This is a genomic window from Rickettsia senegalensis, from assembly GCF_056135685.1.
In genome coordinates, this window is sequence record NZ_JBVYTQ010000001.1 from 1 (window position 1) to 57,671 (window position 57,671).

Sequence of the window (57,671 nt, forward strand, 5' to 3'; positions counted from 1 at the left end):
AAAAGTATACTTTAAGAGACATGGCTTTTGTAGAATTGAATCTTTATTTGTCGGTAATTTACAAATTAACTCTCACTTTAATACTACCTGCATGTCCTTGATATTTTTTCGCTAAATTAGCATCATAATTAATACCATATTCCATCATATTATGTTTGATCGTAACACCTAGACCTAAATTATAATCTACTTTGTTACTTCTGTAGTTTATTGTTGGTAAACGCTCATCTATACCTTGCATTCTTGCATCAGTTGCAGGAGATTTATTTTTAATGTTATAATTAATAAATCCATAAGCTTCTGGCGTTACTATTAGGCTGCTGACATTATCTACATGCCCAAAATAAATATCCTGATACGCTCTAAGTCCTGCTATACTGCTTAGTTTATGATAATTTTTCTTACGGATAGTGAGATTCTGGAAACTAGTGCCAGTTTCTGTATAACCTTTATCTCTGATTAATGAAGCTATTGCTCCAATGCTAGGGACAACATAAGCGTTATTTCCAAGATAATGATTATATCCAAGTGATATGCTTCCATTATATAAATGTGATTTATATTTACCAGATGCCACTTCACTACCAAGCACATTTTTAGTTATAGCAGTATAACGTATCTTGCCACTTCTAATAGAACTCTCTGCATAAGAAATAGTACTATTTAAGTACCAATTATAATTTGGTATATTATATGCACTGTAAAGCGAGAACATATTAGTTCTTACTTTATCTATATTACCTATACTCTGGTCTTTTGGTCTTATACTAGTGTATGCATTTGTATATGCAATACCTAAAAGTATATTATCACATATAAGACTATCAAGCCCTATAGTATTACTATGTCCTTTTGTTTTATAACTACTGAAATATTCAGCATTCTTAGCACTTACTTTATCCTTACTATGATTTATTGAGGATCTAGCCCACATGCCATATTTACTCTCTTCATATATATTATCGTTACATCCACACATATCTTCATCACCAGCTGCAATAGCAGCTTGGCTCATGCCAAGGCCAGTATTTGATAATCTATTATGGATAGTATTCATAGCAACTTTATTGGTATCTGTAAGTGTTTGGTGTAATGCTACTTGCACTATAGCACTATCTCGCTCTTTTGGATGATCTAATATTCTAGAAAGCATCTCTTCTGCTTGTTCTTTATCTAATAAACCTATATTTTTCTTAAACTCCTCAGCATCACTATTTGTTGTTACATGCTTTAATTCTTGCATAAACATATTATCTTGTGCAGAATCAAAAACATAATCAGTATCTATGACATTGTTTGAATCATCATACGCATATAAAGTCAAAGCACTTGCGTCTAACTTCCACTTCACAAACTTATTTTGTTCACCACTACTATCAAGTATAATCTGATGCTCTGGATCATTTAATGGAACTATATTACTCCCATCCTCCGCCAAAATAATATTATATATAGTATTATCAGCTATTTTGCTGATGTCACTATTAATAAATGATAATTTTACTATTAATTCACTCACATTTGATAAATCTAAGGTGCTACCTGGTGCAAGTATTATATTACCACCAGATAAACTAGATTCATCATATGTAGTATTTATCATGAGCTGATTAGTAAAGATATTTATACCAGATAATGTCAATATCTTATTATCAAGTATAATACTGCTATTACTCGCACTTATATTACCTGCTATTGATATATTATCTGATACTTGGATATTAGAACTATTGACATTAATGGTACTTGCACTTACATCGCCATTAAATATTACATTTGATCCATGAGATATATCTATATTATTACTACTTGATAATGTCTTATTAAATTTAGTATCACCATTTATAGTAATATTGCCCTGACTATTTACAGTATCTGCAAAATATGTACTGCCACTCGCCTTTATACCGCCTTTAGTATGTACTGTACCTTGAAACTTCGTAATAACATTATCTTGATCAAAATTAATAGTATTACGTACATTTGTAGTCGCTGGTGCAAATAATGAGAATGATGATAAGGCATCACTACTGATAGTATTAGCTAAAATATTATTACATGCAACATTACTTGCAAATAATGCTTCCCCTGAGGTCTTAATATCTCCGATACTATTAATATTTCCATTAAACTCTGTATTAGTACCACTTGATATATTGCCAACTGGACTAGTGCTTGAGCCAATGTTGCCATTTATAATATTATTATTAGCAAAATTTAAATTGGCTGGCTGACCTCCTGTTATATTCATACCTCCTACATACTTCATATTAGAGGGAAATGTGATTATTCCACTACCGTTACCTTGGAGTTCTGTTATAGAGTAATCACCTGAAGTCTTAAATGTTACATCTCCTGCTCCTGCTTTCAGCATTGTAAGATTTGTTACTACTCCATCAATAGCCCCTTTGCCTTCGAAATTAATTGTACCATTATTACCTCCCGTACTATTAACATTGCCGGTAATCTTTTGCCCATCTGATATATTTATTATGGCGGCATTGTTTTGAAAATCTACATTACCATCAATATTGCCGATTGCAGTTAGTGTTGTATTGGTTGCAAAAGATAAATTAGAGTGTACATCTGCAAGTGTAATTGTAGGCACATTAAGCTCAAGATCAGTAGTATGGATAGTAGATTCAATATTAAGAACGCCCTCTCCTGATAATTCAAGTTGCTTAAGTTTATGCACATCTGTTCCAAGTGAACCACCTTTAACAGTAAGCGTGCTACCTGTACTTGCTGATAACTCAACTCTTGCAAAATCATCCTTACCTGAATCAAGATCCCGAAGTAATGTAATGCTGCGGTCATTACCGCCTGCACCGCTACTTACATTTGATAATTTGACAGTAGCATTCTCATCTATAAAGTTAATACTTTGACCTGAACCTAAAATATCTAAGTTCTGATTAGCCATATTAGATACATCAATAGCATAAATAGCTGAAGGAGGGGCAATACGCATAGAATCAGCTGCAGTCAATTGTGCTTTAGATCTAGACAAATTATTAAGTACCTCTACATCATCTAATCTGTTTAAATATGCAGTAGGAGATGTAGTACCAATATTAATATTTGGAATTTTTGCTGTGCTGCAACTCTTATCAGTAAAATTGGAGCCAGATACAATATTTAACTGAGAGACACTACTTGCATCCATACTATCTTGCATAGTAACAATGCCTTGCGTTTCAACTATAGCAATTTCGTTACCAGGAACACCTATGGTGGTTGGGGCATTATCGCCTGTAATAGTCAGCCCTTGAGTACCGCCATTAAGCAATAATATGCCACCGCCTCCTACATCCCCTGCAAGATTTGCTGCAAATGACGCTACTCTCGCATCATTGTTACTTGTATTGTCTATTTGAAAAGTAGAGTTAGCTCCTAAGAACTTAATGCCATTACCCCCAGGAGCTAGTAATGTTTTATTGCCACTTGCAAGATCTATGGCAAGTATCTTATTATCAGATATATTGATGCTTCCTACTTCAAGATCTATCATTGTTAATTTTGGCAAATTCACATCTAATGTAGCATTTTCGGCATTTTGAATTGGAGTCTTTAAAATATATGCTTTATCACCAGAAAAATTAATTGTTGCAGCTTGACTGTTACAATCTATAGCACCAGATACACCAGTGGTCACTAAAGTTCCTGCATCATTAAATGTTACGTTACCAATGATGCCTTTATCTGCTACTAAACTACCATCTGCACTAAATAGTACATTACTAGTAAGCATGCTACTCGCTGTAACATTAGCTCCGGCATTAGCTACCTCTATAGTCTGAGCATTTGCTGCAGGAATGCTACTCGCTCCAGCCCCACTAAACTTTAGCTTAGTAAGCATATTAGTAGCACCAATAGTGCCAGTAACAGTACCTGCACCTAAAAACTCTAATGTCCCTGCGGAAGAAGTACTACTATCAACGTTACCTGTAATAGTCTTATCATCTGCTAAGGTAACAGTCCCATTATTACCCGCGAAATCTATATTACCTGTTATTCCGCCCTTTGATATTAAAGTGCCGTTACTGCTAAAGCTTACCGCAGATGTTAGTAAAGCTGTTGCTGTAATTGGACCAATACCACCAATATCCACATTGCCTGCATATAGTTGTCCTACATTTGCAGCTGTGCCTTGATTTAAATTTACTTGCTTTAGCTTTTTATCGGCAGCTCCTACTATGCCTACATCTCCAGCTTCTATCGTAATAGTACCTGTATTATCTGTGCTAGTTGTAATACTGCCATTGACTCCCTTATCTGCTACTAAACTACCATCTGCACTAAATAGTACATTACCTTTTAATAGATTATATGCTGTAAATGTTCTATCTGACGTTCCACTATTAGTTAGTACTAGCGTTGCATTACTACCACCAAAATTAATAGCAGCATTATTATCTAATAAATCTATGTCACTCTCTACTGCATCAATAGTAAAACTCTTATCGTCTGCTATATTTATGGTGTTTATAGTTAAAACACTCGGCATATAAGTTGTAACATTGTTATTTACATTTAATATTGCATTAGCGACATTAGATACCGAGCTAGGATTAAATATTGTGTTATCTCCGCTTAAGATTAATGTCCCTGAATCACCGAAATCAAAACTAGGTGTTAAATTCATGTCAGATCCCGATAACGTCAATGACTTATCTGGTGCAATGATGAATGTATTGTTATCAACCCTAGTAATACCACTACTTGTTAGTGTTACATTTTCATTGATAATAATTTTTCTTCTCCCGCCATTAGATTGGCCAAAAATACTATCAATAGTAACAGGAGCATTTATGATTAATGTTGATGAGTAATAAAATCCTATGTTAGATAATCCGCTATAATCATTAGCTTGTGGATTATCATCTACACCGGCCGCTCCTGAGAGAGTTACTTTTTCACCACCTCCATAAATATTCAATGTTTTAAGCTGAGAATTGCCTGCTATTGACCCTATGGTTAATTCGATACCACCGGATGAATATCGCCCTAGTGCAGTCATATTATTATCAAGCCGTATAGCACCTATTGTTCTTGATGCGTTCGCGGTAAGTGATATATTATCCGCTCCAACTACTACAGTATTGCCGTCTGCAAATGGTGGATTCCAATTTGTCGTCGTATCCGATAATGATGCATCTCCGGTCATGGTACTAATACCGGCTGCAAAAGATAAACTTGATGTTGTGAGTAGATGGATTGCCCATATTAATTTCTTAAGCATGTATCTATATCCTTAAATTATTATGAATCTGTACGGTATTACATCTCTGAGAGAAATTGACTTATCTCTCCAGTAAAAACAACCTCATTATTCTCAGAACTATATGACCAAGATAGAGAATTATAACCACTATTCTTCCATGTTAATTGCTCTTTCTCATTATCATAGCTACCTGCTGTGACCCACGTTATACTTGGTGCTTCTCCATCAGATTTATGTAGTTCTAATGCTGTTGTTTGTCCTACTATTCCCTGATCTAATAAGATTGCTTGATCTTTAAAACTATAACTACTATTTTGTAACCCGTTGTCTAATAATGCCTGTAATGGTTTTAAATTAGTTACTTTACAATTATTAGCTTCTATATTTGATAAGTTCACTGTCGATGAAACAAAGTTAATACTATCCAAAATAGTATTACTAACCTGTAATGTTTTTATATTAGTTAATGTTGATAAAGATGTGAAACCATCTGTCTCTGTAAGACTTAAATTAGATATGTCTAATCCTTCTAAATTTATAGGCAAGCTACTTATACTACTGGTAGTTAGATACTTTGCACTTAAGGTTTTGAGTTTCGTACATGATTTTAATGGATCTAAATTATCTATAATATTATAGCTTATTATTAATTCTTCTAGGTTTGTTGCGTATTCTAATCCTGTTAAATCTTTTACCCCTTGATCAAAAACATTAATATTAGTTATGCTTGCCATCTCTTCTTGTGTTATAGATTCTGTATCATTTTTCTTCAATATTCTATGAATCATCCTACTTAGCTTCTTATCTAGTATACTGACTAGATTATCAACTTCTTCCATAAACCCTACTTATATTTTATATTCACAAACCATTTAGTATGGTGCACTAATAAACTGTGAGAGTAAATAATTTATTATATTTTTAATATAGGATGAATTACTAATTACACAAAAATATCACGCTCTTAACGGCTTTGTTCGGAAGGGTATCAGAATGCATTCCGCTAACGATTATTTATCACCAGTAAAATACGAAGAAATACAAAATTGTGCTTAAACAACTGTCCGGAAAAGTGTTGACAGAACAGATACCAAGAGTATACTTAAAGGTATTAACACTGAAGACACAAGTGCAAAGAATATGATAATGATAAATGAGTTAAGTGATATAACGACAGGTTGTCTTAAGAAGCTACAAGCAATTAGACAAGATTTAACATCTGCGTACATAGTAAGTCAGCATATTATCATTAATGAGGATGATAAATATGAATTTAAGTCTGAAAAGGAAGTAAGGGCAGAAAATAAACAACACTTAGATCTTGATAAGGCACAGAGGGAGGAAGAAAAATATTAAAAGATATTCTTGAAACCATATCTTTCCAGAAAACAGTTAAGGACAAGGAGCAGCATAATCAGAAATCAGCTTTAAAAACCGATACATCAAAAAGTACGAAAATATTTTTGTTAAAATAAAGAATTTAATAAAAAAACTAATTAGTCGTTTATATCCTAAAGAAAAGGAAATAACTGTATCTTCAGAAACCAGCAATAACCATGTAGACCTAATGGAGCAAAACATAAAATATATGGTCATGCCTCCATATTGCAGTTATGCCTATTAAAAAGCTATACGTTCAATAAGAGTACCAATAACCTTATCATGAATATCCAATGACTTGGAAAAGCAGATTGTCTTACGTGCAAGCCTCTTGCATCTCGTTCTAAGGTTCAAGTTACTTCGTTCTATCCGTTGAGTGTATTTTTTACTGATAATATGCTTTTTAGGGTCTAATAACCTAGCATAACTCCCCCATCCATCTGTATAGTAAAAAGTCACCTTGAAATTCTCTAGTTTTTTCAGTAATGATTCTAATGTGCTATCACATCTTGTACCAAACGTATAAGCAACTACTTTTAACGAAATCTTATCCAAAGCATACCAAAGCCATCGTTGTCTGGATTTATTCTGTACATAAGACCATTGTTCATCTATCTCAGGAGCAATAATTACTTCTGTTGTACTGATAGAATGATTTATTGTTTTTTAATACTAGATTTTTTTAAAACACGGATAACTGTATTGATACCCACTTTTAATACTCTTACTGTATCTCTAACTCCAGAGCCGTTGATTGACATTTCTACTATTTGCTCCTTAACTCCAGGCTTAGATGCATTATTAATATACTCCAATTGAAAATATCGATTACACCGCTTGCATTGATATCTCTGTTGTTTTGAAATTGAATATCCTGACTTTATTACTTCTTCTGTGTTGTTACAATATCTACACTTAACATCTATTTTTGCCATAACTCCTTAACTATAATTCTCTCTTATTACTGTTTGAGGATTATAGACTATTTACTCTAAACTGCAATACGGAGGCACGACCTGGTGGTTAAATAATGCTTCATAAGCTTCATTTATTTCAGCATATTTCTGTATTTCTTTTGAAAGTTCTACTTCTTTATTTTGTATAGCTTTCTCTGTACCATGCCATAGCTTACTTGTCAAATTTGACTTGTATTCTGCTAATTGCTTATTTTTGTAACTTTCTCTCTTTTCAACAGTTCCTAAACTTAAAGCTTTTTCAATATCGTCACTTGAATAGCCATTTTGTATTAGCTGCTGAATAATACAACCATGTAAAGAAAGAATACTAGTATCTAGAACTAATTTATTTGTATATTGTCCTTTCGCGCCAGGTATTTCCTGATATAACGCACGATCTGTTGATTCTACTATTTCATAACCACCATTATGTTTGTAACCAACGCCGTCTTCTGTTAAACTTAAGGTTGGCACACGAGTTATTGCATTAGATATTATCTTACCGTTTGTTCCTTCAATATATTTACCGGTAAATTTATCTACACCGTTTTTATCTATAGCAGTACCGTATACAAAACTTCCTACCCCCGAAACAGCCAAATACTCTTCAACCTTAGTCGCTTCATAAGCTTTAGTAAAAAGCTTTATTTGTTCATTACTATCCATAATGCCTTTTGCCTCATAACTAGTACCAAAAACAGCCCCTGTTATTAAAGGTATTTTGCTTAGCCAACTACTAGATGAAATAAACTACTTGTTCCTGCAAGAAAACTGCCTGATGCTAGTTTTGTATAAAAACTATAATCTGCTTTTGCTTTTTCTATTAAAGATAAGTAAGTAATAGGTTTATTACTTCCGAATAAATTACGTACTAATAATGTAAACATAGTTTATCTCCTTGTTTAAGTTACCATGTTTCATGGTTTTTAAATATAACGCAAATGCGCTATATAACAAAGGTAATCAAATGCCAACTTTTATTTAATAACAAGTTAATTAATGTTAATACTTGACATTTTTTAGAAAAAACCATATTTTATGGTAATAGCGATAAAAAAGAGGTAGATATGTCTAAGTACAAAAATTCTAAACATATTAACACTAAAAAACTTGCTTATATAGGGTTAGACCTCGCATATAAAACAGATGATTTAAATGTTTATAATCTAGAAGCATCAAAGGTCAATGAACAATTAGCAGATAGCGGCTGGGGAATACTGACCGCTTCATGTGATTATGTTAGCACTGCTAAATTTGGTTATAAAGCTGTTGCATTTATAAATAAAGAAACTAAAGAAGTTCATATTGCTAGTGCTGGTACAAAATTCAATATATATGATTTACTAGACGACTTACTTATCGCTCTTCATTATTTACCTACTAAACTAACTCCGCTTCAGGAATTTGTTAATGAAGTAATTAACGAATTAGGCGGCTTAAGTAAAGCCACAGAATATATTTTTAATACTAGCGGTCATTCACTTGGAGCAATAACTGCAGATTTAACTTCAGTAGAAATACATTCTCGCAACTTACATTTTAATAAATCTACAACTTTTGACAGCCCTGGCTCAAAACCGATAATTGAAAGAGGCATAGAAAAAAATTTATTTACCGGAAAAGTAACAACTCCAATAGAAGAATTAGCTACCCATTCCAAGATATATAATGCAAAACATAATCTTATTAATATTACTAATAAGCATTTGGGAAAAACAACAATGGTACTTCCTGGTAAAAAAATAGGACTGTCACAATCAGAAGAATGGGCATCATATTTATATAATTTTGCCAAACAAAAAGTTACAAAATACTTAGGAATTAATGGAATAGTCGAAGGCTTTGAGGAAATAATAACCGGAATCAGTAAACATGGACTTGTTAATTTTTCTGATTTGAAACAGAATATTACTTTGATCGTAGATGATTGGGAAGCAGGAACACAAAAATATGCTAAAAATACTCTAAATTTAAAAAATAATTTATATAATCAAATAGTTGAAACTGGAACCGGAGCTAATTTAGTTGGGATATATAATAATTTTCAAAGCTGCAGTCAAGAATACGCTCAGGAAGTCAAAACAACAGGAGATATAAGTGGTTATCATCTAGTATGTTAAATAAAAAAATAACATATATAGTAAATTTATATATGTTATTTCTTATTTAGAGCAACTAAATAGATTTCCGTAGATTCGCTGCGGCTGGATGAAGGTTTAAAATGTTTTACTATCCTAAATTCACGTTTCACTTTATTTAACAATTCGTTTTCTGCACCGCCACGAAAAATTTTAGCAATAAAATGACCGGAGGGTTTTAATACTTTTAAAGCAAATTCAAAAGCTTGCTCACATAAAAGTAAGGTTCTTATATGGTCTGTAGCTTTATGACCTATGGTATTTGATGCCATATCACTCATTACTATATCAGCTTTACCGTCTAAAGCCTGAATAATTAATTCTTCCGTATTTTCTTCAAAAAAATCTTTTTGAAAAAACTCAACTCCGGCAATAGGTTCGATTGCTAACAAATCGATAGAGATTATTTTATTATTTAGGCTATTATCCGAAGCTTTAATAAGCTTGGAAGCTACTTGACTCCACCCCCCAGGAGCTGCTCCTAGATCAACAATTTTCATGTTAGGATTAAAAAGTTTAAATTTTTCATGGATTTCATGTAGTTTATATGCAGCTCTCGACCTAAAGCCTTCTATACGTGCTTTTGCAACATACGGATCGTTTAATTGGCGTCTAAGCCAATTGCTAGAAGAGACGGTACGTTTTTTAGAAGTCTTAACTCTAACGAATTTATTTCTATAACCGCTTAAATTATTTGTCATGAAATTTTATTATTTTCTTGAGCTATTTTGTCTAATATTGAATTCACAAAACCAATCTCATGTTCATTTAACATATCATTTGCTATGTCCGTATATTCGTTGATTGCTACTTTAGCAGGAGTAGTAGAGCAAAATAATAGCTCACATATACTAACCCGCAATAAAGCTCGGAGTAAGATCGGCATATGCGCAGGATCTTTATCATTTATTAAATGATTGTCGATAATTTCGTCTAGTTTATTAATATTTTCAAATACTGACTTTACCAGCATTTTAAAATGACTTATACTTAATGATATTTTTAAATTCTCAGGTACATCTGTTGTAGAATTATTATTTTGATAAAAAGAAAGTACATTTTGCATGATATCATCCATATCGTCGTTATTTTGCAATATGTTTTGATAAATAGCTTGCACTGCTGCAATACGTGCAATCGACTTTTTATTAATTTTATTTGAACTCATAGAGAAAAGAAATTTAAAATTTAATTTTCGTCATTGCGAGTGAGTATTACTTGCGTGGATACCAAATCGTCATTGCGGGCAGCCGTAGGCTGGCGTGGCAATCTCGTCAAATATCCTGAGATTGCTTCGTCAATTACTTCGTAATTTTCTCGCAATGATGTGGAAAGGGATTCCCACAACAATATCACTCACAACAACGAAATGATATCTATAATCTTGCAATTTATACCTTAAAATAATTTATTAGTAAACTTATAAAATTTTTATGTTGTCTATAATCGGATTTATTATAACCATCAGCATCTTGGTATTTATCCATGAATTTGGGCATTATTGTATTGCTAGATATTTTAATGTAAAAGTTGAAGCATTCTCTATAGGTTTCGGCAAAGAACTAATAGGTATTACTGATACAATAGGAGTTAGGTGGAAGATTTGTCTTATACCGCTTGGCGGCTATGTCAAGATTTACGGCTATGATCGCAGCCTTATGGATAAGACTAAAGAAGTTAACGAAAAAGTAGCTTTTTATGCTAAATCTTGTTTAGAACGTTTTTTAATAGTTGCGGCAGGTCCGTTAATTAATTATTTGCTTGCCGTAATAATATTTGCAGGCTTTTATTATTACTTTGGCAAAACAGAGATGCCTCCTATAATAGGTGATGTAGTAGCTTCATCACCAGCAGCGAGAGCAGACTTAAGAGAAGGAGATAAAATTGTTAAGGTTAACGATAAATCTGTTAAAGGTTTTGGGGGCGTACAGAGAGAGATATTAATTAACGGCTTTAGCTCTTCTACTTTAACTATAGAAAGAAAAAGTGAAGAATTTACCGTTAATATAATGCCTCAAGAAATCATTATATCGCCCCCCGAAGAAAAGAAAGTTAAGAAAACTCTTCGCATCGGTATTATAGCTAAAAATGAACCTATGCATACTAAAATAGGAATTTTAGGAGGATTTTGGGAAGCTATTAATACTACTATAGATATGTCTGCTTTAACTCTAAAAGCAATATCGCAAATGATTGTAGGAAAACGTTCATTCGATGAGATAGGAGGACCGGTAGCTATTGCTAAAGAATCAGGAAAATCTATAGCTGGCGGAACCCAAATGTATCTATTATTTATAGCAATGCTTTCCGTTAATTTAGGATTACTTAACTTACTACCTATACCGGTACTTGACGGCGGACATTTGATATTTATACTCTATGAAGCAATTACCGGTAGATTACCGAATCCTAAAACTAAAAATATTTTATTACAATTAGGAGCGGCAATAATAGTTTTGCTTATTACAATCTCTGTTTCTAACGATATACAAAATTTATTTTCCTAAATTATAGATTTGCTTGCTCTCGTTTATATTATCTACTATAGTGGAGTACATTAATTATGTTTAAATGCATTCTTTGTCGTCATTTCGAGGAGACGTTGTTGCATGGTTCAAAAATCGTCATTGCGAGGAAATTACAAAGTAATTGACGAAGCAATCTCAGGAGTTTGTTATTATTTCATGAGATTGTCACGCAGCCTATGGCTACTCGCAATGACGGTTAATATTTAAATCTTAAAGAAGGTTTTAGGTGAAAATCAGATTAATTAGTAAGTTAATAATTTTATTATTAACGGTTTTTTATTATCATATTTCATTAGCCGACTCTGTAATTCGTAAAATAACTATCGAAGGTAACCATAGAGTTGAGCGTTCTACTATTGAGAGCTATTTAAAGCTTAAGGTAGGAGAAACCTATAATAATTCTAAAGAAGATGAAGCAATAAAAAATTTATATGCTACCTCACTTTTTAGAAATATAAATATACATATAACAAATGAGGGTAATTTAATAGTTAACGTTACTGAAACGCCTTTTATAAGTAGCGTGGTATTTAGCGGTAATTCTAAAATCAAAACTAATATGCTCGCTAAAGAAATTTATACAATGTCTGGTGAATCTCTTAGCCAAGCTAAAATCGAATTAGATGTAAAGAAAATATTGGAAATTTATAAGCGTAGCGGACGTTTTGCTACTACAGTAACACCTAAAATCGAAAATTTAGAAAACAATAGAGTTAAGGTTATTTTTGATATAGCAGAAGGGCCAAAAACCGGTATTAAATATATTTATTTTAGCGGTAATGAAAATTATAGTGATTCAGAACTTAAATCCGTTGTTTTAACTAAAGAATCTCGTTGGTTTCGTTTTTTAGAAAGTAACGATACTTACGATCCTGATAGAGTAGAATATGATAAAGAATTACTGAGAGAGTTTTATCAATCTGTAGGTTTTGCAGATTTTAGAGTAATTTCGGCATCGGCAGAACTCAATAATACTAAAGAATATTTCACCCTTACCTATTCCATTGAAGAGGGAGAAAAATATAGCTTCGGTAATGTTACGATAGATAATAAATTAACTAATATAAATATAACACCGCTTAATAAAATTGTTAATATTAAGCGAGGCAAGGTTTTCAATATGAAAACGGTTGATGATATAGCTGAAAAAATCGGAGAATATTTTACAGCAAACGGTTACCCTGCGGTAAATGTTTATCTGGATATAATGAAAAATGCTAATCATACTGCAGATATTAAATTTATTATTGAGAAGGCCGATAAGGTTTATATTAATAAAATTAATATTATTAATAACCTTAAAACCGAAGACCATGTTATAAGAAGAGAATTTAAAACAGAAGAAGGTGACATAATTAATCGTTCATATATTGAAAAAGGCGAGCGTAACCTTAGAAATTTAGATTATTTTGAGAAAGTAGCAATTAGCTTAGCTCCGACTAAAGCTAAAGATAAATATGATGTTAATGTTGAAGTTGATGAAAAATCTACTTCCTCTATAGGTTTTGATTTAGGATATAATACTGCCGGCGGTTTATTTGGACGTTTCTCTTTCTTAGAGCGCAATTTAGTCGGTACCGGTACACTACTTAATGCCGGTGTACAAGTAAGTAAAAACAGTACAAGCTATTACGGCGGTATTACCGAGCCACACTTTTTAGATCGTGATTTATCGCTTGGCGTAAATGCTTTTAGAAACTATACCGGACGCGGTGCTAGTGTATTAAATACAACCGATCAAAGCTATAAGTTACACTCTATAGGGGCTAAAACTTCTCTTGGCTATGAAATTAAAGAAGATTTAGGTCACGAAATAGATTATTTAATTAAACGTGATATTTTAAGTGCACCGAGTCCATCAAGCTCAATATTCTTAAATGAGCAGATGGGAAGATTTATTACTTCTGCTATAGGACATACTATTACTTATGATCAAACCGATAATAACATTGTTCCAAAGAACGGTTATTTAGTAAGCGGTACCCAAGAATTTGCCGGCGTTGGAGGTGATAACAAATATATAAAACATGAAGTTGATGGTAAATATTATAAATCTTTCATACATAACAAACTTACTTTAAAATTATCTGCTTCCGGCGGTGATATTGCAGGGCTTGGAGGAAAAATTATTAGAATTTCCGATCGCTTTAATTTAGGTGATTATAGTTTAAGAGGCTTTGCAAGCGGTGGTGTAGGACCTCGTGAAAAGGTCACTAATGAAGGACTTGGCGGTGAGCGATATTATACATTCTCAACAGAGCTTAATTTCCCAACACCTGTACCTGAAGAGTTTAATTTAACAGGTGCAGTATTTATGGATTTAGGAAGCGTATGGGGAGTAGGTCTAAATAAGAAACAATATCAAACTCCAAACGGTTTTTATAACGATAAATCGCTTAGAGCTTCCGTTGGTTTCGGCTTTATTTGGGTAACACGTTTTGCACCGATCAGAATGGATTGGGGTTTCTCGGTTAAGAAGAAGAAATATGACGATACGCAGCATTTCCATTTAAGATTTTCAACGCATTTATAAAAATGCTTCATTGTCACCTCGTGACTTGTCTGCGTTGTTGCATGGATGCCAAATCGTCATTGCGAGGAGCGAAGCATTGTTCCAATCCAAAAAATAATTAAACAATTCTGATTTACAGAATTTTTGCTGGATTGCTTCGTCTAATTACTACGTAATTCTTCTCGCAATGACGGAAAACCAGTCCACGCGGGCAATACCTCACAGGAATGACATATCTCAGCCTTGCCGATGTAGCTCAGCTGGTAGAGCGGCGCATTCGTAATGCGTAGGTCTGGGGTTCAAATCCCCACATTGGCACCATTTTCTAAATAAAATTATAGTCCTATTTTGTGATAGACAGGTAGAACCTGATACACTAATAATGTGTAGAACGACGCATTCGTGTCATACCGTGATCCCTTCACGGTATCCAGAAAAATAACTTAAAATACTAATAATGATGAAGGTAAAAGAAACGGAAGTGCCTACTAACTTAGAAACAATAAAAAGTTTTGAAAAATTGATTCAAGCTAGATTACCTGAAAAACATAAAGAATGATTATTAAAATATAATGGTAAAATTATAAAATAAGGACATTAGTTATGATAGTTAACGAAGAAGAGTTTAAAAAAACAACCTAATGTGATTAATCTTCCAGAATAGGAAAAATCTTTCTACTATATAATAAATGTAGGGCATTATGAGAATTATGATGAAGCAATGGATTGTATTATCAAAAATTTGAGGGATCCTGAAGAATTATTGCAGACTGCAACCATTCAAGCTTTAGACATTGCGGTTCGTAGATTTAGCAATATTGAAGATAAATTGATATTACCTATCTTATTTAAGAATCTGAGAAGTGAAAGTAAACGAATAAAATATGAAACTATTGATACTTTAGAAACAATCGCCGCTTATATAATTAAGTCAAAAAGAAAAATCTATTTAGAATATATTAAAAATGGCATTGATTTTTTTACTCAAAAAGAGTTGCAGGTATTTACTGATAAAATTTAATAAATAACCTAAAGAATGAAGAAGAAAAAATAGAATTTATTTTAAGTTTCTGCCAAAATTCTTTAGATTATAATGAAGCATTAGAGGTTTGTTTATATTTTTTTTCAAAAAGAAGAAAGTGAAAAAATATATGAGACTTCTTTTCAAGGGCTTAGTTATATAGTAACTAGATTTCAAAAAATAAGTTTCGATATTATATTACCTTTTATAAAAAAATTTTTAACTTCAAAGAAAGGAGTTATCCATATTGATGTTAAAGAACTTTTAGTTAACATAGCAATTATGATACCTGAATTAAGAAAAAAGTAATACCTTATTTAAAAAAAAGCAAAATCACTGTAGAAGTCAAGATTTAATCTTACAGACATTATAAAAATTATATCTGAATGTCTGATAAGTTATGACTGTCAGATGAGTATTCAAGATATAAGATTTCGTTATTCTTTTCAACAGCTAACTTTTTACTATCCATAAAAGTCTGCATAGGTGTTTTTCCATAGCAATATTTACCGGAATGCGGTCTTTCATTATTATAATATTCTAGCCAAATATCAAGATCTAGTTGTAGATCATCAAGATCAGTATAGATCTTTTTACGCATAGCAGTATCAAAGAATTCTTGTTTCATAGTTTTATTAAAACGTTCACACATACCATTTGTTTGAGGAGAATATGCTTTAGTAGTAGTATGCTCAATACCCTCAATGCTTAAGAACAATTCAAAAGCATGATGTTCTATATTACCTTTATACTCACCACCTCTATCAGTTAAAATACGAAGTACTGGTATTTGCTGACTCTCATACCATGGTAACACTCTATCATTAAGCATGTCAGCAGCGGTAAGTGCTGTTTTATCAGTATATAGTTTAGCCTCTGCAACCCGAGTGTAACTATCAATAAACACTTGAGAATATACCTTGCCTATGCCTTTAAAATTACCTACATAATATGTGTCTTGGCATCCTAGATAACCTGGATGCTGTGTATCAATCTCACCATGAGCTTCTTTCTCGCTACGCCGTTTCTCTAATACTTGTAACTGAGCTTCGGTAAGAACAATACCATCCTGAGCCATTTTGGCTTCTAATGCTTTAAGTCTTTTATTGATATTATTTAAATCATTACGTAGCCAAATAGGTCTAACTCCTCCAGGTGATACAAGAATACCAGTCTTTTTAAGCTCATTTGATACTCGCAGCTGACCATAAGCGGGGTATTCTATTGCCATATCTAATACTGCTCTCTCTACGGCAGGATCAACTCTATTCGCTATAATTGGCTTCTTCCGACTAATCTCATATAATGCTTCTTCTCCTCCTGTTTCATATAACTCTTTAAACCTATAATAACTGTCTCTACTGTAACCCATAGCTTTATATGCTGACGATATACTACCAAGACTCCTAGCTAATTCTAGTAATCCTATTTTTGGCTTTATTATTTTTTGATTTAGATTCATCTCTAATCCTCCATTTAATATTATCTTAATTTTACTAAATGTAAGATTAAATCTCAACTATTACAAATTAGAAGAAATACAAGCCTTAAATCATTGAATTATTGCACTTTTATATTCAACTTCTCAAGCTGAATAGCAGATTATGTAATAATTCGCTATTCGTGTTAATTAACTATTATCTTTTTTCTTGGAGGAATATAGATTGTTTCATCTTCAGCGTGCGAAATCTTTTCTAAAAGTCCGATAAAACGGTCTTTATTAGGTACTAGCTTTACTATTGCCCACCCTTCTTCTATTGATTTCTTTATGCGTTCTATATCAGATTTATGCTCTGAAAAAGATATAACTTTTTGTGCTGGATTTTGCATATTGATAAATCAATTATAGTTAATAAATGTTAATATTATAGTAAATATTTTTAATAAATCAATTACATATTTATTATTTGCTAAATATAAATAAAATGATTACCATATATTAGGTCTTGTCTACTTATATCCTAATAAATAGTTTAATTAAAAATTAAAAGTTGTACAACAATTTTTTATTTTAAACATATATTTTTATTTCACTTATTAACTTTATTTAATTTAAACTGTATAATTTAATTATGTCAAATGATAATTTACAACCGCCTGCTCTTTCTAAAAAGCAATTATTTGCTTTTTTTGGTATGGTTGTCGGGATGTTTATGTCGGTACTTGATATTCAGATTGTCGCTAGCTCATTATCCGTAATAACTGCAGGTCTTGCTGCATCAAGCGATGAGCTTTCTTGGGTTCAAACATCTTATTTAATAGCTGAAGTTATCATTATTCCTATTACCGGCTTTTTAGCAAGGTTACTTTCTACCAGAATTTCTTATTTTATTGCAGCTCTAGGATTTACGGTTATGAGCGTATTATGTTCGCTCGCAACTAATATTGAATCAATGATTATCTTTAGAGCATTACAAGGATTTTTTGGTGGTGCTATGATACCGACGGTATTTAGTACCGTTTTTATAATTTTTCCTGCATCACAACGTCCTATCGTTACTATCTTAATTGGACTTGTCGTAACTGTTGCCCCTACTTTAGGACCTACACTCGGTGGATATATTACAGAAATTTTATCATGGCATTTTATGTTTTTATTGAACGTCGTACCTGGTATTTTCGTATGCACGGTAGTATTTTTATATGGGGATTTTGATAAACCAAATTATAAATTACTGAAAAATTTTGATTTTCTCGGTATATTATTAATGGCTTTAACGCTCGGCTTATTACAATATGTTTTAGAAGAAGGAAACAAAAAAGGTTGGCTTGAGGATAATTTAATACTATTCTTAAGTATTGCAGTAGCTTTAGGTTTTGTTTTATTAATCATTAGAGAACTAACCTTTATTAATCCAATTTTAGATTTAAAAACATTCCTTTATAAAGACTTTACTTTTGGTTGCCTTTATTCGTTCGTTATGGGTATCGGATTATACGGAGCAGTATATATATTACCGCTATTTCTCTTTACTATTGCCGGATATGATACATTACAAATCGGGGCTACTATGATGGTGACGGGCGGAGCACAATTTTTATCTGCACCTCTCGCCGGTAGGATGTTAGGGCTAGGGGTAGATTTACGCCTGATGCTTATTATAGGGCTTGGAGGGTTTGCTCTTGGATGTCATTTGAATAGTTTTCTAACACCTGATTCTAGATTTGCTGCCTTTGTGCTTCCTCAATTTGTTAGAGGACTTTCATTAATGTTTTGTTTTATACCGACTAATAATATAGCTCTTGGCAATATGCCAAAAGAAAGAGTAGGTAACGCTAGCGGGCTTTATAATCTTACTCGTAATTTAGGAGGAGCTGCAGGACTTGCGGTAATCAGTACTATACTTACTAATGATACTAAAATCTTTATGCAATATTTATCAGAAAATATCTCGTCTACTTCTATAATGGCATTAGAACAACTAAATTCTTACACTGAATTATTAAGTGGAAAAGTCCTTAATCCTGAAAAAGCATCCTATTTGTTATTAGCAAACAAATTAAATAATGATGCTTTTGTAATTGCAATAAATAATATATTTAATATGATAGGGCTGTTATTTGTATTTATAATGCTACTAATACCTTTTACTTCAAATATCAAATTAACCGGAAATGTTAATGCTCACTAAAATTAAATTTATATTATATTTTCCTTGGTTATTATTAGAAATATGGAAATCAGCTTTCCCGGTTATCAAAATAATTTGGCAAAAAAAAATAGAGATAGAGCCGGTTTTTGAATGGATTGACGCAGAAGGGCTAGAAGAAATCGGTGAAGTAATTTATAGTAACTCGATTACATTAACACCCGGTACGGTAACACTTGATATAAATAATAATATGCTATTAGTACATGCACTCAATAAATCATCGATTACCGACCTACAAAGAGGTAGAATGATTAAAAAAATTAAGCAAATATTAAAAACAACTTGAAGTAGAAAATGTTATCAGATATAAACGCTCTAAAGTATAAAAAAGTTTTGCTCAAAGTTTCAGGGGAAGCTTTAATGGGAGACAAACAATTTGGACATGAATATGAGGTAATAAAAAAGATTGCCGGCGATATTAAGGAGGTCATTGATTTAGGAGTAGAAGTCGCTATTGTAGTCGGAGGTGGGAATATTTATCGAGGGATCAATGCAGCACTTGTCGGTATGGACCGAGCTTCAGCGGATTATATAGGTATGCTCGCAACGGTGATTAATGCTTTAACATTGCAAAACGTTATGGAAAGCTTAGGTATCTATACAAGAGTTCTATCGGCTATTCCTATGATGAGCGTATGCGAGCCTTATATTCGCCGTAAAGCTAAAGGACATATGAAAAAAAAGCGTGTGGTAATTTTTGCCGGAGGCACGGGTAATCCGTTCTGTACCACTGATAGTGCCGCAGTACTTCGTGCAATCGAAATGAATTGCGATATTTTGTTAAAGGCAACTCAAGTTGATGGCGTATATGATTCCGACCCTAAAAAAAATCCTGATGCTAAAAAATATTTCACTATTAGCTATAAAGATGTTATAACTAACAACCTGCAAGTCATGGATACGGCAGCTATTGCAGTTGCAAGAGAAAATAAATTACCTATAAGAGTATTTTCGATAAAAGAACAGGGAAATTTTGCTAGAGTAATACAAGATAAAGGCGGATATACGACAATTGAGGAATAATATTATTGTAGTGTGACTCGGTTTTTCGTCATTGCGAGGAGCGAAGCGACGTAGCAATCTCATGAAGTAATACTCCTGAGATTGCTTCGTCGAATTACTACGTAATTCTTCTCGCGATGACGATTTAGTATCCACACCACAACTGTCCGAAGTTGAAAAATAAGTAGAATAGGCAATTTTTTTACAACTATTGCTGGTAGTATTTTTGATGTTTTACGTTAAAAATACCATTTTTAGCTATTAAATAGCTTTTGTTCATTTTAACTTCGGACAGTTGTGTATCCACGCAAGAATGACATCGGGGGTATTTTCTAATACTAATAATATACGGATAAAATAATATGGACACAGAAACGTTAAAGAAAAACTTACAAGAAAAGATGGATAAAACTCTGAAAGTTTTAGATCATGAGCTTAAAGGCTTGCGTACCGGTAGAGCTTCGGTTAATTTGCTTGATAGCGTAACCGTGGAAGCTTACGGGAGTAAAATGCCGCTTTCACAAGTTGCTTCTCTATCCACCCCTGATGCACGAACAATTAACGTGCAGGTTTGGGATAAATCTATGGTGTCCTCGGTAGAAAAAGGAATTACGATAGCAAATCTTGGCTTAACTCCAGCAACGGACGGTCAATTAATCAGACTACCGATACCGGCTTTAACTGAAGCAAGACGTAAAGAACTGGTAAAGCTTGCTCATAAATACGGTGAGGATACTAAAATTTCATTACGTAATATTAGAAGAGATGGCAATGAAGAGCTTAAAAAGCTAGAAAAGGATAATATTATTGCAAAAGATGAGCATCATAGCTTATCTGAACAAGTACAAAAACTAACCGATGATTATAGTAGTAAAGTTGACTCGGCAATAAAACAAAAAGAACAAGAGATAATGACTGTTTGATTCTAATCGTCATGGCTCACAGGCATTATTGCGTAGATACCAAAACTGTCATTTCGAGCAAACGAAGTGAGCGTGGCAATCTCGTGAAGTATTATAAAACTCCTGAGATTGCTTCGTCAAAATTTTCAATTTTTCCGTGCAATGACGCCAACGCCTAAAAATACCCGAATGAAGAAAATAAAACTATGATTACAAAAGAAGAAGCACAGAAAATAGCAAAATTAGCTAGATTAAAATTTGAAGAAGATACTGTAGAAAAATTTTCTGCTCAGTTTAGTACTATTATGAATATGATTGATATTTTAAATGAAATAGATTGCAAAGATATAGAGCCTTTAACTTCGGTTTCTAATATGAATGCTAGAATGCGAGAGGACGCCGTTACAAGTTCTGATTTGTCAAATAAATTATTTGATAATGTAAGCGGAAATAGTGCTCAACTTGCTAAAGAAGTAAAATATTTTATCACTCCAAAGGTTGTTGAATAATTATGATGGAACTAAACAAATTAACAGTAGCAGACAGTGTAAAAGGTCTAAAAAATAAAGATTTTACAAGTAAGGAATTAGTTAATGCACATATTAAACAAATAGAGAAACATAGAAACCTAAATGTTTATGTTACCGAAACTTTTGATTTAGCTTTAAAACAGGCCGAAGCAGCCGATCAAAATTATGCTAAAAATCAACCGCGAACACTTGAGGGTATACCATTTGCCGCTAAAGATCTTTTCTGTACGAAAGGAATTAGAACTACGGCATGTTCTAATATACTGAAAAATTTTATACCTAATTATGAATCAAGCGTTACACAAAATATTTTTGATAAGGGCGGTGTGATGCTTGGCAAAACCAATATGGATGAATTTGCAATGGGTTCGGCAAATATCACTAGTTGTTTTGGAAATGTAATTAGTCCTTGGAAAGCAAATGAGGATAATGCAGATTTAGTTCCGGGTGGTTCTTCAGGTGGTTCAGCTGCAGCAGTTAGCGGGTTTATGGCATCTGCTGCTCTTGGTAGCGATACTGGAGGCTCGGTACGTCAACCTGCAAGCTTTACGGGTTTAGTCGGATTTAAACCGACATATGGTCGTTGCTCAAGATACGGAATGGTATCCTTTGCTAGCTCACTTGATCAAGCAGGGATATTTACTAGAAGCGTTTTAGACAGTAGCATTATGCTTGAAGCGATGATGGGGTTTGATGAAAAAGATTCTACTTCGATTAAAGCAGAAGTTCCAGAACTACAATCCGCTATCGGAAGTTCTATGAAAAATATGAAGATAGGTGTACCTCTTAGCCTTGGTGAAGGCGGTATTATTGAACCTGATATTATGAAAATGTGGCAGGATACTATAGAGCTACTTAAAAACGCCGATGCTGAAATAGTTGATATTACGCTGCCGCATGCTAAATACGGTGTTGCCGTTTATTACGTAATAGCACCGGCTGAAGCTTCTTCAAATTTATCTAGATATGACGGCGTTAGATACGGTCTTCGAGTAGAACGCGAAAATATGACGCTTGACGAAATGTATGAAATGACTAGATCAGTCGGATTTGGGGAGGAAGTAAAACGTCGTATTATGATTGGAACATATGTGCTTTCATCTAGTTGTATGGATGCATATTATCTAAAAGCTCAAAAAGTACGTCGTTTAGTTGCAAACGATTTTAATAATGCTTTTGCAAAAGTTGATGCCATTTTGTTACCTGCAGCACCGACCGAAGCTTTTAAGATCGGTGAAAAACAAAATGATCCGACTATTGTGTATTTAAACGATTTATTTACTATTCCTGCAAGTTTAGCCGGTTTACCTTGTGCATCGGTTCCTGCCGGGTTATCGGCACGAGGTTTACCTCTTGGGATGCAGATTATAGGTAAACAATTAGACGAATATAATGTTTTGAAAGTAGCATCGACAATTGAGTCAGGTGTAAAACATATTAAATTTGAGCCAAAAGGTTTTTAATTATGGCATATATTGAAGGTAATACGGGAAAATGGGAATATGTAATAGGGCTTGAAATCCATGCTCAAATTTCCTCAAAATCTAAGCTTTTTTCAGGAAGTAGTACTATTTTTGCAGCAAGACCAAATTCGCAGGTTTCCTATGTTGATGCAGCAATGCCCGGGATGTTACCGGTATTAAATAAGCATTGCGTATACCAAGCAATTAAAACAGGGCTTGGGCTTAAAGCTAAAATAAATAAATATTCGGTATTTGATCGTAAAAATTATTTTTATGCTGATCTGCCCCAAGGTTACCAAATCTCGCAATTTTATTATCCTATAGTGCAAAACGGAACTATGGAAATACCGACTAATACCGGCGATCTTAAAACTATTCGCATTAACCGTTTGCATTTAGAGCAGGATGCAGGTAAGTCTATGCATGATCAATCACCACATTACAGCTTTATCGATTTAAATCGTGCCGGTATTGGACTTATGGAAATTGTAACTGAGCCTGATATATCTTCACCGGAAGAAGCGGCTGAATTTGTAAAAAAGCTGAGAAATTTGCTACGTTATATCGGCAGCTGCGACGGTGATATGGAAAAAGGCTCAATGCGTTGCGATGCTAATATTTCAGTACGACGTAGCGGTGAACCACTCGGCACAAGATGCGAAATTAAAAATATTAATTCGATTCGTAATATTATTAAAGCAATAGAATTTGAAGCTAAAAGACAAGTAGACTTGCTTGAAAACGGTGAAGTAATAATTCAAGAAACACGCTTATTTAATGCCGATAGCGGTGAAACAAAAACTATGCGTTTAAAAGAAGAAGCACTTGATTATAGATATTTTCCTGATCCCGATTTATTACCGCTTGTTATTTCTGATGAGTTAATAAATGAACTAAAAGCAAACTTACCTGAGCTACCTGATCAAAAGATTGAAAAATATACGAAAGAATTTGGTTTAAGTAAATATGATGCCGAAGTAATAGTAGCCGATGAATCGGTTGCTGAGTATTTTGAGAAAGCAGCAAATGAATGTAACCCTAAAATGCTTACTAATTGGCTAACTAGTGAGTTGTTCGGACAATTAAACAAAGCATCGATAGGAATAAATGAATGCAAAATTACTCCTAGTAACTTTGCAAAACTGGTAAAATTAATAGAAAATGATACTATTTCTGGTAAAATTGCAAAAACCGTTTTTGAAATTATGTTTGAAACCGGTAAAGCACCCGATAAAATAGTAGAGGAAAAAGGACTGATGCAAGTTTCGGATAATAACGTGCTGAACACAGTAATTGACGAGGTAATAGCTGAAAACCCTGAATCAGTAGAGGGTTATAAAAGTGGTAAGGATAAGTTATTCGGTTTCTTTGTAGGGCAGGTAATGAAAAAAACTGGTGGTAAGGCTAATCCGACGCTTGTGAATCAGCTTTTAAAGGATAGGCTGGATTCTTGAAGCTATTACTCCGGTAGGTATTGCCCACGTGATAAGTTTTCCCGTCATTGCGAGCGAACTCAAGTAGAGCGTGACAATCTCATGAAATAGTATAATACTTCTGAGATTGTCACGTCGATGCTACGCATCTCCTCGCAATGACAATTCGGCACATGACACACACTCAAACTTAAAACATTATTTTTATGAAATTTCTAAAAATATTTTTACTATCTTTCTTACTAATTTCTTGTGATAAAAAAGAAACGGAAAAAACTTTAATAGTCGGTACTGCCGCAGATAATCCTCCTTATGAATTCATCCAAGACGGGGAGATTGTTGGGATTGATATTGATATTATAAAAGCAATAAGTGAACGTCTAAATAAAAAAGTTATTATAAAAAACTTCGACTTTAACGGTTTACTTGCAGCTTTAGTTAGTGAAAATATTGATGTTGCGGTGGCGGAGCTTTCCGTAACACCGGAGCGTTCCGAATATATCAGCTTTTCCGATAATTACGCTACTGCAAGATTTGCCATAATATATAGAACAGGTGATAATATACAAAATAGCAAAGATCTAGAGAATAAAATAGTAGGGGTACAACTTGGTAGTGTTTTAGAAAAAAAAGCACAAGATCTATCACGGACAATGAATATTAAAGTTCATTCTTTAGCAAATCATTTAATGTTAGTTGAAGAGTTAAAAGCCAAAGTCATAGATGCTATTATTTCTGAGGAATTTCAAGGCAAAAAATTAAAAGAAAATAATTCAAATTTAGAAAGCAGTACTTTAGAAGAATTTTCATCAAATTTTGCTATAGGTATGTCTAAAAACTCAGGACTAATTAGTGAAATTAATGAGGCAATCGATTCATTAAAAAAAGACGGAACCATTAACAAAATTATGAAAAAATGGCTGGGACAGTAACAGAAAGTCAATTTAAAGATACTATGAGTCGATTCCCCCAGGGAGTGACTATTATAACAACAAATTGTAATAACGAGCTTTTTGGCTTTACTGCTAGTTCTCTTACTTCTGTATCTTTAAAACCACCGTTAATATTATTTTGCCTCAATAAAAACTCTTTTAGTATAAACAGTTTTCAGAAAAGTGATAAATTCGCAGTTAGTATTTTAGCAGAGCATCAAATTGATATCTCAAAACATTTTGCTAAATCACAACCTAATAAATTTACAAAAATTGCTTATGAGCTTGGCAATAAAACCAATTGTCCTTTAATAAACGGTGCAACTTGTTATATAGAATGTACTAAATATGCTTCTTACGATGTCGGTGACCATGTTATATTTATTGGTGAAGTAATAAATACTGCTATTAAAAATGATTTAAAGCCTCTATTATATTTTCATAAATCTTATACAAATTTACAATAAATCAAACATGATTAGTATCGGTCTTAGCGGTTCTACAGGTAAAATGGGAAAAACCATTACAGAGAGAATAGATAAATTTAAAGATTGCAAAATTTCAGCAAAATTTAATAGTACTAATAATTTAGATGATTTAGATAATTTTTGTAAAAATTCTGATGTAATCATCGATTTTTCTACTCCTGAAATATTAGAAAAATTAATTAATTATGCATTAAAACATAATACAAAATTAGTAATTGGAACCACAGGACTTCAACCTCAGCATTTTAAGCTTTTAGAAAAAGCAGCTCAAACTTTACCTATTTTATATTCTGCAAATATGAGTATCGGGGCTGATTTGCTCAGCTATTTAGCAAGAAAGGCAACAAAAATACTAGATGATTACGATATTGAAATTCTAGAAACGCATCACCGTAATAAAAAAGATTCACCCTCAGGAACTGCTATTATGCTTGCTGAAACAATTGCAAGCGAAAAAGGATTAAATATAGCATTTCATCGCGGCAACAGACCGAGAAGCGAAAAAGAAATAGGTATTTCCTCACTTCGTGGTGGAAATGTTCATGGTATACATGAAATAGCTTTCCTAGGTGATGATGAAATAATCACTTTAAAACACGAAGCCCTGAATAAAAATTCTTTTGCCATTGGTGCAATTAAAGCTGCTATTTGGCTACACAATAAATCACCGGCTTTATATTCAATGCAAGATATTTATAATTATAGCTTGAAAAAACAGCTCTAACAGACTATATTTTATTATGTAAATAACATAATCCTAAGGTTTCTTATGATCGATTATACAAAAACTTTAACTGCCACCTCAAAGAATAAAACTTTTGATGAAGGCTTAAGAAAATACATGCTTAAAGTATATAATTATATGGCTTTAGCACTTTTACTAACCGGTGTAGCGGCCGTAACGACTATATCAGTTGAACCTATTTATAATTTAATGTTTCAAACAGGTTTCGGTGCTATTATAATGTTTGCTCCGCTCGGTATTGCTTTATATTTCTTTATGGGCTTTGGACGAATGAACCTGAAAACAGCACAAATATTATTTTGGGTTTATGCCGGTTTAACCGGTATGTCGCTTGCATATTTAGCTCTTATTTATACCGGTGCCTCGATAGCTCGTACTTTCTTTATTTGTTCTTCCGTTTTTGGAGCAATGAGTTTATACGGTTATAGTACAAGTAGAGATTTAACATCTATGGGTTCATTTTTTGCAATGGGTCTTATAGGTCTTATCATTGCTTCATTAGTCAACTTGTTTCTAAAAAGCTCGACTCTTTCTTTTGCTACTTCTCTTATTGGAATAGTAGTATTTATGGGACTAATTGCTTGGGACACTCAAAAGATTAAGTCTATGTATTACATGGCAGGAAACGATGAAGTAGGACAAAAGGTTTCTATTATGGCAGCCTTTACTTTATACTTAGATTTTATAAATCTTTTCCTATATTTAATGAGATTTTTAGGCAATAGAAGAGATTAATTGGTATCCTTTCTGCAAAGTCATGATTTATTTCATGGCTTTGTTTTTTTCATTGTCATATCACGATCAAATCTATAGTACCGAATAGTTTTTAAAAAGACCTCGATGTTATATCCCAACAAAAGCGGGACCTTGTTGTATAGATACCGACTCCTCATTATGAACGGTCGAAGCAAGTTGGCGTTGTTGCGTGGACCGAAAAATCCGTTCGAGGTCATACCGTGGCTTGACCACGGGATCCAAAAAACAATAAAAATACTAATAATTTTAGTATTTTTAACTTGATCCCGCTACAAGCTCGCGGGATAACAGGGATAAAATTGATTCACGCGGGCAATGCCAAGCTAGTTCGACAATCCAGAAAAAATAATAAAAAAATACTGCAAATTAGAGTTTTTTCTTCCCTGCAATTAATAATAATTAATTAATTTATATAATAAATTTTTGAAGCATTAGTTAATATAATCAGGTTATTTTATGTCTAAAGAAAAAACTCAACAGGAATTATTATTACAAGAGCAACTTTTTAAAGCCTTGGAAACAGAAGATACAGCATTGAATGCCAAAATATCTAGAGCCTGCGAAGCCATTGCCTCATCTGCTATTGACCTTTCTAATGACCAATCCCCTACTACTGCAAGTCTATATGTTAATCAAATGGAATTAGCCGATTTGGATGATCGAGGTTTGGCTAAAGCCGCAACAATAATAAAAAACTTGTTTCCAGGAGATAAACACCAGGAATTCAGAGAAATAATCGATGCGCCTCTTTTACAGCATTTAGTTATGGAAGAGGCAATTGAACGACAAGTTGGATTAGATGATAGCCGATATAATGCAGATTACAGAAAACTTGAAGAAATAAGCAATCCTAATGACCCTAAAAAAGCAATTGATGCTATGCTACGTGATAAGAGGGTGGCACAGCAAACTGAGTTTGAGGAGAAAGGACAAAAGACATCAGGAGTTTCAGCCGGTTATGTTACTAAAGATGAACTAGGAAATACTTTTATTTTAAAACATTTTTATAAAACTCATGCTGCATGACAAAAAATACAAGATAATAATGCACGAAAACAGGCTATTGCCGACCGAAGAGACGGGGTACAAGAATTAATAGACTCTACCATGTATCAATTTTATTACATGATCGAGCATCAAAAGAAGGGCTGGTAAAAGCAGATGAAAAACACCCTGATTCACTTTATGTTCGTTCTAAATTTTTTGATAATGCTGTAACACTAACAGAATTTTCCGGTTTATCAGATCAAACTAGAGTCAGAGCTAATGATCAAAATTTAAAAAGCTAGAAGGATTTGAAAAAGCCATAGCTGCTTGTCATATGCTGGGGAAGTAGATTATCATGCGGGTAATTTAATGGCGCAAGATGGTAAAACAATAACCAAAATTGGTCATGGTCGCTCTTTTTTAGCATTTTATAAGGATTTTGGCAGTATGATCCAATCAACAAATGAAATGTTTGCACATCCTGGAGTCGGCTACAATGCTGCTATCAAAGCGGGTAATTTCTCATTTAGTATCGATAAATATAGCGAATCGTTAAATCAGATGATAAGTCAATTTGATGAGAAACAGGTGGAAGCAATAGTTGATCAAAAAATGGATGAATTAAAAAAAGCCGGGTTTGATCCGAAAAATATTGCGTTATTCGCTAATATTAACAATTTTGATGATTTGAGGAAACACTATAAAGGCAGTATAAAAGAAAATCTTGTTAATATGCAAGAAGTGGCCAAAGGAGCTGAGATAGTAACAAAATGCAGTCATGTCTCACCTGAATTTAAAAATGGCGGTTGGTTAAAGGCTTTCGCTAATTCATCTGTAAAAGACCCGGTACTCTATGCAATAAATAATAACATTACAATTGAAGGTAAGGATGCTAAAGAGTGGGTGTATGAAAATAATTACCAAATTAAAACTTCTATAGGCTTGAAAAAAGAAATAATCAAGGAACAACAATGGAGCAAAGATTTAGAAGGAAAATGAAAAGAAACAGAAGTTGAGGTTAAGAAAGATAAAGTAGAAGTACAAATTTCTGATCCTGTAAAATCGATGCGTGCACAAGACAAATCTACCGGCAAAAAGTTGGAATCACTAATTGTTGATTTTACAAAACAGGCAACAACTATAAACGTAACAGATAAAGAAGTAGCAAAATTCTACGACAATATAATGAAAGAGCTAAAAAAAAGAACATTATCTTACCCAGCAGGATATTGAGGGTATAAAGAAAGATTTAAAATATCAGGATAATATCGAAAACACGACCAACTTATTAAATGCTAAATCTTTCAACTTAAATTCCAAAGATACTATATACTACAAGGTAGGAAATTTTTGTGAAAAGATAGGTTTATCTAACATTTCAAACTATTTTATGAAAAAAATTTCTCCTGAAAATTTAAATAAAATCATGGTACACAGAAGCTGATAGCAGAATGTATAAAAATTAGCAATATATTAAAACAAAAAGGAAATCAAGGCATTCAACCGAAAAGAGTAGAAGCGGTAAAAGAAATTGCATTCTCTAAATTACAAGCTAAAAGGGGAAATCAGAAACAAAGATAGGCATTGTTGAGGATATGCCTTAAACGTCATTGCGGGCAGTCACGGTATTTTTGCGTGGTTCCGTTTCATCGTCATTGCGAAGAAATTACGAAGTAATTGACGAAGCAATTTCAAGCAAAATTCCTGGGATTTCCACGTCGGGATTACGTCCCTCCTCGCAATGACGAGGGATTTCGATGCCACGCAATACTACGTGGGAATGACTATTGTAAAAAAGAAAGCTTTACTTATATTTTTATTCTTTAATATAAGTAAATCTATTTACAATAATATTATTTTTATATAAAGTATTCATCAATTAACATTAATTTGCTAAGTAACATATGCGGATAATGAGTATTTTTAGCTTTAAGAAATATAAAACGATTTATTTAAAATTTATTAATATACAAGTAAAGTTAATTTATAGCTTACTTATTTCAAATATTTTTATATCTTCTATATATAGATGTACTAGGGCAGTTTATTGAGGCTCAGAAAATGTAGTAATTACAGGAAGAACAATGGATAGGAGAGAGGATATTCAATCTAATCTTTGGGTGTTTTTCCACGTGGCATAGAGCGTAACGGTATGGCCGTTTCTCAATCGATTACATGGGTATCAAAATATGATAGTTTAGTTACTTCCGGTTATGATATTGGCACTGTTGACGGGATAAATGAGAAAGGGTTAGCCGCTAATTTATTATATTTGGTAGAATCAAATTATGGTAAAGCAGACGATAAACAACATATTATATCTGTTTCTATATGGACACAATATGTACTCGATAATTTTGCAAGTGTTGCAGAAGCCGTAGAAGCATTTAGTCAGCATCTTATTAGAGTAATGCCGTTAGTTCTTGAAAACGGTATACCGGCACAAGTTCATTTATCTATCTCCGATAGTACAGGTGATTCAGCAATATTTGAGTATATAGACGGAAATTTAGTGATACATCACGGTAAACAATATCAAGTAATGACTAATTCACCGAAATTTGACCATCAACTTGCTTTAAATACATATTGAGCAGAAATAAACGGCTTAATATTCATGCTGGGAACTAATAAAGCTGCAGATCGTTTTGTGCGCGCATCATTTTTGATAAATGCTATTCCTAAAAAAATCGCTCCACAATATAAAAATGCCGTTATTGAAGGAAAATACATTAATCAAGCTATAGCAAGCGTAATGGGAATAATGCGTAGTGTTAGTGTTCCTTTGGGTATCACTACATCTGATCAACCAAACATATCATCTACATTATGGAGAACAATTACAGATCATAAAAATAAAATTTATTATTATGATTCATCAACTTCTCCAAATGTATTTTGGATATCTCTTGCCAATTTAGATTTCAAGAAAGGAGTACCAGTAAAAAAACTTATTATATCAAAAGGACAAGTATTTTCAGGTGAAGTATCGGAGCATTTTGTTCCTGAAAAACCTTTTAAATTTTCATCGACACAATAAAATTACAAAAATTAGATTTACGTCTAAGATAAAATCGTCTTTTATCTTGGCTAAAATGTAATAGTTGAGATTTAATCTTACATTTAGTAAAATTAAGATAATATTAAATGGAGGATTAGAGATGAATCTAAATCAAAAAATAATAAAGCCAAAAATAGGATTACTAGAATTAGCTAGGAGTCTTGGTAGTATATCGTCAGCATATAAAGCTATGGGTTACAGTAGAGACAGTTATTATAGGTTTAAAGAGTTATATGAAACAGGAGGAGAAGAAGCATTATATGAGATTAGTCGGAAGAAGCCAATTATAGCGAATAGAGTTGATCCTGCCGTAGAGAGAGCAGTATTAGATATGGCAATAGAATACCCCGCTTATGGTCAGCTGCGAGTATCAAATGAGCTTAAAAAGACTGGTATTCTTGTATCACCTGGAGGAGTTAGATCTATTTGGCTACGTAATGATTTAAATAATATCAATAAAAGACTTAAAGCATTAGAAGCCAAAATGGCTCAGGATGGTATTGTTCTTACCGAAGCTCAGTTACAAGTATTAGAGAAACGGCGTAGCGAGAAAGAAGCTCATGGTGAGATTGATACACAGCATCCAGGTTATCTAGGATGCCAAGACACATATTATGTAGGTAATTTTAAAGGCATAGGCAAGGTATATTCTCAAGTGTTTATTGATAGTTACACTCGGGTTGCAGAGGCTAAACTATATACTGATAAAACAGCACTTACCGCTGCTGACATGCTTAATGATAGAGTGTTACCATGGTATGAGAGTCAGCAAATACCAGTACTTCGTATTTTAACTGATAGAGGTGGTGAGTATAAAGGTAATATAGAACATCATGCTTTTGAATTGTTCTTAAGCATTGAGGGTATTGAGCATACTACTACTAAAGCATATTCTCCTCAAACAAATGGTATGTGTGAACGTTTTAATAAAACTATGAAACAAGAATTCTTTGATACTGCTATGCGTAAAAAGATCTATACTGATCTTGATGATCTACAACTAGATCTTGATATTTGGCTAGAATATTATAATAATGAAAGACCGCATTCCGGTAAATATTGCTATGGAAAAACACCTATGCAGACTTTTATGGATAGTAAAAAGTTAGCTGTTGAAAAGAATAACGAAATCTTATATCTTGAATACTCATCTGACAGTCATAACTTATCAGACATTCAGATATAATTTTTATAATGTCTGTAAGATTAAATCTTGACTTCTACAGCTAATTGTTATTACATATTCTTAAGAATCGACGGTGATAACATAATGCTTAGCTCTTTTAGAGCTTTATCTTCTACATAGCTTGGAGCGTTCATTAGTAAATCTTCAGCTTGCTGATTTAAAGGAAATGCAATTATTTCTCTTATATTAGTTGCTTCTGCGAGTAGCATAACGATTCTGTCAATACCGGGAGCTATTCCGCCATGTGGTGGAGCACCAAACTTAAATGCTCTAATCATACCGCCAAATCTCTTATCAACTTCCTCCTCACTATAACCTGCTATGGAAAATGCTTTATACATAATTTCCGGCTTATGGTTTCTAATAGCACCGCTGGAAAGCTCAATACCGTTACAAACAATATCATATTGATAGGCGTTAATTTCTAATAACTCTGCAGTAGTTTTAGCTTGCTCTAAAGCTTCTAAGCCGCCTTGTGGCATAGAAAATGGATTATGGCTAAAATCAATTTTTCCTGTGTCTTCATTTAATTCATAGAATGGAAAATTGGTAATCCAGCAGAATTTAAAGCAGTCTTTTTCGAGTAAATCAAGCTCTTCGCCAAGTCTTATTCTAACCTTGCCTGCAAGCTTTGCAGCTTTTTCTTTTTTATCGCTAGCAAAAAATACGACATCACCGTTACTAATACTAGCTGTAGCTTTTAGACTCTCTAATTGCTGCGGGCTTAAGAATTTTGCTACCGGTCCTTTTGCTTCACCGGTTTCACTAAACTGAATATAACCAAGTCCACTTGCTCCTTCGGATATTGCAAACTCTATCATTTTATCGAAGAAGCTACGAGGCAGTGCAGCTGCCTTAGGAGCAGGAATTGCACGAACAATACTACCTTTTTTGATATTCTCTCTGAAAATCGTAAAATCGGAATCTCTAAATATCTCAGTTACATCAACAATTATAATAGGATTTCGTAAATCAGGCTTATCAGAACCATATTTTAGCATAGATTCATTATATGGAATACGAACAAAAGGAGTCTCTGATACTTTTTCAGCCGTGAATTTAGTGAATAAATCATACATCACAGGCTCAATAGTACTAAATATGTCTTCCTGTGTAACAAACGACATTTCTACATCTAGCTGATAAAACTCGCCAGGTGATCTATCGGCTCTTGCATCTTCATCCCGAAAACAAGGAGCAATTTGGAAATAACGATCAAAGCCTGATACCATCAATAACTGCTTGAATTGCTGAGGTGCTTGCGGTAACGCATAGAACTTACCCGGATGCATTCTACTCGGTACTAAGAAATCTCTAGCACCTTCAGGTGAACTTGCCGTTAAAATCGGTGTTTGAAATTCGGTAAAACCTCTTGCCGTCATCAAATGACGAATATGAGAAATAATTTGTGAGCGGAGTATTATATTATTATGCAATTTCTCACGTCTAAGATCTAAAAAGCGATGTTTAAGCCTCGTCTCTTCTGGAGCATCTTTTTCAGTATTAATAACAAAAGGTAGAGTATCTGCAGCTGATTCAACAATAAATTCACCTGCTAAGACCTCAATATGACCTGTCGGAAGCGCATCATTAATAGTATCATTTGATCTTGCTACAACTGTACCCCTTACCGTAATTACCGACTCATAACGCAAACGACTTACATCTTCCATAAGCTGCTGGTTTTGATCGGTAAACACGATTTGAGTTATACCATAATGATCGCGTAAATCTATGAAAACTAGATTACCGTGATCTCTTCTTCTATGTACCCAACCGGATAATTTAACTTCTTTCCCAACATCGGATATTTGTAATTCGTTACAATTATGAGTTCTATATTTATGCATTTTCTACGTATATTTCTTTCCTTTATACATATACATAAAATTACAGAGTTTCGCAAATAAAAACTAAAGTTTTATCTTGCCAAAATTTTATCTTGATATTGCAGCAGCTTTTGGCTTTGATGGGAGTTGCTGATGATTTTGTTGCTCCGGTTTTACTTGATTTAACTCACCTTTAATCCATTCATATATTGCTTTCTTAGGGTTTTTAATTATCTCTGCAACATTTTCTACTAGATTTATTATTCCTCTAACTAACGATAATACATCTTTTGCTATTTCACCTATAGAATTATTACCTGCTTGTAGTTTTTCTTGGTCTTTATTGGACAAATTACTACGTATGTTATTCATTCTTGATTTAAGCTCATCCTGTTCTAGCTCTTCTTTTGTAAAATGTGACTTAAGTTTTCTATCAACAATTTTTTGTTCTTCCGGAGTTAAATTTTTGTATTGATCAACAAGCTTATTAACTTTTTCTTGTTCTTCCGGTAGTTTTGAAATATTTTCAGCAATATTTGGCATTTGTTTCCCTTATAAAGTTAAAACATATTAATTTTGCCCATTATATATATTTTTTAACTTTATACAAGAAAAACTTTAATAGAAATTAACCTTTGAACGCAGCCTTAATACCTAGAAAGTCTAAAAAATTTCGTAATTCTTGACGTGCAAGTACGTGTGAGCTATTAAACGCTCTATCATATTTTGCAGTTTTTAGATCAAGTAATGTTAGACCTTGTAAAAATAACTCCCTATATATTACACGTTCACTAAATCCTTCTGCGAGTTTAAAGTTAATTCTTTTAGCAAGTTTAGCTAATACATTCCCTACGCGTCTTTTATTTAATGCATCAAGATTACTTAAACGATTACGCAGTATTACCCAATCTATACTAATTCTATCACGACTAGCACGCTCCATTTTCTGTTCCCAAATCATTTGACTATATATTGATGGGCTAATAATTTCATCTTTGCTGTCGACTTTTGCTATTACGTCTAAATCTAGAAAGCTGTCATTAATCGGTGTAATAATTGTATCGGCGTAAGAATGAGCAACTCTTGATAAAGGAGTATGACTGCCTGGGGTATCAATCACTATATAATCGGCATCCTGATTATTTGCAAGTACTTCCTTAAAACTCTTTGCTTGTTCTTCCGCATCGCTTTCCGATATATGAAAATGTTTCGGTACTAATACCGGTTTATCAAGATTTTGCTGATTATATAAATCTCGATTTTTTAAATAGCTGGTTAAAGAACCTTGACGTGAGTCGGTATCAATACTTACTACCGAATAATTTTGATAAAGCAGAGCTATTATTAAGTGCATGCAACAGGTAGTTTTACCTGCCCCGCCTTTTTCATTACCTATAACAAATATATAAGGTTTATTTATTGTGTTCATAATTATATTCAGAATAAACAAATAGCAAATAGATGACTTTTCGTCTGAGCTACGGAAAAACTGTAAGTTTTGTACGTACGCAATCTCAGGAGTTTGTTATTATTGCATGAGATTGCTACGCAGCCTATGGCTGCGTAGCTCATGACGACTCGGTTTCTACGCAACAAAGCGACTCTAGAATAACGTTAAATATATTCTTTAATGAATTTCTCAAGTAGCCTCACGCCATACCCCACTGCCCCTTTCGGACCGAGTGCTGAAGCTTTATTACTATTTGCAACACCTGCTATATCTAAATGAGCCCAATCTACTCCATCTTTAATGAAACGTTTAATGAAATGTGCAGCCGTGCAGCTTCCGGCAGCTCCCGGTACGTTCCCTATATTTGCCATATCAGCAATATCGGAGTTAATCATTGCATCGTACTCATCATGAAGCGGCATTCTCCAAAGTTTTTCATTAACTTCTTCCCCTACTTTTATTAACTTATCAGCTAGCTCATCATTATTGGAAAAACAACCGGCATATGTACTACCGAGTGCTACAGTTATTGCTCCTGTTAGAGTTGCAACGTCAATCACGCATTTAGGCTTAAATTTTTCTTGTGCATACCAAACTGCATCAGCAAGTACTAAACGCCCTTCTGCGTCGGTATTTAAAACTTCGGCAGTTTGCCCTGACATAGTAGTTACTACATCCCCTGGACGCTGTGCATTACCGGACGGCATATTTTCAACAAGCCCTACAACACCGACTATATTTACAGGTAATTTTTGACCGGCAACCGCAATCATAGCACCCACGACTGCTGCAGAGCCTCCCATATCGTATCTCATTAAATGCATATTACTTGACGGCTTTAAGGAAATACCGCCTGTATCAAAAATCACTCCTTTACCAACCAAAGCAATAGTCGGAACGTCTTTACTGCCGCCTTTATATTCCATTACTACTAATTTTGACTCGTTTTGTGAACCTTGACCGACCCCAAGTAATGCACCCATACCAAGATTTTTCATCTCACGTTCACCGATAACGTCAACATCTACTCCGAACGGTTCAAGTATATCAACTATTCTTTCAGCATAAACTTGCGGAGTTTTAATATTTGACGGTTCATTACATATATCCCTTGTAAAAAATACTGCCTCAGCAATTAATTTTTTGACTTCAAATAATTTTGCCACTTCAGTACTATTATCGGTAAAAATCTCAATTGACTCTACTGCAAACTTGTCTGCTTCTTTTAAGGTAGTTCTATATTGATCAAATCTGTAAGAAGCAAGAAACGCCCCACTAGCAACTAAAGATGCGAATGTTTGAGATGTAAACCTGCTAATGCTATTTGTAAGTTTTAAGCCGATAGTAGAAATTTTAGCACAAATAGCATGTTGTAAGATTTTACCACCTAACTCTTCAATTTTTGCTTCAGTTAATTTTTCTTCATTCCCAAGACCTGCTATTATCAAATATCTAACCTCGCCTGATTTAATGACAGACGGAATAACTTTAATCTGTCCATATTTACCGGTAAATTGCAGTTTATTCTGAATAGTTTTAGAAATTAATCCGTGATGTTGTTGATCGAGCCCTATTAAATTACTATCAAGCTTTAACTGTTCATCAATAAAAACTACTAGACCCTGATTAGTAGATGATTCTTCGTTCACAAAATTTATGTTAAGCATACTCATTCCTTATATTACTTTTGACTTTGGATAATTCTATTTATCTTGATAAAACTTTGCAAGTATTATAATTGATTTAAAACAAAATCTCATCAAATAGCATTTGACAAATGTTAATGTTTTTTATATTTTGCTGACGGATTAGTTAAATTTAAGTAATAACATGCCAGTATATGACATCACTTCTCATTTAATTAAGCAGAAGTATACTATGATTAAAACATCATGTGAGCTAAACCAAGATATGGATGAGATTTATAGCCTCACCCCTCATCCATTACGATATACTTGCCTTAACTATTTAAAGTTATTATCTCTACCTATATCGCTAGCATTTTATGTAACAAAGCTTTGTTTTACGGCTGATCCTGTATGGACATGGATAGGGATTAATATTTTGTATAAGAAGATGGATCAAGCAATAGCCAAAAAAATATTACACGGCTTACCTGACGAAATAGAAGCAGATCAAAATATACCTAAAATTGTCGAGTATGTATTTAAAAAATATGAAGAAAACCCTACATTAGCACCTCTTGTTGAACCTACATTTATACAAAAATTTTTAGCAGAGACCGGTAAATATATTCCTGCTTTTTCTAAAATAGTAAAGTTTTGGAATGAAGGAGGAATTAATTATTCTGATGAAATACAAACAAAACGAGAATTAATTGGCGTTATTTATAAACAAATTGTTTCTAAAGCTTATGAAGTAGGTAAAAAAGGAGAAAAGCTTGAAATAACGGATTTGAAAGAACTTTTCCCAGAGATAAATTTTGAAGAAAAAATCAATATTGAATCAGAAAATCTTGAAATAGATAAGGTAGAAGTAAGCAATGAAGAGCTTTCAATTTCTGAATTGCCTGTTAGACATCTTTCTAAACCAGCTTATAGAGAGGAATTTAAAGGAGATACGGAATGCAGCACCGCAGCGTATATAGACATATGTGAGGATGCAAGTCTAGGCTCGACATCTAAATCACCTCTAGAAGTGCAGTTTGGAAAGATTGATCAAAAACACGAAGAAGCTACGATTACTACTAATGCAAATAATGGTATTAACCCATTAGTAAACTTACTCATGTTAAAAGCTTTACATGATGGAATTTGTCAAGAGGCACCGAAAACTTATATTGAACATTGTTTAGCAGAAATTCAGATATCTAAAAATCAAGAAATACTTAAAAACTTCCGATATGAAGATTCTTTAGCAAGATTACAATTATACGGTAATTATAATTATGATAACAATAATACGTATATCTTTGAACAACCAGTATCTTATTTAGGTCAAACTTACGAGCATTTAACAGCACCGATCGCTTGTTATTAAAGAATAATTCCTACAAAATAAGAAAAAGCCTATAAAAAACTTAGTTTTTATAGGCTTTTTTTTGTCAATAATGCGTAGTAAGGTTATTTGGTCGTGCCTCCGTATTGCAGTTTAGAGTAAATAGTCTATAATCCTCAAACAGTAATAAGAGAGAATTATAGTTAAGGAGTTATGGCAAAAATAGATGTTAAGTGTAGATATTGTAACAACACAGAAGAAGTAATAAAGTCAGGATATTCAATTTCAAAACAACAGAGATATCAATGCAAGCGGTGTAATCGATATTTTCAATTGGAGTATATTAATAATGCATCTAAGCCTGGAGTTAAGGAGCAAATAGTAGAAATGTCAATCAACGGCTCTGGAGTTAGAGATACAGTAAGAGTATTAAAAGTGGGTATCAATACAGTTATCCGTGTTTTAAAAAAATCTAGTATTAAAAAACAATAAATCATTCTATCAGTACAACAGAAGTAATTATTGCTCCTGAGATAGATGAACAATGGTCTTATGTACAGAATAAATCCATACAACGATGGCTTTGGTATGCCTTGGATAAGATTTCGTTAAAAGTAGTTGCTTATACGTTTGGTACAAGATGTGATAGCACATTAGAATCATTACTGAAAAAACTAGAGAATTTCAAGGTGACTTTTTACTATACAGATGGATGGGGGAGTTATGCTAGGTTATTAGACCCTAAAAAGCATATTATCAGTAAAAAATACACTCAACGGATAGAACGAAGTAACTTGAACCTTAGAACGAGATGCAAGAGGCTTGCACGTAAGACAATCTGCTTTTCCAAGTCATTGGATATTCATGATAAGGTTATTGGTACTCTTATTGAACGTATAGCTTTTTAATAGGCGTAACTGCAATATGGAGGCATGACCGGTTATTTTTCTGGATTCCCACTTCTAGCTAGGAAAGTATTGCTCGTGTGTATACCGATGTCATTCCTGCGAAAGCAGGGATCTATATTAAAAAATCTTTAAAATTAAAGATTTTTTATTACATAGTTTTTTTAAAGTGAAGCTTTTAAAAAAAGCTTTACTTTATTGGATTCCCGCCTACGTGGGAATGACATGAAACGAAAAATGTCCGGTACTATAGGCTTGACCACGAGATGCCAGTGGTGAAATCGAGCCATGCAACAACGCTTAGGTCGTTCGCAATGACGACTTTCAGTATCCACGCAATAACGCCTTACAAGAATCAAGTATATTTATACATTCTCTTCATCAAGCTTTACAGCTGCTTTACGCATTTTATCCATAAAGTAACCAGTTCCGGCAGGTACTAATCGTCCAACTATCACGTTTTCTTTTAGCCCTCGTAGCTTATCTATTTTACCGGCAATAGCTGCTTCAGTTAAAACTCTAGTAGTCTCTTGGAATGATGCCGCAGAGATAAACGATCTAGTTTGCAGAGAAGCTTTAGTAATACCTTGTAATATTAATTGTGCTTCAGCAGGTTTTAAGCCGTTTTTAATAGCTTTTTCATTTATCTCCTCGAATTCATGTCTATCTATTTTTTCCCCTGCTAATAAGGTAGTGCCACCTGAATCCGTGATTTCTACTTTTTGTAACATCTGACGAATAATAACTTCTATGTGCTTATCATCAATCTTTACACCTTGTAGACGATAAACGGCTTGCACCTCTTTAACAATATAATTTGCAAGAACCTCTACACCCATTACTTTTAAAATATCTTGAAGTACTGGATTACCGTCAATCAATAAATCGCCTTTTTTAACAAAGTCACCTTCGTTAACTACAACATGCTTGCCTTTAGGTACCATATACTCAATAGACATTGTTTCATCAATCGGATGTATAATAATACGTCTCTTAGATTTATAGTCTTTACCGAATTCTACTCTACCGTCAACCTCGGCAATAACTGCGTGATCTTTAGGACGTCTTGCTTCTACAAGCTCGGCAACTCTCGGTAAACCACCGGTAATATCTTTAGTAGTGGTTGATTCTTTCGGTATACGTGCAATAATATCACCTACAGATATTTGTACTCCGTCTTCTACGCTTAGAACTGCTCCAACCGGCAAGTAATATCTAGCTTCTAAACCGTTTGATAAAGCTATAACTTCACCTTTAGCATCTAAAAGCTGTATACGCGGACGTAATTCTGCACCGCGTGAATATTGCTTTGATTCAATAATAACTTTACTCGGTATTCCAGTAGCCTCGTCAGTTACGTCACGAATAGAAATACCCTCAACCATATCTTTGAATAAAACTTTACCTGATTTCTCCGTGATAATCGGTATAGTATAAGGATCCCACTCCGCTAGTTTTTGAGTTTTAATAACCATATCACCGTCATCAACAAGTAATCTAGCACCGTATGGAATTTTATGACGAGCCTTTTCATTACCGTTATTATCAAGTAATAATAATTCACAATTTCGGCTCATAACAATTTTACGTTCTTCGGAATTAATAACAACGTTACGACTTATAATTTTTACTTTTGCGTCATAGGAAGCTTCTACAGAAGAAACTTCAGCACCTTTTGTTGCCGCTCCTCCGATATGGAAAGTTCTCATTGTAAGCTGCGTACCCGGTTCACCGATAGATTGAGCAGCAATAACCCCGATTGCCTCACCCTCCGACACCAACGTACCGGTAGCAAGATCCCTACCGTAACATATGCTACATATACCGGTAGTACTTTCACAGGTTAATACAGATTTTATCATAATTCTGTCGAGTCCAGCCGACTCAATCTGCTCTAACTTTGCTTCATTAATAAGCTCGCCTTTATTGAGAATTAGATCATTAGTTACAGGATGAAATATATCGATAGCAGCAGTACGGCCTAAAATCTTTTCAGCTAAAGGTACTATAACTTCTCCCCCTTCAATAACACTCTTAACTTCAATCCTTTTATCAGTTCCACAATCTTTTTCGGTAATAATACAATCTTGTGCAACGTCTACTAATTTTCTTGTTAAGTAACCTGAGCTTGCTGTTTTTAAAGCCGTATCTATTTGCCCTTTACGCATTCCGTTAGCAGAATTAAAACACTCAAATTCAGTTAATCCTTCCTTAAAGTTAGAGATAATAGGAGTTTGTATAATTTGACCGTTTGATTTGGTCATTAAACCTCGCATACCGCCTAGCTGCTTAATTTGCTGGAAAGAACCTCTTGCTCCGGAGATAGCCATCATATATATAGCATTTATTTTTTGATGATTCGGATCATCACTAATCGGCGGCGTAGCAATCTCTTTCATCATGTCGTTTGCTACTCTATCGGTACATCTTGACCAAGCATCAACTACTTTATTGTATTTCTCTCCATAAGTAATTAAACCGTTTGAATATTGTTGTTCAAATTCTTTTATTTCAAGCTGAGTTTCATTGATATGAGTACTCTTAGATTCCGGTACTACCATATCGTCCATTCCAAAAGAAATACCTGAAGAACAAGCATATTTAAAACCTAGTTTCATTAGCTGATCGGCGAAAATTACCGTAGCTTTTTGACCGCAGTGACGATAAACTAAATCTATAACTAATGATATGTCTTTTTTAGTTAGTTGTTTATTAATAAACTTGAATTCTATATTAGGGTTAGAAGGCAATAATTCACCGACCATTAACCTACCGTAAGTAGTATCAATGATAACAGGGACCATTTTACCTTCGGCATTTAGCTGATTTCTACGATATTTTATCTTTGTATGAATAGTTATAAATTTATTATATAAAGCATGTTCCATCTCAGCTAAATCTGAGAACATCATCCCTTCGCCTACTTCATTATCAAATGCAAGGGTTAGATAATATAAACCAAGTACTATATCTTTATCCGGTACGATAATAGGACGTCCGTTTGCAGGGCTTAAGATATTATTTGTAGACATCATAAATACCCTAGCTTCAAGCTGTGCTTCAATCGATAACGGAATATGTACCGCCATCTGATCACCGTCAAAATCTGCATTAAACGCAGCACAAACAAGCGGATGAAGCTGAATTGCTTTACCTTCGATTAATAGCGGTTCAAATGCTTGAATACCTAATCTATGCAATGTCGGAGCTCTATTAAGTAAAACCGGATGCTCTCTTATGACTTCTTCAAGCACATCCCAAACTTCAGGTTTTTCAGCTTCCACCATTCTTTTTGCAGCTTTAATAGTCGTAGCAATACCGTACAACTCAAGCTTAGAATAAATAAACGGCTTAAATAGCTCCAATGCCATTTTTTTAGGTAAACCGCACTGATGAAGCTTAAGCTCAGGTCCGACCACGATAACCGAACGTCCTGAATAGTCAACCCTTTTACCAAGTAGGTTCTGACGGAAACGGCCTTGCTTACCTTTAAGCATGTCACTTAATGACTTAAATGGACGCTTATTAGCATTTTTCGCTGCTCTACCTCGACGACCGTTATCAAATAACGCATCTACCGCTTCTTGTAACATTCTTTTTTCGTTCCTGACTATTATATCAGGAGCTTTTGACTCTATTAGTTTCTTTAAACGATTATTTCTATTAATTACTCTTCTATAAAGTTCATTTAAGTCCGAAGTAGCAAATCTTCCGCCGTCAAGCATAACAAGCGGTCTAATTTCAGGAGGAATAACCGGCAAAACATCCATAATCATCCATTCCGGCTTGTTTTCCGACTCTAAAAAATCCTCTACTAATTTTAAACGCTTTACTAATTTTTTCTTTTTGGCTTCTGAGGAAGTGGTTTGTAATTCCTCGTATAATTCTTGCTTTAACTTTGAAAAATTAAGCTCTTTAAGCATTTGTTGTATTACTTCTGCACCTATAGAGGCAGTAAATGCATCTTCGCCGTACTTATCTTTTGCTTTCTGTAATTCTTCCTCTGTTAAGAGTTCGCCTTTTTGTAAAATCGATAACCCCGGGTCAACTACTACATAATTTTCAAAATAAAGAATCTTTTCTACATCTCGCATTGTCATATCAAGAAGCGTACTAATTCTTGAAGGTAGTGACTTTAAAAACCAAATATGAGCAACAGGGGCTGCAAGTTCAATATGCCCCATTCTTTCACGTCTTACTCTAGAAACCGTAACTTCAACGCCGCATTTCTCACATGTGATACCACGATTTTTTATCCGCTTATATTTACCGCAGAAACATTCGTAATCTTTTACTGGACCAAAAATTCTTGCACAAAATAAACCATCTTTCTCAGGTTTAAAGGTTCGATAGTTAATTGTTTCAGGTTTTGTTACTTCACCGAAAGACCACGAACGTACTTGATCAGGACTTGCTATATTAATCCTTATTTGATCAAATTGTTGAGTATTACTTAATTGTCCGTAAAAATTTACTACGCTCATAAATACTTTTCCTTAAAAATTACATCGTATACTTCTTTATATGTCATTCCCGCCTGGCATTGTTCCTTGGATACTACCTCGTCATTGCGAGGAAATTACAAAGTAATTGACGAAGCAATCTCAGGGGTTTGTTATTATTTCATGAGATTGCCACGCAACCTACGGCTGCTCGCAATGACGAGGTAGTATTCACAGAAGAACTAGCTCGAAGTTACTTCAAGCTTTACGTTAAGACATAAAGATCTAAATTCTTTTATCATGACATTAAATGATTCAGGAATGCCTGATTCAAAATTATTTTCACCACGTACTATAGAATCGTAAGTTTTGATCCTACCGTTTACGTCATCCGACTTAACCGTTAACATTTCTTGTAACGTATAAGCCGCACCGTAAGCTTGTAATGCCCAGCATTCCATTTCTCCGAAACGCTGTCCACCGAAATGAGACTTACCTCCAAGCGGTTGCTGAGTTACTAAGCTATAAGGCCCTATAGAACGAGAGTGAATTTTATTATCGACTAAGTGATGCAGCTTCAGCAAATATTTCTGTCCAACGGTCACTAGACGGTCAAAATATTCACCGGTCCTACCGTCAATTAATTTTACTTGTCCTGAAGGATCTTGACCGGCAAGTTTTAACATATCTTTAACGTCCTGAACTTTTGCTCCGTCAAATACAGGAGTTGCAAAATGTACGCCTTTACTTACTTTGTTACAGAAAGAGATAATCTCCTCTTCCGATCTTTCAAGTATATAATTAATATTCTCTCCGTATAGCTCAAGTAAGAATTTCTTAATCTGCTCAATACCTATATGTTTATTTTTATATTCCTTTACTAAGGTAGATATTTTTTTTGCTAAATTTATTGATGCCCACCCAAGATGCGTCTCTAAAATCTGCCCTATATTCATACGAGACGGAAGACCTAGAGGGTTAAGAACGATATCTACCACAGTTCCATCTTCTAAAAACGGCATATCTTCTTCAGGTACGATACGTGAAATCACACCTTTATTTCCGTGCCTTCCTGCCATCTTATCCCCAGGCTGTAATTTATGCTTAGTTGCGATAAATACTTTTACTACTTTTAAAGCTCCCTGAGGTAAATCATCACCGCTTTGCAATTTCTCTACCTTAGTAGCAAATCTTTTATCGAGGACATCTTTTTTCTCATCATAATGAACTTTAATTTGCTCTATTTCATTCATTACATTTGCATCTTCCACGGTAAGCTGCCAAAATTGCCCTTTAGATAAGCTTTTTAGCGTTTCACTAGTAATTGTTTGTCCTGCTTTTACTTGCTTAGGACCGTTAACAATCACCTGCCCTATTAAAAGCTTTTCGAGCCAACTAAACACAAAATGCTCAATAATTTCTAACTCATCGTCTCTGTCTTTTGCTAATTTTTCAATTTGTTGTTTTTCAATAGCAATAGCTCGCTGGTCTTTTTCTACACCCCTACGAGAAAATACCCTTACTTCTACTACGGTTCCGCTAACTCCGGAAGGTACATGCAGAGATGAATCTTTTACATCAAAAGCTTTTTCCCCAAAAATAGCACGTAGTAGCTTCTCTTCAGGAGTAATAGGCGATTCACTTTTCGGCGTTACTTTTCCGACTAAAATATCACCGGCTTTTACTTCTGCACCTACATAAATTATTCCGACTTCATCAAGATGACGCAACGCTTCTTCGCTTACATTCGGTATATCACGGGTAATTTCTTCAGGACCAAGGCGTGTATCTCTAGCTATTACTTCAAATTCTTCAATATGAATAGATGTAAATACATCCTCTTTTACTATACGTTCAGATATTAAAATTGAATCTTCAAAATTATAACCGTTCCAAGGTAAGAAAGCCACAAGCACGTTTCTACCTAAAGCAATTTCACCGTTATCCGTACTAGGACCGTCAGCTATAATATCGTTTTTCTTAACGTAATGACCGACCTTAACTAAAGGCTTTTGATTTATACAAGTATTATGATTGGATTTTTGGAATTTTAATAAATTATAAATATCAACAGAAGGAGAACCGTCAATTTTTTGTTCTAGAGTTCTAATCACTATTCTATTTGAATCTACCTGCTCAACAATACCGTCATGTAATGCAAGTACTGATGCTCCGGAATCTTTAGCTACTACCCCTTCAACTCCGGTACCTACAAAAGGTGCATCTGTTTTAATTAAAGGAACGGCTTGTCTTTGCATGTTTGAGCCCATCAAAGCACGGTTAGCATCATCGTTTTCTAAGAAAGGTATAAGAGAAGCTGCAACCGATACTACCTGCATAGGAGTCACATCAATAAAATCTACCTCTTGCGGTTCTACCATTACAAAATTACCGCCTTCAACACGGCAATTAATAAACTCTCCTTGTAACTTTCCGTCTTTATCAACTTTAGAATTTGCTTGTCCAATTTTGTATTTACCTTCTTCAATAGCAGAAAGATATACCACGTCATCAGTTACATGCCCATCTTTAACTCTTCTATACGGACTCTCTATAAAACCGTGTTTATTTATCCTGGCATAAGTAGCCATAGAGTTAATTAACCCGATATTCTGACCTTCAGGTGTTTCAATAGGACAAATACGACCGTAATGAGTCGGATGTACGTCACGCACCTCAAAACCTGCTCGATCTCGACTAAGACCTCCGGGACCGAGTGCCGACAGCCTTCTTTTATGAGTTATTTCTGATAATGGATTTGTTTGATCCATAAATTGGGATAATTGGGAGGTACTAAAAAAATCTTTTACGACTGAAACTAAAATCTTGGAATTTACTAAATCGTGAGGCATTACGGTATCAACATCACCTGCCGACATCCTTTCAATTACAGATTTTTCCATTCGGACTAAACCTATTCTAAACTGATTTTCTATCAATTCACCTACTGATCTAACCCTTCTATTACCTAAATGATCAATATCGTCTATGATACCTTTACCGTCTTTAAGCTCTACTAAAACTCTTACGATATTTTTAATATCATCAATTGTTAGAACCGTAACTTCTTCAGAAATATTCAGCTCTAACCTAGAATTCATTTTTATTCGTCCGACTTCTGAAAGACCATATCTTTCTGCATCAAAGAATAAATTATAAAACAGGTTTTCAGCCGCTTCTATATTAGCAGGTTCACCGGGTCTTAAAACTCTGAAAATATCACATAATGCTGCCTCACGGTCCTGATTCTTATCAGCAAATAAGGTATTTCTTATATATGGACCAGATTGAGGATTGATTACTAATACATTAACATTTTTAATTTTAAGATCATTAATAACATTTAGCATATCGCTAGTTATCATTTCACCGATTTTTGCTAATACTTCATAGCTTGCAGGGTCCCTTAAATCTTCGGATAAATATTTGCCTATTAAAGTTTCATGAGCTACTAAAATATTATTAAGCCCTTCCCCAAAATATTTTTTAGCTAAACGCGGAGTAATTTTTTGCCCTGCTTTCAGTAAAACATTTCCAGTATCTGCATCTACTAAATCACTTGTTAAACGATGGGCAGTAATATGCTGAGGTATAAATTTAACCGCCCAACCTTTATTTTTAACAAGCTTATAAGTTACTGAATTATAATAAAATTGTATAATTTCTTCAGTGCTCATACCTATAGCTCTAAGCAAAGTAGTAGCATAAAGCTTTCTTTTTCTATCAATTCTAAAATAAATAACATCCTTAGCGTCGAATTCTAAATCAAGCCAAGACCCTCTATATGGAATAACACGAGCAGAATATAAAAGCTTGCCGGAAGAGTGGACTTTTCCTTCATCATGATAAAAGAATACGCCAGGTGAGCGATGCATTTGCGATACAACTACCCTTTCTGTACCGTTAATGATAAAAGTACCATTTTTAGTCATTAATGGGATATCACCCATATATACTTCTTGCTCTTTAATCCCTTTAATTTCTCTAGTACCGGTATCCTCATCTATATCCCAAATACTTAACCTTAAAGTAACTTTAAGAGGAGCGGCATAACTTAAACTTCTTTGACTACACTCTTCTACATCATATTTTGGAGTATCGAATTCATATTTTACAAATTCTAAATTAGCAATATTGGAGGAATCTGAAATAGGAAAAATTGAGTTTAATATAGATTGTAAACCTTTATTTTTTCTTTCAGAATCTTTAATATTTAACTGTAGAAAGTTTTTTTCATATGAATTTTTTTGAATTTCAATCAAATTCGGTATATCTGCTACTAAATTTATATGACCGAAATTTTTTCTTATTCTTCTATTATGTGACAAGGGTTGTGCTTCTATATTATCCCTTAATGAAACCATATAATCTCCTGACTGATAAAATTACTGCCCGTATTGAAGTGATTAGGTCCTATACATTTTTAATAGAATAATCATAATTATGGCTCTTTTTAGCTGTAAATCATAAGTTTTTTTGAAATAGTAATAACCCTATCCTCTCAAAAATCTTATTAATTTTTGATTAAAAATATATCCTAATTATAATCATTAATCAAAAGTGTTCAAAACCTAGGACCTGTATATAAAATTTAAATTATTTATATTTTAAACAGTAAAATTTTTATTGGAATAGCTACCTATTTCAATAAAATGCTTATAATTTACAGTAAAATAAAATATACTGTTTTAAATTTTTTTACATAAAACTTAAATTAAAGAAACCTAGTAAGTTTCCTATTTAGATCTTGTGTAGGCTCTGCGAACATTTTCAAAAAGATTGGATTTTGGTTATTTGTTTATTACAAAAAATTATAAGATTTTTTTAAATTAGGTACTATTCCTTCAAAAATCTCATTAATTTTCATTAAAAATCAATTATAAATGTTCGCAGAACCTAGAAAATTTCAATAATTTAAATTTCTAGACGTATGGTACGTTAACAAAATTATTTTAATTAATAAGATTTTCAATGTAATAGTTTTAACCTATTTCAAAAAAAATAACTTACATTAGCTTTAAAATAATTTTTAAACAAAAAAGCCTTATTCAAATTTAATTACTAAAATAAGGCTTTTTTAGATTTTAAGAAGTTAATTTAAAGCTATAAAATATTTCATCATGTGATACAAAAAATATTAGGTCCTGTAAAAAAATAAATCTATATTTAGTTGTTTTTGGTTGAAAACCACAAGATTTTTTTTGGAATAAAGATAACTGTTCCAACAAGAATCTTATTAATTTTTACTTAAAAATATCTAAAAATACGAATAATTTAATTTTTCTTTACAGAACTTAGTACAGAAGTAATTATTTTAATTCAACTTTTGCTCCTGCAGCTTCTAACTTACCTTTGATTTCTTCAGCTTCTGCTTTTTTCACATTGCTTTTAATCGGCTTTGGAGCTTCATCAACTAATTTCTTAGCTTCAATTAAACCAAGGCCTGTGATATCTTTCACAACTTTAATTACTTCAACTTTCTTGTCACCGGCAGCTGTTAAAACTATTTCAAACTCAGTTTTTTCAGCAGCTGCTTCAGCCGCAGGAGCTGCTGCACCGGCAGCCGCTACAGCTACAGGCGCTGCTGCAGACACGCCCCATTTTTCTTCTAGCATTTTCACAAGCTCAGCTGCTTGCATTAATGTTAATGATGATAATTGTTCTTCAATTTTAGCTAAATCTGCCATAATTTTTTCCTTTTTACTTTTTTTTATATTGAGAGATTACTGCATCAGGTATTTCAAAGTTAATTAAATTCTTTTTTGCTACAAATTATAAGATTTTTTTAAAATAAGAACAATTTCCTATAAAAAAATCTTATTAGTTTCCACTATAAAAGCTCTTTAATTATCAATTAAAATCCCTAGTGCAGTAACCTTTAAGTTAATTTTTACTAGCATGCGCTTGTATTACTCTCGCCATACTCGAAGATGGGGCTTGTAAAACACCTACAACCTTAGTAGCCGGCGCTTGTAATAACCCAACAATTTTACCTCTAAGCTCATTAAGTGAAGGTAGCTTAGAAAGTTCTTTTATTAAATGTTCATCTAATACGTGATTATCGGTTATTCCACCAATAATCTTAAGATTATCATTAGCCTTAGCAAAATTAACTACTAATTTTGCCATCTCAACCGGTTCTTTAGAATAAACAATAGCAGTAGGACCTGCAAATAAATTAGCAATACTATCAAGCCCTGTTTGATTTGCAGCTATTTTTGCTAAAGTATTTTTAACTACTTTAAAACCTGCTTCTTTAGATTTAAGTGATTCTCTAAGTGAACTCACTTGACTAACGGTTAACCCATGATAATGGGTAATAATTACGGAGGGCGATTCTTTATAAATATTTACAATATCCTCTACTTCTACCGGTTTTTCTGATCTTAACACCTTTTAATTCTCCTTTTATAACACAGTTTAATATATTTAAACTGATACAAATGCTTAAAATAACAAAACTTTTTTATTATTACTATACTACCGTTAAACGGCTATAAAAATTATGCTATGCTAGTTAAATCTATTTGTACCGATGCTCCCATAGTAGAAGATAAATACATTGCTTTTAAATAACTTCCTTTTAATCCGACAGGTTTCGCTTTAATTACTGCCTCAATAAACGCATTCAAATTTTTTAATAAATCTTGGTCTGAAAAAGATAATTTTCCAAGCCCTGCATGAATTATACCTGCTTTCTCTGCTCTATATTCTACTTGACCGCTTTTAGCATTTTTAATAGCATTTTTAATATCTAAAGTTACGGTACCAAGTTTAGGGTTAGGCATTAAACCTTTTGGTCCTAAAATTCTTGCAACTGAACCTATAACTGCCATCATATCGGGAGTGGCTATACATACATCGAAATTAATTTTCCCTGCTTTAATTTCATCAATAATATTTGTTGGACCTACTAAATCTGCCCCGGCACTTTTAGCTTCTTCTTCTCTTTCTTCTTTACAAATAACGGCAACTCTTACGGTTTTACCTGTACCAGCAGGTAAATTAACTACACCACGTACCATTTGATCGGAATGCCTAGGGTCAATTCCAAGCTTCATAACGATTTCTAGGGTTGGATCAAATTTAACATATGATGCTGACTTTAATCGTTCAACTGCATTTGTTAAATTATATAAAGCATCTGATTTTACTTTTTCTCTAGCTTCTCTTATTTTTTTACCGCCGCTGATTCTTACAGCAACACCTTGCTTATTTGACATAATAATTAATTCCCTACCACTTCAAGTCCCATAGATGCAGCACTACCACAAATGATTTTTGTTGCTGCTTCAATATCTTTTGTATTTAAATCAGGCATTTTTAACTTTGCAATTTCACGACAATCATCCATAGTAACTTTACTTACTACGGCTTCTTTCTTAGTAGCACTAGAACCTTTAGTAATTTTAGCATATTTCTTTAAAAAATAAGAGGCAGGAGGAGTTTTTATTTTAAAAGAAAAACTACTATCTTCATAAACAGTAATTAAAGTCGGTAAGGGTACGCCTTTTTCCGTATTTTTTGTACTATTATTAAATTCATCACAAAATGTTTTAATATTAACTTTTCTTTGCCCAAGAGCCGGTCCTATAGGCGGAGCAGGAGTGGCCCCGCCTGCCGGAATTATCAAGTTAATATAACCTTTTATTGCTTTCTGAGACATTTATAAATATCCTTATTTTTCTCTTAAATTAATAGTGTATAAACTTGTCATTCCTGCGAAAGCAGGAATCTAAAATAAAATATATCTTAAAAAAAACAGGTGTTTTGTAAGCTGTGCTGGATTCCTGCTTTCGCAGGAATGACATTAGCGATCTTTATTAGGCTAATAGTAACAATATACTGATTAGTATAAAAATCTAACTACCTTTAATCATTTTTCTTTACTTGGTTAAAATTTAGTTCTATTGGAGTTGCTTTACCAAATATTGATACTGAAACTTTTAACCTATTTTTTTCTTGATCTATTTCTTCTACCGTACCGGTGAAAGTTTCAAAAGGACCGTCTGTAACAGTCACTATTTCACCAACTTCATACAATTTAGAATTCTTTGCTTCTTTAGCTTCTGCTTCCAAATTATTAAAAATATTCTGTATTTCGCTTTCCGTAAGAGCTTTTGGCGTGGTCTTGCTTCCTAAAAAGCCAGTTACTCCTGGTATATTTTTTACTAAATACCAAGATTTATCAGTCATATTCATCTTTATCAAGATATAACTCGGCATTAGTTTTTTTTCTATCTTGACATTTTTACCACGTTTAACTTCAGAAACTCCAAAAACAGGTATTAATATATCTTCAAAAAAATCCGTCATTTTCTGTTTAGCGATTCTTCTAAGCATATCTTCTTTAATGCGTTTCTCTGCTCCTGATGCCGTATGTACTACATACCACTGCTTTACATTTTTTTCAGAAGAAGGCAATATATTATCTATACTCTGTTCTGTCACAATTTATTCCTTATACTATTTGCCGATATTAAGCAAAAGCTGCATTATGTTATGTATACTATAATCAAGTACCAAACAAATTAGGCTAAAAATAAAAACTGCTACTACCACTACTAATGTTGAAGCAACAAGCTCTTTTCTAGTTGGCCAAACTACCTTATAAGTTTCTTGTTTAACTTGTTCAAAAAACTTATAAATTTTATATTCTTTAAACATATTTTTGTTAGGTAATTTATTAGACTTCTTGCAAAATTCTACTTCTAGAGGTAATTGAGACAATGATCCAGCGCTGAAATTCTCACATACTAGCATGTACGCGGCGATTCGAGGAAGTATCTCTTTCAAATTTTCTCTATAAGCAAATTTTGTAAAAATTCTATATTTTATAGCAAAAAAGCTCTAAACCTATAATGGCAGGAGCGACAGGCATCGAACCCGCAACCTCCGGTTTTGGAGACCGGCGCTCTACCAATTGAGCTACACTCCTATCATATTTTTAATAAAAAATCAATAAATTTATTAAAAATATTTGTTACTATTAAAAAATTACTATAATAATCGGTACTTCTAATTTATAAGCTGTCACAGTAAAACGACATTTACCTTTGCAAGACATGACAGTAATTATATCTAATTAGATCCATCAATTATTTTTTAGCTTTAATAATATCAGCTACCTGACTCGGCACTTGATCATAATGAGAAAATATCATACTAAACTGAGCTCTACCTTGAGATAAAGACCTAAGCGTATTAACATAACCAAACATTTCCGCTAACGGAACATTCACAGTAACTACTTGAGCATTCCCTCTTGGATCCATGCTTTGAATTTGCCCTCTACGGCTATTTAAATCACCTATAATATCACCCATATATTCATCAGGAGTGATAACTTCAACCTTCATAATAGGCTCAAGTAATTTAGGATTACCTTTCGGCATCCCTTCTCTAAAGGCTGCCTTTGCAGCAATTTCAAACGCAAGTACACTAGAATCTACATCATGAAACGCACCGTCAACTAAAGTTGCTTTAAAATCAATCATAGGATAACCGGCAATAACACCGGTTTCTCTAATATTATTTAAACCTTTTTCAACGCCCGGTATATATTCTTTAGGTACGGCGCCGCCGATGATTTTACTTTCAAAGACAAAAGTTTTATTTTTATCTTCATCTTTTAGATCTTTTACCTCTTTTAGAGGCTCAAAAATAATTTTTACACGAGCAAATTGTCCTGCACCGCCGGATTGTTTCTTATGGGTATAATCGATTTCGCAAGCTTTTGTTACAGTTTCACGATATGCTACTTGAGGAGCTCCAATATTTGCTTCAACCTTAAACTCTCTTCTCATACGGTCAATGATAATTTCTAAATGGAGTTCTCCCATTCCTTTTATCACTGTTTGTCCTGTTTCATGATCCGTTGAGACTCTAAATGATGGATCTTCAGCTGCTAAACGAGAAAGTGCAAGACCCATTTTTTCTTGATCGGCTGTTGATTTAGGTTCTACCGCAAGCTCAATTACCGGCTCCGGAAACTCCATTCTTTCTAAGATTACTTGCTTATCCATATCGGATAACGTATCACCCGTAGTAGTATCTTTAAGCCCTGCTAAAGCTACTATATCGCCTGCTGATGCTTCTTTTACGTCTTCACGATTATTAGCATGCATTAATAGCATTCTACCGATTTTTTCTCTTTTATTCTTTACGGTATTAATAACAGTGGTTCCTGAAGCAATTTTACCTGAATATATTCTAATAAAAGTTAATGAACCGACAAACGGGTCATTCATAATTTTAAATGCTAAAGCTGCAAAAGGCTCAGTTACCGAAATGGGGAAATCTTTTTCTTCACCAGTACTTACTTCCATACCTTTTACTATACCTATATCAATAGGCGAAGGTAGGAAATCTACTACAGCATCAAGTAAAGGCTGTACTCCTTTATTTTTAAAAGCACTACCACATAAAACCGGATAAAATGCTGCTGAAATAGTTCCTTTTCTGATTAATCTTTTAATCTCTTCTTCTGTTACTTCTTCACTTGATAAATATTTTTCCATGATCGCGTCATCTAACTCAACAACCATATCAAGTAATTTAGCACGATATTCTTCGGCCTTGTCTTTCATATCGGCAGGTATATCTTCTTCAAAATACTCAGCTCCAAGTGATTCATCTTTCCAAATCACTGCTTTCATTTTAACAAGATCAATTATACCTTTAAAATTTTCTTCAATCCCTACAGGCAACTGAATAACAAGCGGTTTTGCTCCTAAACGATCTTTGATCATTTCAACGCATCTATAAAAATCTGCTCCCATTCTGTCCATTTTATTGACAAAGCACATTCTAGGAACATTATATTTATCTGCTTGTCTCCAAACCGTTTCAGACTGAGGTTCAACACCTGCTACGCCGTCAAATACTGCAACCGCACCGTCAAGAACACGAAGCGAACGCTCTACTTCGATAGTAAAATCAACGTGCCCGGGAGTATCGATAATATTAATTATCTTATCTTGCCATCTACAAGTAGTAGCAGCTGAGGTAATGGTTATACCGCGTTCTTGCTCCTGCTCCATCCAGTCCATGGTGGCACCGCCCTCATGAACTTCACCTATTTTATGCGATTTACCAGTATAATATAAAATACGTTCGGTAGTTGTGGTTTTGCCGGCATCAATGTGAGCACATATCCCGATATTACGAATATGCTCAAGTTTATTTATTTTACTCATTATATACCCTACCTTATTTCATTTTTTTAGGGCTAAAATGAGAGAAAGCTTTATTAGCTTCAGCCATTTTATGAGTATCTTCTTTCTTCTTAATGGCGACGCCTCTATTATTAGAAGCTTCAAACAGCTCTTCGGCAAGTTTATCAATCATCATTTTTTCAGAACGTTTTGACGCAGCATTAATAATCCAACGGCTAGCAAGAGCATATCCTCTTCTTTCATCAACATGCGTCGGAACTTGATAATTAGCTCCTCCAACCCTAACCGAAGTTACTTCTAAATACGGCTTCACGTTATGCATAGCATTATTAAAGGTTTGATAAGGGTCGACTCTATGCTTCTTTTCAATTTTATTAAAGGCTGAATAAACAATTTTCTCTGCAAGGACTTTCTTCCCTTCTTTCATAATATTATTGATAAATCTTGACAGTAAAATACTGTTATATTTCATATCAGGTAAAATTACTCGCTTTTCGGCGGCGTGACGACGTGACATCTTATTTTTTCTCTCTAACTAATAATTTATTTTTTTGTAACTGCAACTTGTTTACGAGGAGCACCATAACGTGAACGACCTTGCTTACGTCCTTTAACTCCAGCAATATCATATGCACCGAGTACGATATGGTATTTCACCCCCGGAAGATCAGGAACCTGACCACCTCTTACTAATACCCTATCATGCTCCTTTACGCTATGCTTCTCACCGGGAATATATGCATTTACTGTTCTTTTATTACTTAAACGCACCGTTGCAATCTTACGAAGTGCAGAGTTAGGCTTTTTAGGGGTAACGGTTTTTACAACTAGGCAAACACCACTTTTAAAAGGATTAGATTCTAAGGCAGGAGACTTGGTCTTACGAGTTTTTGACTTTCTCCCAAAACGTACTAATTGATTATATGTCGGCATTAAAAAAAATACTCCAAAAAACTTATATATACGATAATTAAAGGGTGAAAAAATACTTCCGCCCTTTATTTTAAATCATTTCTAAATACAAATTATAATAATTTGTAAATTACACTAAATTTAAATTATAATTACTTTTTCCATAAAAGCAAGTATGTTTTAATTAACAATCATTTTTTTCTCAATTATTTTTGCTATAAAGCTAATTAACATCACTAAAATATAATAACAGCACGCAGCAACAAACATTGGAAAAAAATAATTATATGTTTCAATTGATACAATTTGTGCTCTACGCATTAAATCCATTTCTCCAAGCATAGAAATAATGGCTGATTCTTTAATCAAATTTACAAGCTCATTTACTAATGACGGAAAAATATTTTTAACTGCTTGCGGTAGAATTATATCTTTCATTATTAAAAACTTTGGAATAGCAAGAGCTTCAGCCGCTTCAAACTGCCCTTTATCAACTGCATTAATCCCCGCCCTGACTACTTCGGAAACATATGCTCCCGAATTAAGGGAAAAAGAAATAGCTCCCGCCATAAACACACTAAATTTAACGCCTATGATATAAGGTGAAGCAAAATAAATAATACTTAATTGAATTAATAAAGGAGTACCTCTGAAAATAGAAGTATAGAAATTTGCAAAAAGCCTTAAAGCACGATTCTTATTTACCTTACAAATAGCGAGCAACATCCCTATTACTAAACCGAATATAACGGCAATAACGCTATATTTTAAAGTTACTAAAGCCCCTTCTACAATAAAAAGGATTTTTGGATAAAATTTTATTAAATACTCAAACATAAATTATTATAGATTTATTTCCATACGAATCAGTCTTATCGTCATTTCCTCGCAAGGCGTTGTTGCGTGGAGATTAAAAAAAGTCAATATAGCGCTTAGAGTATAAAAATAATTAAATTTTATATAACTCTAAAAGCTATATTGAGCTTTCCCAAGGGCAATCATTTCATTTAATATATTTATCTTAGTAATTACTTCGTTTTTTCTTCCTTTCTCTGTTTTTTGTTGTAAGTTAAAGCCAAACGTTCGCTTCAACCTAAACAT

Annotated in this window: 44 protein-coding genes, 2 tRNA genes and 3 pseudogenes (1 of these 49 running past the window's edge); 23 read left to right on the forward strand and 26 right to left on the reverse strand. The window is 33.5% G+C overall.

Annotated features, from left to right (window positions below):
- Positions 1–58: 58 nt before the first annotated feature.
- Positions 59–5,020, reverse strand: a complete 4,962-nt coding sequence (locus tag AC0ODJ_RS00005) for an autotransporter domain-containing protein (protein ID WP_474464260.1) — start codon at positions 5,018–5,020, stop codon at positions 59–61.
- On the opposite strand from AC0ODJ_RS00005, the gene AC0ODJ_RS00010 reads away from it, so the two are divergent.
- Positions 4,974–5,258: a hypothetical protein gene (locus AC0ODJ_RS00010; RefSeq protein ID WP_474464262.1), complete on the forward strand. Its 285-nt coding sequence runs from the start codon at positions 4,974–4,976 to the stop codon at positions 5,256–5,258. The two genes, AC0ODJ_RS00005 and AC0ODJ_RS00010, sit on opposite strands and share 47 nt — an antisense overlap.
- A 22-nt stretch (positions 5,259–5,280) precedes the next feature.
- Here the strand turns inward: AC0ODJ_RS00010 and AC0ODJ_RS00015 are convergent, their stop codons facing one another.
- Positions 5,281–6,063 carry a leucine-rich repeat domain-containing protein gene (locus AC0ODJ_RS00015; RefSeq protein ID WP_218459969.1) on the reverse strand — a complete coding sequence of 261 codons (783 nt, stop codon included), beginning with the start codon at positions 6,061–6,063 and terminating at the stop codon, positions 5,281–5,283.
- A gap of 301 nt (positions 6,064–6,364) precedes the next feature.
- Between AC0ODJ_RS00015 and AC0ODJ_RS00020 the strand changes: the two genes are divergently transcribed.
- Entirely contained in the window at positions 6,365–6,580 is a 216-nt protein-coding gene (locus AC0ODJ_RS00020) for a hypothetical protein (protein ID WP_474464266.1), read from the forward strand.
- Between the two features lie 264 nt (positions 6,581–6,844).
- On the opposite strand, the gene AC0ODJ_RS00025 is transcribed toward AC0ODJ_RS00020, so the two are convergent.
- Together AC0ODJ_RS00025 and AC0ODJ_RS00030 are read right to left on the reverse strand one after the other, a co-directional pair.
- Positions 6,845–7,539 (reverse strand): IS1 family transposase gene (locus AC0ODJ_RS00025; RefSeq protein WP_240466735.1). Its coding sequence is split into 2 segments (ribosomal slippage): positions 6,845–7,266 and positions 7,266–7,539, totalling 696 coding nucleotides; the frame shifts between segments, so codons are not numbered across the junction.
- An 84-nt stretch (positions 7,540–7,623) separates the two neighbouring features.
- Positions 7,624–8,447: pseudogene (locus tag AC0ODJ_RS00030) on the reverse strand (hypothetical protein); the annotation flags it as partial.
- A gap of 180 nt (positions 8,448–8,627) precedes the next feature.
- Between AC0ODJ_RS00030 and rlip the strand changes: the two are divergent.
- Positions 8,628–9,680, forward strand: coding sequence for a secreted effector lipase Rlip (rlip, locus tag AC0ODJ_RS00035; RefSeq protein ID WP_474464273.1), 1,053 nt, complete (start codon positions 8,628–8,630; stop codon positions 9,678–9,680).
- A gap of 35 nt (positions 9,681–9,715) precedes the next feature.
- On the opposite strand, the gene AC0ODJ_RS00040 is transcribed toward rlip, so the two are convergent.
- Positions 9,716–10,399 (reverse strand): RlmE family RNA methyltransferase, encoded by a 684-nt coding sequence (locus AC0ODJ_RS00040; RefSeq protein WP_218460264.1) that lies wholly within the window; start codon positions 10,397–10,399, stop codon positions 9,716–9,718.
- Positions 10,396–10,866: a transcription antitermination factor NusB gene (gene nusB / locus AC0ODJ_RS00045; RefSeq protein ID WP_218460265.1), complete on the reverse strand. Its 471-nt coding sequence runs from the start codon at positions 10,864–10,866 to the stop codon at positions 10,396–10,398. The genes AC0ODJ_RS00040 and nusB overlap by 4 nt, the downstream gene beginning before the upstream one ends.
- Before the next feature lie 265 nt (positions 10,867–11,131).
- On the opposite strand from nusB, the gene rseP reads away from it, so the two are divergent.
- From rseP to AC0ODJ_RS00065, 4 genes are all read left to right on the forward strand, one after another.
- Positions 11,132–12,205, forward strand: coding sequence for an RIP metalloprotease RseP (rseP, locus tag AC0ODJ_RS00050; RefSeq protein WP_218460266.1), 1,074 nt, complete (start codon positions 11,132–11,134; stop codon positions 12,203–12,205).
- A gap of 247 nt (positions 12,206–12,452) precedes the next feature.
- Positions 12,453–14,759 (forward strand): outer membrane protein assembly factor BamA, encoded by a 2,307-nt coding sequence (gene bamA, locus AC0ODJ_RS00055; protein ID WP_218460268.1) that lies wholly within the window; start codon positions 12,453–12,455, stop codon positions 14,757–14,759.
- 224 nt (positions 14,760–14,983) lie between these two features.
- Positions 14,984–15,059 (forward strand) — tRNA-Thr (locus AC0ODJ_RS00060).
- 421 nt (positions 15,060–15,480) lie between these two features.
- Positions 15,481–15,759, forward strand: a complete 279-nt coding sequence (locus tag AC0ODJ_RS00065) for a hypothetical protein (RefSeq protein ID WP_474464289.1) — start codon at positions 15,481–15,483, stop codon at positions 15,757–15,759.
- A 376-nt stretch (positions 15,760–16,135) separates the two neighbouring features.
- Here AC0ODJ_RS00065 and AC0ODJ_RS00070 read toward each other — a convergent pair whose 3' ends face one another.
- Both AC0ODJ_RS00070 and AC0ODJ_RS00075 read right to left on the reverse strand, forming a co-directional pair.
- The gene (locus AC0ODJ_RS00070) at positions 16,136–17,221 is read right to left on the reverse strand and encodes an IS481 family transposase (RefSeq protein ID WP_474465598.1); all 1,086 of its coding nucleotides are present in this window, start codon (positions 17,219–17,221) and stop codon (positions 16,136–16,138) included.
- 164 nt (positions 17,222–17,385) lie between these two features.
- Complete coding sequence (locus tag AC0ODJ_RS00075; protein WP_011271433.1) at positions 17,386–17,589, reverse strand: DUF2674 domain-containing protein; 204 nt, start codon at positions 17,587–17,589, stop codon at positions 17,386–17,388.
- 242 nt (positions 17,590–17,831) lie between these two features.
- Between AC0ODJ_RS00075 and AC0ODJ_RS00080 the strand changes: the two genes are divergently transcribed.
- The 14 genes and pseudogenes from AC0ODJ_RS00080 (at position 17,832) to AC0ODJ_RS00145 (ending at position 32,897) form a co-directional block, all read left to right on the forward strand.
- The gene (locus AC0ODJ_RS00080) at positions 17,832–19,391 is read left to right on the forward strand and encodes a DHA2 family efflux MFS transporter permease subunit (RefSeq protein WP_474464295.1); all 1,560 of its coding nucleotides are present in this window, start codon (positions 17,832–17,834) and stop codon (positions 19,389–19,391) included.
- Complete coding sequence (locus AC0ODJ_RS00085) at positions 19,375–19,698, forward strand: monovalent cation/H+ antiporter subunit E (protein WP_218460961.1); 324 nt, start codon at positions 19,375–19,377, stop codon at positions 19,696–19,698. Before AC0ODJ_RS00080 ends, AC0ODJ_RS00085 begins: the two co-directional genes overlap by 17 nt.
- 8 nt (positions 19,699–19,706) lie before the next feature.
- Entirely contained in the window at positions 19,707–20,435 is a 729-nt protein-coding gene (pyrH, locus tag AC0ODJ_RS00090; RefSeq protein WP_474464304.1) for a UMP kinase, read from the forward strand.
- Positions 20,436–20,776: 341 nt separating this feature from the next.
- Positions 20,777–21,337, forward strand: a complete 561-nt coding sequence (gene frr / locus AC0ODJ_RS00095) for a ribosome recycling factor (RefSeq protein WP_474464309.1) — start codon at positions 20,777–20,779, stop codon at positions 21,335–21,337.
- A gap of 185 nt (positions 21,338–21,522) precedes the next feature.
- Positions 21,523–21,825: an Asp-tRNA(Asn)/Glu-tRNA(Gln) amidotransferase subunit GatC gene (gatC, locus tag AC0ODJ_RS00100; RefSeq protein ID WP_218460958.1), complete on the forward strand. Its 303-nt coding sequence runs from the start codon at positions 21,523–21,525 to the stop codon at positions 21,823–21,825.
- Positions 21,826–21,827: 2 nt separating this feature from the next.
- Positions 21,828–23,309, forward strand: a complete 1,482-nt coding sequence (gatA, locus tag AC0ODJ_RS00105; protein WP_218460957.1) for an Asp-tRNA(Asn)/Glu-tRNA(Gln) amidotransferase subunit GatA — start codon at positions 21,828–21,830, stop codon at positions 23,307–23,309.
- A 2-nt stretch (positions 23,310–23,311) separates the two neighbouring features.
- Positions 23,312–24,763, forward strand: a complete 1,452-nt coding sequence (gene gatB, locus AC0ODJ_RS00110; RefSeq protein ID WP_218460956.1) for an Asp-tRNA(Asn)/Glu-tRNA(Gln) amidotransferase subunit GatB — start codon at positions 23,312–23,314, stop codon at positions 24,761–24,763.
- Between the two features lie 185 nt (positions 24,764–24,948).
- Complete coding sequence (locus AC0ODJ_RS00115) at positions 24,949–25,674, forward strand: ABC transporter substrate-binding protein (protein WP_218460955.1); 726 nt, start codon at positions 24,949–24,951, stop codon at positions 25,672–25,674.
- Entirely contained in the window at positions 25,659–26,141 is a 483-nt protein-coding gene (locus tag AC0ODJ_RS00120; protein WP_218460954.1) for a flavin reductase family protein, read from the forward strand. The genes AC0ODJ_RS00115 and AC0ODJ_RS00120 overlap by 16 nt, the downstream gene beginning before the upstream one ends.
- A gap of 7 nt (positions 26,142–26,148) precedes the next feature.
- Complete coding sequence (dapB, locus tag AC0ODJ_RS00125) at positions 26,149–26,886, forward strand: 4-hydroxy-tetrahydrodipicolinate reductase (RefSeq protein WP_218460953.1); 738 nt, start codon at positions 26,149–26,151, stop codon at positions 26,884–26,886.
- A gap of 45 nt (positions 26,887–26,931) precedes the next feature.
- Positions 26,932–27,642: a Bax inhibitor-1/YccA family protein gene (locus AC0ODJ_RS00130; RefSeq protein ID WP_218460952.1), complete on the forward strand. Its 711-nt coding sequence runs from the start codon at positions 26,932–26,934 to the stop codon at positions 27,640–27,642.
- A gap of 477 nt (positions 27,643–28,119) precedes the next feature.
- Positions 28,120–30,231, forward strand: a pseudogene (gene risK1, locus AC0ODJ_RS00135) (T4SS effector phosphatidylinositol 3-Kinase RisK1).
- Positions 30,232–30,802: 571 nt separating this feature from the next.
- A pseudogene (locus AC0ODJ_RS00140) lies at positions 30,803–31,690 on the forward strand (linear amide C-N hydrolase).
- A gap of 121 nt (positions 31,691–31,811) precedes the next feature.
- Positions 31,812–32,897, forward strand: coding sequence for an IS481 family transposase (locus AC0ODJ_RS00145; RefSeq protein ID WP_121834048.1), 1,086 nt, complete (start codon positions 31,812–31,814; stop codon positions 32,895–32,897).
- Between the two features lie 50 nt (positions 32,898–32,947).
- Here the strand turns inward: AC0ODJ_RS00145 and aspS are convergent, their stop codons facing one another.
- From aspS to AC0ODJ_RS00165, 4 genes are all read right to left on the reverse strand, one after another.
- Positions 32,948–34,747 carry an aspartate--tRNA ligase gene (aspS, locus tag AC0ODJ_RS00150; protein WP_474464339.1) on the reverse strand — a complete coding sequence of 600 codons (1,800 nt, stop codon included), beginning with the start codon at positions 34,745–34,747 and terminating at the stop codon, positions 32,948–32,950.
- 87 nt (positions 34,748–34,834) lie between these two features.
- Positions 34,835–35,269, reverse strand: a complete 435-nt coding sequence (locus AC0ODJ_RS00155) for a DUF3106 domain-containing protein (protein ID WP_218460392.1) — start codon at positions 35,267–35,269, stop codon at positions 34,835–34,837.
- 85 nt (positions 35,270–35,354) lie between these two features.
- Positions 35,355–36,155, reverse strand: a complete 801-nt coding sequence (locus tag AC0ODJ_RS00160; RefSeq protein WP_218460393.1) for a division plane positioning ATPase MipZ — start codon at positions 36,153–36,155, stop codon at positions 35,355–35,357.
- Between the two features lie 185 nt (positions 36,156–36,340).
- Positions 36,341–37,843, reverse strand: coding sequence for a leucyl aminopeptidase (locus tag AC0ODJ_RS00165; protein WP_218460394.1), 1,503 nt, complete (start codon positions 37,841–37,843; stop codon positions 36,341–36,343).
- Between the two features lie 163 nt (positions 37,844–38,006).
- On the opposite strand from AC0ODJ_RS00165, the gene AC0ODJ_RS00170 reads away from it, so the two are divergent.
- Positions 38,007–39,176, forward strand: coding sequence for a palindromic element RPE1 domain-containing protein (locus AC0ODJ_RS00170; RefSeq protein WP_218460395.1), 1,170 nt, complete (start codon positions 38,007–38,009; stop codon positions 39,174–39,176).
- 171 nt (positions 39,177–39,347) lie between these two features.
- Positions 39,348–40,042 (forward strand): IS1 family transposase gene (locus tag AC0ODJ_RS00175; RefSeq protein ID WP_474464353.1). Its coding sequence is split into 2 segments (ribosomal slippage): positions 39,348–39,621 and positions 39,621–40,042, totalling 696 coding nucleotides; the frame shifts between segments, so codons are not numbered across the junction.
- A 362-nt stretch (positions 40,043–40,404) separates the two neighbouring features.
- Here the strand turns inward: AC0ODJ_RS00175 and rpoC are convergent.
- The 14 genes from rpoC to AC0ODJ_RS00245 all read right to left on the reverse strand — a co-directional run.
- Positions 40,405–44,523 carry a DNA-directed RNA polymerase subunit beta' gene (gene rpoC, locus AC0ODJ_RS00180; RefSeq protein WP_474464357.1) on the reverse strand — a complete coding sequence of 1,373 codons (4,119 nt, stop codon included), beginning with the start codon at positions 44,521–44,523 and terminating at the stop codon, positions 40,405–40,407.
- A 200-nt stretch (positions 44,524–44,723) separates the two neighbouring features.
- Positions 44,724–48,845, reverse strand: a complete 4,122-nt coding sequence (rpoB, locus tag AC0ODJ_RS00185) for a DNA-directed RNA polymerase subunit beta (protein ID WP_218459906.1) — start codon at positions 48,843–48,845, stop codon at positions 44,724–44,726.
- Between the two features lie 945 nt (positions 48,846–49,790).
- Positions 49,791–50,168, reverse strand: a complete 378-nt coding sequence (gene rplL / locus AC0ODJ_RS00190) for a 50S ribosomal protein L7/L12 (RefSeq protein ID WP_218459909.1) — start codon at positions 50,166–50,168, stop codon at positions 49,791–49,793.
- Positions 50,169–50,364: 196 nt separating this feature from the next.
- Positions 50,365–50,874 (reverse strand): 50S ribosomal protein L10, encoded by a 510-nt coding sequence (gene rplJ / locus AC0ODJ_RS00195; RefSeq protein ID WP_218459910.1) that lies wholly within the window; start codon positions 50,872–50,874, stop codon positions 50,365–50,367.
- Between the two features lie 110 nt (positions 50,875–50,984).
- Positions 50,985–51,704, reverse strand: coding sequence for a 50S ribosomal protein L1 (gene rplA, locus AC0ODJ_RS00200; RefSeq protein WP_218459911.1), 720 nt, complete (start codon positions 51,702–51,704; stop codon positions 50,985–50,987).
- Between the two features lie 5 nt (positions 51,705–51,709).
- Positions 51,710–52,147 carry a 50S ribosomal protein L11 gene (gene rplK, locus AC0ODJ_RS00205; RefSeq protein WP_218459912.1) on the reverse strand — a complete coding sequence of 146 codons (438 nt, stop codon included), beginning with the start codon at positions 52,145–52,147 and terminating at the stop codon, positions 51,710–51,712.
- 206 nt (positions 52,148–52,353) lie between these two features.
- Complete coding sequence (gene nusG, locus AC0ODJ_RS00210) at positions 52,354–52,932, reverse strand: transcription termination/antitermination protein NusG (protein WP_218459914.1); 579 nt, start codon at positions 52,930–52,932, stop codon at positions 52,354–52,356.
- Between the two features lie 15 nt (positions 52,933–52,947).
- Positions 52,948–53,148 (reverse strand): preprotein translocase subunit SecE, encoded by a 201-nt coding sequence (secE, locus tag AC0ODJ_RS00215; RefSeq protein ID WP_004996644.1) that lies wholly within the window; start codon positions 53,146–53,148, stop codon positions 52,948–52,950.
- A 195-nt stretch (positions 53,149–53,343) separates the two neighbouring features.
- Positions 53,344–53,419, reverse strand: a tRNA-Trp gene (locus AC0ODJ_RS00220).
- 160 nt (positions 53,420–53,579) lie between these two features.
- Positions 53,580–55,679, reverse strand: coding sequence for an elongation factor G (fusA, locus tag AC0ODJ_RS00225; protein ID WP_218459915.1), 2,100 nt, complete (start codon positions 55,677–55,679; stop codon positions 53,580–53,582).
- Positions 55,680–55,692: 13 nt separating this feature from the next.
- Positions 55,693–56,175, reverse strand: coding sequence for a 30S ribosomal protein S7 (rpsG, locus tag AC0ODJ_RS00230; protein WP_218459916.1), 483 nt, complete (start codon positions 56,173–56,175; stop codon positions 55,693–55,695).
- Positions 56,176–56,201: 26 nt separating this feature from the next.
- Positions 56,202–56,591 (reverse strand): 30S ribosomal protein S12, encoded by a 390-nt coding sequence (rpsL, locus tag AC0ODJ_RS00235; protein ID WP_004996647.1) that lies wholly within the window; start codon positions 56,589–56,591, stop codon positions 56,202–56,204.
- Positions 56,592–56,750: 159 nt separating this feature from the next.
- Positions 56,751–57,407 (reverse strand): amino acid ABC transporter permease, encoded by a 657-nt coding sequence (locus AC0ODJ_RS00240; protein WP_218459917.1) that lies wholly within the window; start codon positions 57,405–57,407, stop codon positions 56,751–56,753.
- Positions 57,408–57,536: 129 nt separating this feature from the next.
- A protein-coding gene (locus tag AC0ODJ_RS00245) for a transposase (RefSeq protein WP_474464397.1) crosses the window boundary here: on the reverse strand, positions 57,537–57,671 show its 3' end. 435 nt of this gene lie beyond the right edge of the window; the window shows 135 of its 570 coding nt (coding positions 436–570); its start codon lies off the right edge, out of view; it ends in the stop codon at positions 57,537–57,539.

Bases quoted from the DNA above. Each gene is read 5' to 3' on its own strand.
- rpsL (WP_004996647.1), bottom strand. From the start codon at position 56,591: ATGCCGACATATAATCAATTAGTACGTTTTGGGAGAAAGTCAAAAACT.
- rpoB (WP_218459906.1), bottom strand. From the start codon at position 48,845: ATGGTTTCATTAAGGGATAATATAGAAGCACAACCCTTGTCACATAAT.
- AC0ODJ_RS00170 (WP_218460395.1), top strand. From the start codon at position 38,007: ATGCCAGTATATGACATCACTTCTCATTTAATTAAGCAGAAGTATACT.
- AC0ODJ_RS00165 (WP_218460394.1), bottom strand. From the start codon at position 37,843: ATGCTTAACATAAATTTTGTGAACGAAGAATCATCTACTAATCAGGGT.
- frr (WP_474464309.1), top strand. From the start codon at position 20,777: ATGGACACAGAAACGTTAAAGAAAAACTTACAAGAAAAGATGGATAAA.
- AC0ODJ_RS00085 (WP_218460961.1), top strand. From the start codon at position 19,375: ATGTTAATGCTCACTAAAATTAAATTTATATTATATTTTCCTTGGTTA.
- AC0ODJ_RS00145 (WP_121834048.1), top strand. From the start codon at position 31,812: ATGAATCTAAATCAAAAAATAATAAAGCCAAAAATAGGATTACTAGAA.
- AC0ODJ_RS00005 (WP_474464260.1), bottom strand. From the start codon at position 5,020: ATGACTGCACTAGGGCGATATTCATCCGGTGGTATCGAATTAACCATA.
- aspS (WP_474464339.1), bottom strand. From the start codon at position 34,747: ATGCATAAATATAGAACTCATAATTGTAACGAATTACAAATATCCGAT.
- AC0ODJ_RS00075 (WP_011271433.1), bottom strand. From the start codon at position 17,589: ATGCAAAATCCAGCACAAAAAGTTATATCTTTTTCAGAGCATAAATCT.
- gatA (WP_218460957.1), top strand. From the start codon at position 21,828: ATGATGGAACTAAACAAATTAACAGTAGCAGACAGTGTAAAAGGTCTA.
- AC0ODJ_RS00040 (WP_218460264.1), bottom strand. From the start codon at position 10,399: ATGACAAATAATTTAAGCGGTTATAGAAATAAATTCGTTAGAGTTAAG.
- AC0ODJ_RS00070 (WP_474465598.1), bottom strand. From the start codon at position 17,221: ATGAATCTAAATCAAAAAATAATAAAGCCAAAAATAGGATTACTAGAA.
- dapB (WP_218460953.1), top strand. From the start codon at position 26,149: ATGATTAGTATCGGTCTTAGCGGTTCTACAGGTAAAATGGGAAAAACC.
- AC0ODJ_RS00115 (WP_218460955.1), top strand. From the start codon at position 24,949: ATGAAATTTCTAAAAATATTTTTACTATCTTTCTTACTAATTTCTTGT.
- rseP (WP_218460266.1), top strand. From the start codon at position 11,132: ATGTTGTCTATAATCGGATTTATTATAACCATCAGCATCTTGGTATTT.
- AC0ODJ_RS00020 (WP_474464266.1), top strand. From the start codon at position 6,365: ATGATAATGATAAATGAGTTAAGTGATATAACGACAGGTTGTCTTAAG.
- AC0ODJ_RS00010 (WP_474464262.1), top strand. From the start codon at position 4,974: ATGGTTAATTCGATACCACCGGATGAATATCGCCCTAGTGCAGTCATA.
- rplL (WP_218459909.1), bottom strand. From the start codon at position 50,168: ATGGCAGATTTAGCTAAAATTGAAGAACAATTATCATCATTAACATTA.
- rlip (WP_474464273.1), top strand. From the start codon at position 8,628: ATGTCTAAGTACAAAAATTCTAAACATATTAACACTAAAAAACTTGCT.
- AC0ODJ_RS00080 (WP_474464295.1), top strand. From the start codon at position 17,832: ATGTCAAATGATAATTTACAACCGCCTGCTCTTTCTAAAAAGCAATTA.
- rpoC (WP_474464357.1), bottom strand. From the start codon at position 44,523: ATGAGCGTAGTAAATTTTTACGGACAATTAAGTAATACTCAACAATTT.
- rplK (WP_218459912.1), bottom strand. From the start codon at position 52,147: ATGTCTCAGAAAGCAATAAAAGGTTATATTAACTTGATAATTCCGGCA.
- pyrH (WP_474464304.1), top strand. From the start codon at position 19,707: ATGTTATCAGATATAAACGCTCTAAAGTATAAAAAAGTTTTGCTCAAA.
- AC0ODJ_RS00120 (WP_218460954.1), top strand. From the start codon at position 25,659: ATGGCTGGGACAGTAACAGAAAGTCAATTTAAAGATACTATGAGTCGA.
- AC0ODJ_RS00160 (WP_218460393.1), bottom strand. From the start codon at position 36,155: ATGAACACAATAAATAAACCTTATATATTTGTTATAGGTAATGAAAAA.
- gatC (WP_218460958.1), top strand. From the start codon at position 21,523: ATGATTACAAAAGAAGAAGCACAGAAAATAGCAAAATTAGCTAGATTA.
- AC0ODJ_RS00155 (WP_218460392.1), bottom strand. From the start codon at position 35,269: ATGCCAAATATTGCTGAAAATATTTCAAAACTACCGGAAGAACAAGAA.
- rplA (WP_218459911.1), bottom strand. From the start codon at position 51,704: ATGTCAAATAAGCAAGGTGTTGCTGTAAGAATCAGCGGCGGTAAAAAA.
- rpsG (WP_218459916.1), bottom strand. From the start codon at position 56,175: ATGTCACGTCGTCACGCCGCCGAAAAGCGAGTAATTTTACCTGATATG.
- AC0ODJ_RS00015 (WP_218459969.1), bottom strand. From the start codon at position 6,063: ATGGAAGAAGTTGATAATCTAGTCAGTATACTAGATAAGAAGCTAAGT.
- gatB (WP_218460956.1), top strand. From the start codon at position 23,312: ATGGCATATATTGAAGGTAATACGGGAAAATGGGAATATGTAATAGGG.
- nusB (WP_218460265.1), bottom strand. From the start codon at position 10,866: ATGAGTTCAAATAAAATTAATAAAAAGTCGATTGCACGTATTGCAGCA.
- AC0ODJ_RS00130 (WP_218460952.1), top strand. From the start codon at position 26,932: ATGATCGATTATACAAAAACTTTAACTGCCACCTCAAAGAATAAAACT.
- AC0ODJ_RS00240 (WP_218459917.1), bottom strand. From the start codon at position 57,407: ATGTTTGAGTATTTAATAAAATTTTATCCAAAAATCCTTTTTATTGTA.
- fusA (WP_218459915.1), bottom strand. From the start codon at position 55,679: ATGAGTAAAATAAATAAACTTGAGCATATTCGTAATATCGGGATATGT.
- secE (WP_004996644.1), bottom strand. From the start codon at position 53,148: ATGTTTAAAGAATATAAAATTTATAAGTTTTTTGAACAAGTTAAACAA.